The following is a 55439-nucleotide window of genomic DNA, read 5'->3' as shown; positions in this document are numbered from 1 at the left end:
CGTGCCAACGCCCGCGCAGGTCGGCCTGATCGACGCCGGCGTCGGCCGCCTCCACCGCGTCGCCGAGCGCCTCGTACGCCTCCAGGATCAGCGCGGTGAGCAGGTCGTCGCGGCTGGGGAAGTAACGGTAGATCGCCGAGGAGACCATGCCCATGTCGCGGGCGACCGCGCGGAGCGAGAGGTTCGCGCCGTCGGTGGCCAGGTGGCGGCGGGCGACCCCCTTGATCTCGTCGATCATGCCGGCGCGGACCCGGGCGCGGAGCGAGTGAGCGACCATGCCTCCACTCTGCCACGGATGAGAGCGCCAATCAAAACCGAGAGCACTGCTCTTGACGAGCGAGGTCGATGTGGGTCATGCTCTGTTGCGAGAGCGGCGCTCTCGCTTGGAATCCCTGCTTCGAAGGGTGGCCCTCATGGCCCTGCACGTGATCGTCGGCGCCGGACCCGTCGGCACCGCCACCGCCCGCCTCCTCGCCGAGCGCGGCGACCGGGTGCGGGTGGTGACCTGCCGCGGCACCGGGCCCGCGCACCCCGCCATCGAGCGGATCGCCGCCGACGCCGCCGACGCCCACCGGCTGACCGCGCTGACCGAGGGCGCCGTGGCGCTGCACAACTGCGCCAACCCGGCGTACCACCGCTGGCCGCTGGACTGGCCGCCGCTGGCCGCCGCGCTGCTCACCGCCGCCGAACGGGCCGGCGCGGTGCTCGCCACCGTCGGCAACCTCTACGGGTACGGCCCGGTCCACGGCCCGATGACCGAGGCGACCCCGCTCGCCTCGACCGGCACCAAGGGGCGGGTCCGCAACCGGATGTGGGCCGACGCGCTGGCCGCGCACCGGGACGGCCGGGCCCGCATCACCGAGGTACGCGGCTCCGACTACCTCGGCGCCGACGGCACCTCGCTGGCCATGATGGTGCTGCCCCGGGTGCTCGCCGGGCAGCGGGTGTTCCTGCCGGTCGACTGGGACGCCCCGCACACCTGGACGTACATTCCCGACGTCGCCCGTACCCTCGTCGCCGCCGCGACCGACGAGCGGGCCTGGGGGCGGGCCTGGCACGTGCCCAGCGCGCCCGCCGTGTCGATGCGGGACCTGGCCGCCCGCGCGGCGGCCCTGGTCGGGGCGCCCGCGCCGCGACTGACGCGGATGCCGTACCCGGTGCTCTGGCTCGGCGGGCTGGCCAACCCGATGGCGCGGGAACTGCGGGAGACCGCGTACCAGTTCGACCGGCCCTTCGTGATGGACTCCGCTCCCGCCACCGCCACCCTCGGCGTCGAGGCGACGCCGCTGGACCGGGCGGTCAAGGAGACGGTGGCGGCGCTGCGGGGCTGAGCGGCCGCGGGGGCGGCCCGACCGCGGCGACCAGCACCGCGACCAGGGTCAGCGCCGCCCCCAGCAGGGTGGTCGGCGTGGGGTGCGAGGCGGCGGTGGGCAGCAGCAGGTCCAGCAGGACGGCGCCGACGACCTGACCGGCGATGGTGGCCAGGGCGAGCAGCAGCACGCCGGTGAACCGGACGATGGCGGCGGCCAGCGCGATGAACACGATGCCGATGGGGCCGCCCAGATAGAGCCACGGCTCGGTCGGGAAATCGCCGCTCGGGCGGCCCCGGACCGCCACCTCCACCGCGAAGGTGGCGAGCAGCGCCACCGTGCCGACGGTGAAGTTGACCAGCGTGGCGGTCACGGCGCTGCCGGCGGCCCCCCGGACCCGGCCGTTCACCGCCTGCTGCCAGGCGATGCCCACCCCGGCCGCCAGCGGCAGCAGCGCCAGCGCCAGGGCACCCGGGTCGCCGAGCCGGTCGCCCACCGCCAGCAGCACGGCCAGCACGGTGAGCACCGCGCCGACCAGCCGGTTCGGGGTGACCGCCTGCCGCCCGGTGGGGCCGATCCCGGCCCGGTCGACGAGCAGGCTGCTGCCGGACTGCCCGGCCACCACGGCGACCGTGAACACCGCCACGCCGAGGGTGCCGATGGTCAGCCCCTGGGTGGCGACCAGGAAGGCGCCGCAGACCCCGCCGAGGCACTGCCACGGCCGCAGCGAGCCGTCCCGGAGCGCGGCCCGCAGGGCGGACAGTCCCCGCCGGCCACCGGCGGTGGCGGGAACCAGCACCACCAGCACCAGCAGGCCCAGGCCGAACGAGACCACCGCGGCCGCGATCCCGTCGGCCAGCCGTACACCGAGTTCGCCGTTGATCCGGGACTGGACGGCCACCGCGACCCCCGAGGCGGTGGCCAGCCCGGTGCCGGCGATCCGCCGCGAGGCCGACAGCGTCGGGGGCGCCGCCGTCCCGGTCGCGGTCACTCCTGCTCGGCCAGGGGACGCCCGTCGAAGTCGACCGCCGAGTAGAGGGCCAGCTTCTCCAGCCGGTGGTAGGAGTCGATCACCCGGATCGTGCCGCTCTTGGAGCGCATCACGATCGACTGGGTGTACGCCCCGCCCGCCCGGTAGCGCACGCCGCGCAGCAGGTCCCCGGAGGTGACGCCGGTGGCCACGAAGAAGCAGTTGTCGCCGGTGACCAGGTCGTCGGTGAAGAGCACCCGGTCCAGGTCATGCCCGGCGGCCAGCGCCTTCTCCCGCTCCTCGGCGTCCTTGGGCCAGAGCTTCGCCTGCATCATGCCGCCCATGCACTTCAGCGCGCAGGCCGCCGTGATGCCCTCCGGGGTGCCGCCGATGCCCATCAGCACGTCGACGTCGGACTCGCCCCGGGCCGCCGCGATGGCGCCGGCGATGTCGCCGTCGGAGATGAACCGGATGCCCGCCCCGGTCCGTCGGATCTGCTTCACCAGGTCGTCGTGGCGCGACCGGTCCAGCACGCAGACCGTCACCTCGGCGGGGTCGGTGCCCTTGACCTTCGCGATCCGGCGGATGTTCTCGGCCACCCCGGCGTTGATGTCGACCACGTCGGCGTACATCGGGCCGACGGCGAGCTTCTCCATGTAGAAGACGGCGCTCGGGTCGAACATCGCGCCCCGCTCGGCCACCGCGAGCACGGCCAGCGCGTTCGGCATGCCCTTGCTCATCAGCGTGGTGCCGTCGATCGGGTCGACCGCCACGTCGACCTCGGGACCGGTCCCGTCGCCGACCTCCTCGCCGTTGAAGAGCATCGGGGCGTTGTCCTTCTCGCCCTCGCCGATCACCACGACGCCGCGCATCGGGATCGAGTTGATGAGCTTGCGCATGGCGTCGACGGCGGCTCCGTCGCCGCCCTCCTTGTCGCCCCGGCCGACCCAGCGGCCGGCGGCCATGGCCGCGGCCTCGGTCACCCGGACCAGGTCGAGGGCAAGGTTACGGTCGAGATCCTGGGGCGTCCGCGTCCTGGTGGTTGTCATGACGGCTTCCTCCTCGCGACGTTGCGGGGTGGACCGGCGGGATGCGGCCGTCGCCGCCGCCGGTTTTGTCGCTGATCCTCACACGATCTCAGGTTCGACGCCGGAGCGGGGCGGAGGAGGCCAGGATCACGTCACCCGGACGGCTGCGAGAATGGCCGGGTGGAACCCGCACAGCCTGCCGACCGCGTACCGACCGACGCCACCCCGCCCGACGGCCAGCCGCCGGTGCCGCCGACCGCCGGGGCGACCCCGCCGGCCGGGGAACCGGCCCTGGTCGAGTCGACCGGGGCCGTGCCGCCGGCCGACGCCGGGGCCGTGCCGCCGGCCGACGCCGGGGAGCAGCCCGCGCCGCCCGCCCGAAAGGAGAAGGCCCGGTCCGAGCGGTCGCCGAAGGACATGGCGCTGTCGCTGCTGGTTCTGCTGGTCCCGATCGCCCTGCTGCTCGCCTTCTACCGGGGCTTCCTCGGCGGGGACGCGCCGGTCACCGTCGACGCCGCGCCCGTCTTCGAGCAGGCCCGCGCCGCCAACGCCTTCCCGGTCGCCGAGCCGCGGGGGCTGGGCTCCGACTGGCGTACGGTCAGCGCCCGCTACCAGACCGAGTCCGGCGGCGGGACGCTGCGCATCGGCTACGTGACCCCGGAGGGCCGGGGCGCGCAGCTGGTGGAGAGCAACCTGCCGGCGGAGAAGCTGCTGCCGGCCGAGCTGAGCGGCGGCCAGCCGCAGGGCCCGGCCGAGCTGCCCGGCGGCGCGAGCTGGCAGCGGTACACCGCCCGGGGCAACGAGCAGGCATTCGTCCTGCTGGAGCCGAACCGCACCGTGATCGCGGTCGGCGACGCCGCGGAGGCCGAGCTGCGCGAACTCGTCACCTCACTGCGCTGACCCGCTACCGCCGCCGGCGTGAGGTCGTTCTCCCGCACCGGACAGGGATTGCGGAACACCGCTTCAGGGAACAGAAGAGGGCACGAGCCCGCCGGAGCCGACCACACCGGCCGGACCGGGCTCGTGCGCCGCAGCCGGCGTCCGGGCTGCGGCGCCCCGACTCCGGCACCTCCGTGGGCCGGACGACCCACCTGGAGAGGTTGACGTGACGATTCGACGCTTCAGCGCCACCGCGTTCGCCGCGGCGCTGCTCATCCCCGGCCTGGCCGCGTGCAACGACAACGGGACCGCCGGGGCGGGTGCCTCCGCGACCCCGGCCGCCTCCGGCAGCATCGCCCCGAGCGGCACCCCCGCCGGCGACGCCAAGCAGGCCCTGCTCGACTCCACCAACGCGATCCGCGACGGGAACTTCCGGTTCACCATGTCCGGCGCCGGCTCCACCGCCGAGGGGCAGGTGCACGAGCCCACCCAGAGCGCCGAGATGCGGATGACGATCGGCGACCCGTCGTCGGACCTGATGATGAAGCTGGACCTGGTCCACTACAAGCCGGACAGCTGGGTGAAGCTGGAGCTGGGCGGCAAGGCCGCCGCCGGCGTGCCCGGCCTGAAGAACCTCAACCTCGGCAAGTACCAGCACCTCGACCAGACCCGGATCCAGGGCAACCGGGCGCTCGGCTTCGACTTCGACAAGGTCGACCCGGCCGGCAGCGCGGTGCTGACCCAGGGCATCACCGAGGTCCGGCAGGCCGGCGACGGCGCGTACGCGGGCACCGTCGACGTGTCGAAGGCGGCCGAGGCGGGCTCCCTCGACCCGGCCGTGATCACCGCGCTCGGCGCGCAGGCCCAGTCGGTGCCGTTCACCGCCAAGGTCGACCCGCAGGGCCGGCTCAGCGAGCTGGTGCTCCAGATCCCGGCCGCCGGGCAGAGCGCCGCGCAGGACGTGAAGATCACCTACACGGACTACGGCAACGCCGCGGCCGCGCAGAAGCCCCCGGCCGGCCAGGTCGTCGAGGCGCCGGCCGAGTTCTACAACCTGTTCAACTGAGCATGCCGGCGGGACGGCTCCGGCCGTCCCGCCGCCGCTCAGTCCTCGGCGCGCTGCCGGGCGGCGTCGATGCGGGCCCGGGCGCCGTCCAGCCAGCGCTGGCAGATCCCGGCGAGCTGCTCGCCGCGCTCCCAGAGCGCCAGCGACTCCTCCAGCGAGGTGCCGCCCGCCTCCAGCCGCTCGACCACCGAGGCCAGCTCGGCCCGGGCCTGCTCGTAGCTGAGCCGCTCGTCCTTCGTCGTGTCAGTCATCGGGTCCCATTCCATCAGCCGTCCACGGTGGCGGTCAGTTCGCCCTCGGCGAGGCGGATCCGCAGCGGGTCGCCCTTGGCCACCTCGGACGCGGCGCGGACCACGTGCCCGTCGGCGCGCTGGACGATGGCGTAGCCCCGGTCGAGGGTGGCCGCGGGGGAGAGGGCGCGCAGTCGCGCCAGGGTGTGCCGCAGGTCGTCGCCGGCGGCGCCGAGCCGATGATCCAGGCAGCGGCCGGCCCGGTCGCGCAGCGCGGTGACGTCGGTGGCGCGCTGGTCGACCATCACCTGCGGGCGGGCCAGCACCGGCCGGGAGCGCTGCAGGTCGAGCCGGTGCTGCTCCCGGTCGACCAGGTTGCGCACCGCCCGCTCCAGCCGGGACCGGGCCTGGCCGATGAGGCGCACCTCCTCGGCGAGGTCGGGCACGATGCGCTTCGCCGCGTCGGTCGGTGTGGAGGCGCGCACGTCGGCGACGTAGTCGAGCAGCGGCGTGTCGGTCTCGTGGCCGATCGCGCTGACCACCGGCGTGCGGCAGGCGAAGACCGCCCGGCAGAGCGCCTCGTCGGAGAAGGGCAGCAGGTCCTCGATGCCGCCGCCGCCCCGGGCGATGATGATCACGTCGACCGTCGGGTCGGCGTCGAGCACCTTGAGCGCGCCGACGATGTCGGGCACCGCGCTCGGCCCCTGCACCGCCACGTTGACCGTCCGGAACTCCACGGCCGGCCAGCGGCGGCGGGCATTCGTCAGCACGTCCCGCTCGGCGGCCGAGGCGCGGCCGGTGATCAGCCCGATCCGGCCGGGCAGGAACGGCGGCCGGCGCTTGCGGGCCCGGTCGAAGAGCCCCTCGGCGGCCAGCAGCTTCTTGAGCTTCTCCAGCCGGGCCAGCAGCTCGCCCAGCCCGACCTGGCGGATCTCGTCGGCGCGCAGGCTCAGCGTGCCCCGGGCGGCATAGAACTCGGGCTTGGCGTGCAGCACCACCCGGGCGCCCTCGCTCAGCTCGGGTGCGCCCGCGTCGAGCACGTCGCGGTTCGTGGTGACGGTCAGGCTGAGATCCGCCGACGGGTCACGCAACGTCAGGAAGACGGTGCTCGCTCCCGGCCGCCGGCTGATCTGCGCGATCTGCCCGTCGACCCACACCCACCCCAGCCGGGCGATCCAGGCACCGATCTTCTGGCTGACCACCCGGACCGGCCACGGCTCCTCGGACGTGCTCCGCTCCGCTTCGCTCACCCGCCCACCCTAAGGCCCACCCCCGACGAGGCCTGCGTCGATCATGAGGTTGACGGCGATGTCGATCTCCGGAACCGCCGCTCACCTCATGATCGATGCCTCAGGCAGGGGTCGGTGGAAAACGGGCACGTACGATGGTCGGGTGACTGATGCTGAGACGACTCCCCGGACCGGCAAGCGCGTGCTCCTGGCCAAGCCCCGCGGCTACTGCGCGGGCGTGGACCGGGCGGTGCAGACCGTCGAGGAGGCGCTGAAGCTCTACGGCGCGCCGATCTACGTGCGCAAGCAGATCGTGCACAACAAGCACGTGGTGCAGACGTTGGAGGCCCAGGGCGCGATCTTCGTGGAGGAGAACGAGGAGGTGCCGGAGGGCGCCACCGTCATCTTCTCCGCGCACGGCGTGGCCCCCGAGGTCTACGAGCAGGCCAAGGTGCGCTCGCTCAAGGCGATCGACGCGACCTGCCCGCTGGTCACCAAGGTGCACCAGGAGGCCCGGCGGTTCGCCGCCGAGGACTACGACATCCTGCTGATCGGCCACGAGGGGCACGAGGAGGTCGTCGGCACCGCCGGTGAGGCGCCCGCGCACATCCAGCTGGTGGACGGCCCGGACGGCGTCGACAAGGTGACCGTGCGCGACCCCGGCAAGGTCGTCTGGCTCTCCCAGACCACCCTCTCGGTCGACGAGACCCTGGAGACCGTGGCCCGGCTCAAGCAGCGGCTGCCGCTGCTCCAGTCGCCGCCCAGCGACGACATCTGCTACGCGACCTCCAACCGCCAGCACGTGGTGAAGGAGATCGCCCCGGACTGCGACGTGGTGATCGTGGTGGGCTCGCGGAACTCCTCCAACTCCGTCCGCCTCGTCGAGGTGGCGCTGGACGCCGGCGCCCGGGCGGGGCACCTGGTCGACTTCGCGCACGAGATCGACGACGCCTGGCTGGAGGGGGCCCGCACCGTGGGGCTGACCTCGGGCGCCAGCGTGCCGGATGAGTTGGTCCAGCAGGTGCTCGCGCATCTGGCCGAGCGCGGCTTCGCCGACGTCGAGGAGGTCACGACCGCCAACGAACGGCTGACCTTCTCGCTGCCGCAGGAGCTCAAGCGCGACCTGAAGGCCGCGGCGGCCCGCGGCTGACCGGCCGGAACGAAATGGCCGCCGACCGCGTCCAACCCGTCATGAAGACTCCTCGGACGGTGCTCGTCGCCCTGCTCGCCGGCGCGGCGCTGACCGCCTGCGCCGGCCCGGGCAGCGAGCCCGGCGGCCCCAGCCCGTCGGGGGCCACCCCGGTGACCAGCAGCACCGGGCGGTGCGAAACATGGCCCGCCTGCGAGCCCAATCCCGGCCCCAGCCCGACAGGAGCCGCCCCGGTGACCAGCCAGCCCGACCCCGGCCCCAGCGTCGGCCCGAGCCGCCCGAATCCCACCTGGAAGGGCGGCCCGTCGAAGCCGCCGGGCCCCGGTGCCACCACGCTCAGCGGCACGATCCGCGCCGGTGTCGAGCCGAACTGCCTGCTGATCGACGACCACCTGCTGATCGGCGGCCCGCGCGACCTGCTCAAGCCCGGCACCCGGGTCGAGGTCACCGGGCGCCCGGAGCCCGGCATGATGACCACCTGCCAGCAGGGCACGCCCTTCGTCGTCGAATCCGCCCGCCGCGCCTGACGCGAGCCCCGCGCCCTGCTCAACGGGCCGGAAACGGCGGAGCCCCGCCCCCGGACGGGGGGGCGGGGCTCCTGGGTTCAGCGGGTCAGTTGACCGCACCGACCTCCACCGAGCCGCGGCCGACGACCGCGCCCTCGACGGTGGTGACGGCCAGGTCACCGTAGAGCTCCCGGCCGGCGGCCGGGGTGGAATTGGCGGTCACCGTGCCGGTCAGGGTGGTGGTGGCGCCGTTGGCCAGGGACAGCGGGGTGCTGGGGGCGGAGAGCGAACCCAGCGCCGGGGCGGCGAACGAGTCGCGGTAGTCGTACGCGGTGGTCGGGTCGCTCACCGCGTAGCCGTCCACGACCACCCGGTAGGTGCCGGCGGCCGGGTTGGACAGGGTGACCGCCTCCTCCGAGTCACCGTCGGCCGACTGGCCCACCCGGGTCGCGCCGAGGAAGACCGACAGGTCCAGGTCGGCGCTCAGGTCGGACGGGTTGCCGATCCGCGCGGTGAACGAGGTGGCACCCGCCGGGACGTCCACCGTGTACTCCTGGCGACCGCCCGTGGCGATGCTCGGCCGCTCCGCGTGCACGCTGGCCAGCGGGCCGCCGACGCCGGTCACCTGGACCGGGCCGAAGGCGTTGGTCAGGCCCCAGCTCACCTCGGTCGGGGCGCCGGCGGTCACCGACGGCAGCTCGACCACGGCCGGCTCGACCGTGACGCCCTGCACCCGGGCCTGCAGCTGGAACGGGTTGTCCAGCGCCGGCGACGTGCGGCGGGCCTCCACCTCGAGCTCCCAGACGCCCGGGATCGGGTTCTGGTAGTCCCGCTCCTGCGGCTTGCAGGCGGCGGCGTCGGAGAAGTTGGTGTAGCAGGCGGTGCTCGCGGTGCTCTCGACCGGCACGCCGTACGGGTTGATGGCGATGAACCGGGTCTGCGAGCCGGTGGCGATGCCGGAGAGGTTGACCTGGAGCGCGCCCGCGCCCTCCGGGACCGTCACGAAGTACGAGGTGAAGCCGTTCCGCTCGACCGAGCCCCCGGTGGAGAACGAGTAGGCCGGGGCGGAGACCGCGTTCGAGGCGACCACGACGGCGGCGACCTCGAAGTCGACCACCGAGGTGGCCGCGTCGTCGACGGTCATGATCGCGCCGTGCGCGCCGGCGGTCAGCGGCTTGGCCTTCACCTTGACGGTGACGGTCTTGTTCAGCGGCAGCCACACGACCTGCGGGGCCGAGAAGGTGCCGTCGTTGCCGCGGAACGCGACGGTGTGCTTGAGGCCCTTGTTCGGGCCGCTGGTGCGGGTCAGCTTGACCTCGTAGTAGCGGCTCTCCTTGACCTTCTGCCCGCCCTTGCCGGCCGCGCAGCGGTTGTAGATGCCGGTGCCCATGTTCGGGTTCGGCTCGAACTGGCCGGAGTCCTTGTTGTACTTCGTCAGGTTCCCGGAGAGCTCGGTGCAGACCGGCGCCTCGGAGGTGTACGTCCGGGTCTGCACGCCCGCGGCGAGCAGGCCCCACGCGCCCGGCACGTTGAACATGCCGTAGCCCTGCGCGTACGTCGGGACGCCCGCGATCGGCTTGGCGGAGGTGTAGATGGCCCGGCGCAGCGCGGCCGGGGTGACGCCCTTGTCGGTCGCCTTGGCCGCCGAGAGCAGCAGCGCGGCGGCGCCGGTGGCCTGCGGCGAGGCCATCGAGGTGCCGTTCAGCATCTGGTAGCCCGGGGGCAGCGGGTAGCCGGCCTCGGGGACCGGGTTGCCGGGCTGCCAGGTCGGCGCGGTGGAGATGGCCGAGCCGGGGGCGGTCACGTTGGGCTTGAAGCCGCCGTCCTCACGCGGGCCGCGGGAGGAGAAGTTGAACAGCCAGTTGCCCTTGCGGACCACCGAGCCGTAGTTGGCCAGCCAGGTGTCCTTGCTGATGTTCGCGGCCACGCTGACCACGTTGCCGGCGACCGACGGGTCGCCGACGGTGTTCAGGCCCGGGCCCGAGTTGCCGGCCGAGATGAACATCTGCACGCCGTAGGTGCTGATGAGCTCGTCGTAGAGGTTGGCGCGCGCGTTGGAGCCGTCGTTGAGCGCCGGCAGGCCGCCGATCGACATGTTGACCACGTCGACCTTGCGGTTGACCACGAGGTCCACCATGCCGGTGGTGAGCGCCGCGGCGGTGCAGCCGCCGCCCCAGGAGCAGGCCCGGGCGGAGACCAGCTTGGCGCCCGGGGCGGCGCCGTCGAAGGCGCTGTTGCCCAGCATGTCGTTGGCGGCGGTGATGCCGGCGACGTGGGTGCCGTGGGTGGCCTCGATGATGCCGATGTTCACGTAGTCGACCAGGCCGGGGCCGCCGGCCGGGGTGGTGTCGACGTCCTCGCGGTACTCGACGACGAACGGCATCTGGTCGCGCACCGCGGTGGCCGGGTTGTCGGTGCCGAAGTGGCCGACCTGGAACTTCTCCTTGTACGGCCGCATCACCTCGTCATCGGTGAAGTCGCGGTTCTGGTTGACGTCGACCCGGATGTCGTGGGTCACCGGGTTGTACAGGATGCCCCAGGAGTCGGTGGTGTCACCGTCCCGGTTGACGTCGCCGGCCGGGTCGCTGCCGACCGTGATCGACTCGCGGAAGGTGTTGAAGCGGTAGGTGCCGGCGGGAGCGGTCCAGGTGACGGCGGAGGCACCGGTGCCGGTGGTGAAGGAGGGGCCCGCCACCTCGGTGATCATGGAGCGCCAGGTGGCGTCCTCCAGCGGGTCCGTGGCGGTCACCCAGTCGACGATCTTGCGCTCGCCCGTGGTGGTCTTCTGCAGCGCCGGCTGGTCCAGGTCGATCCCGGAGTCCATGATGCCGATGGTGACGCCGCGGCCGTCCCACTCCGGGTGCGCGGCCTTGAAGGTCTCGGCACCGGTCTCGTTGGTGGGCATGTACGGGTTGACCGCGCCGGTGTCGGCGCCCGGACCGGCCAGGGTCTCGCCCTGCGCGACGGTCTTCGCGCCGGCCGGGGCGGCCTCGGGGGCCGGGTCGGGGAGCTTGATGGTCTCGTCGAGGTCGACGGCGGAGACGCCGGGGAGCGTCGCGGCCTTGAGGACCTTCGCGGTGGGGACCTTGGCCAGCACGTAGCCGACCTGGTCGTAGCGCTGGCTGACCGTGGCGCCCAGGCTGGCCAGCCCGTCGGCGACCTTCTTGGCCGAGCCCTTCTTGGCGGCGATGATCAGCGTGACGGTCGGGGCGTGCTTCGCCTCCGCCTCGTCCAGCAGCTTGGCGTCGTGGGCGCCCAGCGTCTCGGCGGCGGTCGGCTGCGAGGCGTCGGGGGCGGTGGCGGGGGCAGCGCTCGCGGTCGCGGCGCCACCTCCGACGGTCATGGCGCCGGCCGCCAGGACCGAGGCGAAGAGCGCGGCGGAGGTACGCCGGCTCCGGTTGCGGGGTTGACTCACGTTCTCTTCCTCCAGAGAACAGGGCCCTTCAGGAGACAGGGCACGCGTGACAGCGATCCTTCGGCCTGGCCCTGTCGGTGTCACTACTCCGAAGTAGGTTGTGACCACTCCGTGACTCGGATCGGCCGACGTCGTCACGTTCCGAGTGTCAACCGTCGATGCGCGCTGGCCGTTCGGCCGATGTGGACGGCCCCTCCACCAGCTCCGGGGCCTGCGGCTGGCGGGGCGCCAGCTCGACCTGCGCCGGGGCGGCCAGCTCCTGGTCGGAGACGCCCAGCTCGGCCAGCTTGCGCGCGCTGACCAGCACCCGCGCCTCCAGCGAGCCGACCGCCCGGTTGTAGGCGGTCACCGCACCGCCCAGCGCGCCGCCGAGCTTGCCGACGTGGTCGCCCAGGGTGGACAGCCGCCCGTAGAGCTCGCGGGCCAGCGAGTGCACGGTGGCCGCGTTGCGGGCCAGTGCCTCCTGCCGCCAGGAGTAGGCCACCGTGCGCAGCAGCGCCACCAGGGTGGCCGGCGTGGCCAGCACCACGTTGCGGGCGAAGGCGTGCTCCAACAGCGACGGGTCGCGCTGCAACGCCACGTCGAGGAACGGGTCGGCCGGCACGAACAGCACCACGAAGTCCGGGGTCTGGTCGAACGCCGCCCAGTAGGTCTTGGCGGCCAGCCCGTCGACGTGCGCCCGCAGGTGCCGCGCGTGCGCGTCGAGGTGGGTGTCCCGACCCCGCTCGTCGCGCGCCTCCATGGCCGTCAGGTAGGCGTCGAAGGGCGCCTTGGCGTCGACCACCACCGTGCGGCCGCCGTGCAGCCGGACCACCAGGTCGGGGCGGACCCCCTGGTGGTCGGTGGCGGCCGTGACCTGCTCGTTGAAGTCGCAGTGCTCCAGCATGCCGGCCGCCTCGACGATCCGGCGGAGCTGGTGCTCACCCCAGCGGCCGCGCACCTGCGGGGCGCGCAGCGCCGCGACGAGCTGCTTGGTCTCGGTGCGCAGCTCGCCGGAGACCGCGCTCATCGACCGCACCTGCTCGCGCAGCTCGGCGTAGGCGTCGACCCGGTCGCGCTCCAATTCGGCGACCCGCTGCTCGTAGCGGCGGAGGGTGTCGTGCAGCGGGGCCACCGCCCGGGCCACCGCCTCCTGGGACTGCGCGGTCGCCTCGTAGCTGAGCGCCCGCATCGACTGCTCCAGCCGCCCCTCGCCCTCCCGGGTGGCGGCCAGCGTCGCCTCCAGCCGGGCGATCTCGGCCGCCGAGCGGGACCGGGCGGCCAGCCAGCCCACCGCGCCGCCCGCGGCGAGGCAGAGCACCACCACGGCCAGCGTCGAGAAGCTCATGCCGAAGAGCTTGCCAAACGGGTACGACGTGCGCCCGCTGGGTACGTTCGAGGTCATGGAGGTTGCCCTGTGGGTGGTCTTGATCCTGATGCTCGGAGGTGCCCTGGTGTTCTGGCGGTGGCGGAGCAGGTCCCGGCGGGCCACCGAGCTGGCCGACGCGCGCGCTGAGGCGCAGCGCTGGTACGAGCGGCTCGGCGGGCAGTTGATGAACCTGCACGGGGACGCCCCGGCGGTCCGCCAGGCGCTGGCCGACGCGGGTGAGCGCTACAACGCGGCCGGCTCCCAGCTGGAGCAGGCGGGCACCCCGCACCAGTTCGCGCTGGCCCGGGAGACCGCGCTGGAGGGGCTGGCGTACATCCGGGCGGCGCGGACCGCCATGGGCATCGACCCGGGCCCGGAGCTGCCGCCGCTGGCCGCCGCCCGCGGCGCCGGCATGCTGACCAAGGAGCGCGAGGTCAACGTGCAGGGGCAGACCTACCGGGCCGGCCCCCAGCCGGGAAACCAGACTCCCTACTACTATCCGGGCGGAAACTGGCAGGGCCGCCCGGTGCCGGCCGGCTGGTACTCGACGCCGTGGTGGAAGACCGCGCTGGGCACCGGAGCCGGCGTGCTCGGCGGCATCCTGATCGCCGACGCGCTCTTCTCACCCGCCTTCGCCGACCCGGGCTACGGCTACGAGGCCGGCTACCAGGAGGGCTTCAACGACGGCTTCGACGACGGCCAGGACCAGGGCGGCGACCAGGGCCACGACCAGGGCGGCGACCAGGGCCAGGACTTCGGTGACCAGGGCCAGGACTTCTCCGGCCAGGGCGACTACGCCGCCAGCCAGGGCGACTACGGCGGCGGGGATTTCGGCGGCGACTTCGGCGGAGGCGACTTCGGGGGCGGGGATTTCGGCGGCGGCGGCGGCGACTGGTGAGCCGCGCTCGCCACGCCAGTGGCGTCAGCAGGGGCCCCCTGCTGTGCGGCATGCGTTGACAGGGGACCCTTCCGTACACCTCAGCCGGTGTTGCGCATGCCGGCGGCGATGCCGTTGACCGTGGTGAGCAGCGCCCGCTCCAGCGCCGTACCGTCGTTCGGGGCGCGCCGCCCGCCCGGCGCGGTGGCCATCGCGCGGCCCGCGGCGCCGGAGTCCCGGTACTGCTGCAGCAGCGCCACCTGGAGATGGTGCAGCGGCTCCAGGTAGGTGTCCCGCACGGCGAGGGTGCGCTGGAGCACGGGCGAGTTGTCCAGCAGGGCCGGCGAGGCGGTGACCGCCAGCACCTCCTGCTTGGTCAGCTCGTACTCCTGCTCGATCTTCTCGAAGATCGGGTGCAGCTTCTTCGGGACCAGGGTCTCCACGTAGCGCCGGGCGATGGTCAGGTCGGTCTTGGTCAGCATCATCTCGACGTTCGACAGGAACGTGCGGAAGAAGTGCCAGTTCCGGTTCATCTCGGCCAGCACGTCCTCCAGACCGGCCGCGCGCGCGGCGGCCAGCCCGGAGCCCACGCCGAACCAGCCGGGCACGATCTGCCGGGTCTGCGTCCAGCCGAACACCCAGGGGATGGCCCGGAGGCCGGCCAGGCCGGCACCGGTGTTCGGCCGCTTCGCCGGCCGGGAGCCGATGTTGAGCGCGCCGAGCAGCTCGGTCGGGGTGGAGGCCCAGAAGTAGGCCGGCAGGTCGGGGTCCTCGACCAGCGACCGGTAGGACCGGAAGGCCGACTCGGAGACCACGTCCATGGTCGCGTCCCAGCGCTCCAGCATCTCGGCCGGCTGCCGGGGCGCGGTGTGCAGCAGCGTCGCCTGGAGCACCGCCGCCACGGTCAGCTCCAGGTTCTCCCGGGCCAGCGCGGGCAGCGTGTACTTGTCGGAGATGACCTCGCCCTGCTCGGTCACCTTGATCGCGCCGTCCAGCGTGCCGTAGGGCTGGGCCAGGATGGCCTCGTGGGTGGGGCCGCCGCCCCGGCCGACCGTGCCGCCCCGGCCGTGGAAGAGCCGCAGGTGTACGCCGTGCCGCGCGGCCACGTCCCGCAGCGCGCGCTGGGCGCGGTGGATGGACCACTGGCTGGTGGTGATGCCGGCCTCCTTGTTGGAGTCGGAGTAGCCCAGCATCACCTCCTGCACGTCGCCACGGGCCGTCACCAGCGCCCGGTAGGCCGGCAGGGACAGCAGCTCATCCAGCAGCTCGCCGCCGGCGTTCAGCTCGGCCGGGGTCTCCAGCAGGGGCACGAAGCCGACCCGGGCCCGACCGCTGTGCGCGTCGACCAGGCCGGCCTCGCGGGCCAGCACGACCGCGGCGAGCACGTCGTCCACGCCCATGGTCATCGAGATGATGTACGACTCGATCACCTCGGCGCCGAACCGGTCCTGCGCCTCGCGGATCGCCCCGAACACGTCGAAGGTCTTCTGCGCCGCCTCGGTGAGCGGGCTGTCCAGGGTGGAGAGTGGCCGGCGGCCGGCCAGCTCGTCGGCGAGCAGCTTGGTGCGCTCCAGCCGGGTCAGCGACGGGTAGTCGGACACCTCGCCGACCGCCGTGTAGAGCTGGGCGAGCACCGCGTGGTGCGCCTCGGCGTGCTCGCGCACGTCCATGGTCGCCAGGTGCAGCCCGAACGCGGAGACCGTGCGGATGGTGGACGCCAGCCGGCCCACGGCGGTGAGCTGCCCGGAGTTGCGGGCCAGCGAGGCGCGCAGCAGCTCCAGGTCGGCGATCAGCTCGGCCGAGCCGCGGTAGTCCCGTCCCGGCACGTGCGGGGTGGCGGCGCGCAGCCGCTCCCGGGTGTTGGCCAGCTTCGCCTTCACGCACCGTGCCTTGAGCCGGTAGGGCTCCTCGGCGTTGACCCGGCGGAACCGGGGCGCCACCTCGGGCAGCGCGTCCAGGTCGGCGGCCAGGCTGGCGGAGAGGTCGAGGGAGACCGCGCGCAGCCGGCGGGAGACGCTGACCTCGCTGATCAGCGCGTCCATCGCCTTCTCGGTGGCCTCGATGCCGTGCTCGTGCTGGATGCGCAGCACCTCGCGGGTGACCGCCGGGGTGACGAACGGGTTGCCGTCCCGGTCGCCGCCGATCCAGGTGCCGAAGGTCAGCGGGCGGGCGGTCGGCGAGGTCTCCACGCCGAGGGTGCGCAGCGTGTCGGCGAGGTCGTCGAGGACCTGCGGGGCGGCCTCGGCGTGCAGGTCGCGCAGGTAGTAGATGGCGTTGCGGGCCTCGTCGGTCGGGTCCGGCCGGTCCAGCCGCAGCTCGTCGGTCTGCCACATCAGGTCGAGCAGCTCGGCCAGGCGCCGGTTGGCCGGCCCCTCGTCGCTGGCGCCGTAGAGAATCGCATTGGCGGTCTCGGCGTCCAGTTCGTCCGCGATGGCGCGCAGCTTGGACAGGATGGACCGGCGGGCCGCCTCGGTGGGGTGGGCGGTGAAGACCGGGCGTACCGCGAGCCGGCGGGCCGCACCGGCGATCTCCTCGGCCGGCACCCCGCGCTCGGCGATCATCTTGGCCGCCTGGTCCAGCCAGCCGCCGTGCGTGGCCCGCCGCCGGCGCAGGTCGCGGGCCCGGTGCACCTGCTCAGTGATGTTGGCCAGGTGGAAGTAGGTGGAGAAGGCCCGGGCCAGCTTGGTGCCGGTGGTGACGTCGAGCCCGGCGAGGCGCTGGGCGGCGGCCGGCGGGTCCGAGCGGACCTGGGCGCGGATCTCCTCGACCAGGTCGAGCAGCGGCCGGCCCTCCTGGCGGGCGAGGGTCTGCCCGAGCAGCGTGCCGAGGCGGCGGATGTCGGCCCGGAGAGCGGCGTCGGGCCCGTCGTGGTCGTGCTGGTCGGTCACGGTGCGCTCCTTACGCGAGTACGAAGGACAGCGCTGTCCGACTCTCTGGATGGTATCCGCGCGGGCCCCGGCGGCAGGAGGGGGACCACGTGATGATCTGCACTTCGGGACGGGTCGAGCGACTCAGGCATCGGCGACGGGGGTGCCGGGGCGGGCCCGCGCCGCGCGCCGGTGCGCCCGGAAGATCGTCGCGGTGACCAGCCCGAGGACCCCGAGCAGGGCCCAGAGGGTGAGCCCGGTCAGCGCCCAGCCCGTCGAGCGGCGGTCGAAGTAGACCGCCGACTTGACCAAATCGGTGGTCAGGCCGGGCAGGTTCCACCGGTGCATCCCGCGCAGCCAGGCCGGCAGGAACTCCGGAGCGTAGATGCCGCCCGAGCCGGGGTTGCCGAGCACCACCAGCAGCAGGATCACGAGGCCGGTGCCGAGCAGCCCGAGCCACGCCTGCACGGCGGTGGCCACCATGGCGGCGGCGAAGACCGCCAGCGCACCGACCGCCGCGACCGCCGGGATGTCGTGGTGCCAGACGTCGAGCGCCGGGCCGACGACGGTGGCGCCGACGATGCCCAGCACGATCGAGTAGACCGCCAGGGCGGCGACGCGCAGCCCGGCCCGGGGCAGGCTGACCGGGGCGGCGCCGGTCTGCAGGCCCAGTGCGGTGGAGGCCAGGTAGCCGCCGAGCACGTAGCCGACCGCCAGGTAGAAGGGCACCAGCCCGCGGGGGTCGGTCCGCTCCACCGGCACCTCGTCGGTGACCTGGATCGGCAGGTTGGCCTGCTGGGCGGCCTGGCCGAGCACCTGGGTCACCAGGTCGGTGGCGGCCGGGGCGGAGGCGCTGGCGGTGGCCAGGCGCAGGCCGTTGTCCGGGCCGGAGGTGAGCACGCCGTACACCTCGCGGGCCGTCAGTCCGTCGTCGGCGGCGCCCGGGTCGTCGTACTCGATGGGTTCGATCTTGTCGGTGCGCTGGCGCACGGCGGCCATCACCGCCTCGGCGCGCTGGTCGCCGAGGACGACCCCGACGGGCACGTCGTGGGGCCGGGGTTGGTGCAGCGCGCCGACGTAGGCGGCGATGAACGCGGTGGCCACGGCGAGCGTGCCGAGCAGCAGCGCCCCCGCGCGGGGCAGCCAGTCGCGTACCGGAGGGGTCCGCTGCGCCTCGTCCACGCGCTCAGCCTATTGCCCGCAAATGCCGGGCTCGGGCGGTTTCCTCCGGGCCGGAATTCGCTGGCCCGGGCCGATAACTTCGGATCATGACGCTGCCCAGCTACCCCCCGAAGCCGAAGCCTGGTGACCGGGTCGCGGTCGTCTCGCCTTCCGCCGGCCTGCCGGGCCTCTTCCCGCACGTGTACGAGCTGGGCCTGCGCCGGCTCCGCGAGGAGTTCGGGCTGGAGCCGGTGGAGTATCCGACCACCCGGCAGGTCGGGGCCGACCCGCGGGACCGGGCGCGCGACCTGACCGCCGCCTTCGCCGACCCGATCGTCACCGCGGTGCTCGCCACGGTCGGCGGGGACGACCTGATCACGGTCACGCCGTTCCTGGACGACGCGGTGCTGCGGGCCAACCCGAAGCCCTACTACGGCTACTCCGACAACACCAACGTCCTCAACCACCTCCACCGGCTGGGGATCGTCGCCTACCACGGCGGATCGGTGCTGGTGCACCTCGGCCGGTCCGGGGCGCCGCACCCGCTCACGTTCGACTCGCTGCGGGCGGCGCTGTTCACCTCCGGCTGGTACGAGCTGACCCCGGCGCCGGAGTGGGGCGACGAGCCGCGCGACTGGCGGGACCCGGCGACGCTCGCCGACGAGCCGGTGATGTTCCCCGGCGAGGGCTGGCGCTGGCACGGGCCGGCCCGGGTGGTGCAGGGGCGGACGTGGGGCGGCTGCCTAGAGATCATTCACTGGCTCATGGCGACCGACCGGGTGCCATCGGCGGCCGAGCTGGCCGGGTCGGTGCTGGTCGTCGAGACCTCCAACGAGCTGCCCGGCGCCCAGGAGGTCTTCCGGATCGTGCGCAACCTGGGCGAGCGCGGGCTGCTCGCCGCCTTCCCGGCGATCGTGGTGGGCCGGCCCAAGGCGTGGGACTTCGACCGGCCGCACACCCTGGACGAGCGGCGGGCCTGGGGCGAGGCCCAGCGCGAGGCGATCCTCCGGGCCCTCGCGCCGTACGCCGACGACCCGGTGGTGGTCTTCGACGTCGACCTCGGCCACACCGACCCGCAGCTGATCGTCCCGTACGGCGGCGAGATCCGGGTCGACGCGGTCGAGCGCCGGATCTCGGTGCGCTACTGACCGGGGTCAGCCGTCGACGGTGGCGAAGGCGCGGACCGGGAAGGTGCCCATGCCGGCCACCCGGGGCGGGGCGGCGGTGAACCGGAACCCCTCCGGCGGCAGGGCGGCCAGGTTGGTCAGGTGTTCGACGATCGGCACCCCGGCCGCGAGCAGGGCGCTGTGCGCCGGGCGCTCCCCGGCCGCCGCCGGGGTCATGTCGTCGATGTTGATCGAGTCGATGCCGACCAGTGCCGCCCCCGCCTCGACCAGCCACTCCGCGCCGTCGGCGGTCAGGTGGGGCGCGTCGGGGCCGGCGTACCGGTCGGTGCCGAAGTGCGTGTCCCAGCCGGTGTGCAGCAGCACCGCCCGGCCGGTCACCTCGTACGGGGCGAGCAGCAGCCGGTCCACCGCCCGGGTGCCGGCCGGCACCCGGACCACCACCCCGGGCAGGTCGGCGAGGCGGTCCAGCGGGACGCCGGTCAGGTCCGGGCCGTCCGCCCAGCGGTGCGCCGGCGCGTCCACGTAGGTGCCGGTGTTGGCGATCATGTCGATCCGGGCCACGTGGAACTCGACGCCCGGCGCGTACCGCTCCCGGGACGCCTCGCGGGTCAGCCAGTCGGTGATCCGGGGCGGCTGCCAGCCGGGCAGGGTGACCATGCCGTCGGTGATCACGTGGCTGAGCTCGACGAGTCGCCGCCCGTTGGCCGCCGGGACGGCCACCCCGCGGCCGCCCTTGTGCGGCTCCTCGACCACCGTCCGGTTGGTGATCCGCACCTCGCCGACCATGAGCAGCCCGAGGTGCCGCACGAGGAGCGCGGCCAGCTCGTCGTCGCTGATCTCCGGGCCCGGGACGTCCAGCCGGAACCTGTCGGTCCGCAGCCCGCCGCCGTTCGCGAAGATCACCTCGGCGTCGAAGACCGCCCGGTACTCACCCGTCATGCGCCTCACCGCACCACGCCCACGCGCACCCGTCAAGATCCATCTCAGCGCCCCGGCGCACACCTCCGGCTGCGGCCCGGAATGTCCGGGCAGCGGGATAGTCTCGAACGGTGCCACCCCCCGTCCGCCCGGACGAGGGGTTGTCGCCGTGCGCCGACCTCCTGGAAGTGATCACAGATGCTCACCGGACTCTTCTCCGCCGCCCTGGCCGACCCCGGGCTGGCCCGGGCGCGTGACCTGGCGCGCTCCGGTGCCGCCCAGGTCGACGGCCTCGACCTCACCGCCCCCGCCGCGCTGCGTCCGTTCGCCGTGGCCGCCGTCGCGGCCGACGAGCCGGCCGGCGGTGCGGGCCGCCCCGTGCTGGCCGTGACGGCCACCACCCGCGAGGCCGACGACCTGGCCACCGCGCTGGGCAGCCTGCTGCCGCCGGAGCAGGTGGCGGTCTTCCCGTCCTGGGAGACGCTGCCGCACGAGCGGCTCTCGCCCCGCTCCGACACCGTCGGGCGGCGGCTGGCCGTGCTGCGCCGGCTGGCCCACCCCGGCTCGGCCGACGCGCACGGGCGCACCGGTCCGCTGCGGGTCGTCGTGGCGCCCGTCCGCTCACTGCTCCAGCCGCAGCTCAAGGGGCTCGGCGACCTGGAGCCGGTGCAGCTCGCCGCCGGCGACGAGGCGGACCTGGAGGAGGTCGCCCGCCGGCTCATCGACATGGCGTACGCCCGGGTCGACCTGGTCACCAAGCGCGGCGAGTTCGCCGTGCGCGGCGGCATCCTGGACGTCTTCCCGCCCACCGACGAGCACCCGTCCCGGGTCGAGTTCTGGGGCGACGAGGTCGAGGAGATCCGCACCTTCGCCGTCGCCGACCAGCGGACCATCGAGGGCGTCCCGCAGCTCTGGGCGCCGCCCTGCCGCGAGCTGCTGCTCACGCCGGGCGTGCGCACGCGGGCCGCCGCGCTCGCACAGGAGCACCCCGAGCTGGCCGAGATCCTCGACAAGCTGGCCGAGGGCATCCCGGTCGAGGGGATGGAGTCGCTGGTCCCCGCGCTGCTCGGCAGCGACAGCCTGGAGCTGCTGGTCGACTGCATGCCGGCCGGCACCCACGTGCTGCTCTGCGACCCGGAGCGGATCCGCACCCGGGCGCACGACCTGGTGCGTACCTCCGACGAGTTCCTCCAGGCGAGCTGGGCCGCTGCCGCCGTCGGGGGCCAGGCCCCGGTCGACCTCGGCGCCGCCGCCTTCCGGACCCTGGCCGACGTCCGCACGGCGGCCCGCGCCCTGCGCCAGCCCTGGTGGACGCTGTCGCCGTTCGGCCTGACCGAGGCGGACGCCGCGCCCGCCCGGCAGCCCTGGGAGGACGAGCCGACCGAGGTCGACGTCACCCCCGACGACGCCATCGCGGTGACCCTGGCCGCCCAGCCCGCCCCGCTCTACCACGGCGAGACCGCCCGGGTGGTCGACGACCTCAAGCGCTGGGCCGGCGAGGGCTGGTCGATCGCGCTGGTCTTCGAGGGCCACGGCCCCGCCCAGCGGGCCGTCGAGGTGCTGCGCGACGCGGGCCTCGGCGCCCGGCTCACCGAGGAGGTGCCGGCCGCGCCCACCCCCGGCGAGCTGCTGGTCTCCTGCGGCTGCCTGACCGCCGGCTTCGTCGACGAGGCGTCCCGGTTCGTGCTGCTCACCGGCAACGACGTCACCGGCGGCCGGGGCACCTCCACCCGTGACATGCGCAAGATGCCGAGCCGGCGGCGTAACACCATCGACCCGCTGGAGCTCAGGGCCGGCGACCACGTGGTGCACGAGCAGCACGGCATCGGCCGCTACGTCGAGCTGGTCCAGCGCACGGTCAACGGCGCGAGCCGGGAATACCTGGTCATCGAGTACGCGCCGAGCAAGCGCGGCCAGCCCGGCGACCGCCTCTTCGTCCCCACGGACCAGCTCGACCAGCTCTCCCGCTACGTCGGCGGCGAGCAGCCCACCCTGCACAAGATGGGTGGCTCGGACTGGCAGAAGTCCAAGGCCCGGGCCCGCAAGGCGGTCCGCGAGATCGCCGCGCAGCTGATCCAGCTCTACGCCGCCCGCAAGGCGTCCAAGGGGCACTCGTTCGGCCCGGACACCCCGTGGCAGCGGGAACTGGAGGACGCGTTCCCCTGGCAGGAGACGCCCGACCAGCTCGCCGCCATCGACGAGGTCAAGCGGGACATGGAGCAGACCGTCCCGATGGACCGGCTGATCTGCGGCGACGTCGGCTACGGCAAGACCGAGATCGCGGTCCGGGCGGCGTTCAAGGCGGTGCAGGACGGCAAGCAGGTGGCCGTGCTGGTGCCCACCACCCTGCTGGTGCAGCAGCACTACAACACCTTCGCCGAGCGGATGGGCCAGTTCCCGATCACCATCCGGCAGCTCTCCCGGTTCCAGACACCGAAGGAAACCGAGCGGACGCTGGAGATGGTCGGCGACGGCACCGTGGACATCGTCATCGGCACGCACCGGCTGCTCCAGTCGGCCACCCGGTTCAAGCAGCTCGGGCTGGTCATCATCGACGAGGAGCAGCGATTCGGCGTCGAGCACAAGGAGCACCTGAAGACGCTGCGTGCCTCGGTCGACGTGCTGGCCATGTCGGCCACCCCGATCCCGCGGACCCTGGAGATGGCGATCACCGGCATCCGGGAGATGTCCACCATCGCCACCCCGCCGGAGGAGCGGCACCCGGTGCTGACCTTCGTCGGGGCGTACGACGACCGGCAGGTGGCCGCCTCGATCCACCGCGAGCTGCTCCGCGACGGGCAGGTCTTCTACCTGCACAACCGGGTCGAGTCGATCGACAAGGCGGCCCGCCGGATCCGCGAGCTGGTGCCCGAGGCCCGGGTGGCGGTGGCGCACGGCCAGATGGGCGAGGAAGCGCTCGAGAAGGTGATGGTCGGCTTCTGGGAGAAGGAGTTCGACGTCCTGGTCTGCACCACGATCGTCGAATCCGGCATCGACATCCCGAACGCCAACACCCTCATCGTCGAGCGGGCCGACCTGCTCGGCCTCGCCCAGCTGCACCAGATCCGCGGCCGGGTAGGCCGGGGCCGGGAGCGGGCGTACGCCTACTTCCTCTACCCGTCGGACAAGCCGCTCACCGAGAACGCCCACGAGCGGTTGGCCACCATCGCCCAGCACACCGAGCTGGGCGCCGGCATGTACGTGGCCATGAAGGACCTGGAGATCCGCGGCGCCGGCAACCTGCTCGGCGGCGAGCAGTCCGGGCACATCGAGGGCGTCGGCTTCGACCTCTACGTCCGGATGGTCGGCGAGGCGGTCTCCGCGTTCAAGGGTGAGCACGCGGAGGAGGAGACCGAGGTCAAGGTGGACCTGCCGATCGACGCGCACCTGCCGCACGACTACGTGGGTGTGGAGCGGCTGCGCCTGGAGATGTACCGCAAGCTGGCGGAGGCCCGCGACGCCGAGCGGCTGCGCGAGGTGGTCGCCGAGATGACCGACCGATACGGCGAGCCGCCCGCTCCGGTGCAGAACCTGGTCGCGGTGGCCCGGTTCCGGCTGCTGGCCCGGCGGTACGGCCTCACCGACGTGTCGATGCAGGGCAAGCACATCCGGTTCGGGCCGCTGCCGCTGCCGGACTCGAAGCAGCTCCGGCTCAAGCGTTACCACCCGGACTCGGTCTACAAGCAGGCGCTCGACCAGGTCAGCGTGCCCCGGCCGAGCACCCGCCGGGTCGGCGGCGAGCCGCTGCGCGACCAGGCCCTGCTGGAGTGGTGTGCCCAGCTCCTCTCGGACGTCCTCGGCGAGCCCGCGGTCGCGCAGCCGGCCGGGGCGGGGGTGCGGTGAGGTGGGCGGCGTCACAGCCGGCTGCCGGCCGTGAGAGAGTGGCCGTCATGCGTGCTCGCCGTCTTGTCGCCGTCGCCAGCGTGGCGGTCGGCCTCGTCGCCCTCACCGGTTGCCGTACCGAGCCCGGGGTCGCCGCCTACGTCGGTGACCACCGGGTCACCGACGACCAGGTCACCTCGATCCTCGACGAGATGCGGGGCGGCCTCTCCGCCTCGCCGGCCACCGCGGAGCAGGCCACCGCGCTGCTGCCGGGCCGGGACCAGGTGGTGGCCACCCTGGTGCTGCTGGACGTGTGCCGGGAACTCTCCAGCGACAAGGGCTACCAGCCGCAGGGCCAGGTCAGCCCGGCACAGGTGGCCCAGCAGACGGGCCTGCCGGCCGACGCGGCCTACCCGCAGCGGGTGGCCGAGTTCTACACCTGCATGTCCGGGGTGCCGGCCGGCGAGCAGGCCGCCCCGACCCAGGAGGAGCTGGCGACCGTGATCGCGGCGGGCCGCTCCGCGGGCGCCATCCCGCCCGACGTCAGCGACAAGGACGCCGCCGGCCAGCTCGACGGCGACCAGCTCCGGTCCGCGCTGGCCACCCGCAAGGTGCTCGCCGACGCGATCGGCGGGTACGACGTCTCGGTGAACCCGCGCTACCGCCCGCTGCTCTTCCCGCTGCTCAGCTTCAAGGGTGACGTGCCGGCGGTCTCCGTGCCGCTGGGCGAGGCGGGCTCCGCGGTCACCGAGATCTCCACCCCGGAGCCGGAGTCGACCGAGCCGGGGCCGGCCGAGCCCAGCGTGTCGGTGGCGCCCTGAGCATGACCGCGCGCATCGTCCTGCTGGTCACCTCGCCGCGGCTGCCGGCCGGCCTGCTGACCGCGCCCGCCTGGGACGTCGTCCGCTCGGCGCCGGTGCTGGCCGGCGCGGAGAGCGAACTGGCCACGGCGGTCCGGTCGACGGGCGCCGAGGTCACGGTGGTGACCGAGGGCGCCACGCAGGCGTTGCTCGACGCGGCGGCCGCCCACGGCAGCGCGGTCTGGCTGGCCGGCCCGGCCGGGGACGAGGCGCTCGCCCGTGAGCTGGGGCTGCGGCTGGCCCGACAGCCCGGCCTCGCCGAGCTGGAGCTGATGTACGGCTCGTGGGACCCGCCGGGGGCCCGGCTGCTCGACGCGGTCGAGGTGATGGACCGGCTCGCCTCGCCGGGCGGTGACCCGTGGAAGCGGGCGCAGACCCACCGCAGCCTGGCCGGCTTCCTGCTGGAGGAGTGCTACGAGGCGTACGACGCGATCAGCGCCGAGGACACCGACGCGCTCCGCGAGGAGTTGGGCGACGTGCTGCTCCAGGTGCTGCTGCACGCCCGGCTGGCCGAGGAGCTGCCGGAGGGGAAGCGCTGGACGGTCGACGACGTGGCCGGTGGCCTGGTCGACAAGATGGTCCGCCGCAACCCGCACGTCTTCTCGGGTGAGCAGGCCGGCTCGATCGAGGAGATCGAGGCGAACTGGGAGCGGATCAAGCGGGCCGAGAAGACCCGCGAATCGGTGCTGGACGGCATCGCGCTGAGCCAGCCCGCGCTCGCCCTGGCCGCGAAGATCCTGGACCGCGCCGGCCGCGTCGGCCTGGCCGTCCCCCCGCCCCTGGCGGATTCCCAGGTCGACCCCGAGGCACGACTCGGCGCCGGCCTGCTCGCCACGGTGGCTGCCGCCCGGCAGGCCGGCATCGACCCCGAGGCGGCCCTCCGGCGGGCCACCCTGGCGTACGCGGACGCCGTCCGCGCCGCCGAACGCGCCACCCCGCCGAGTTGATCAAGAAGTTCGCGTCCGCGGGGGCGGGGTTCCCGACGCAAACTTCGTGATCAACGCAGGCAGCGGCCGTCGGTGGCGGTCGGTAGGGTCGGCGGCATGGAGTCGTTCGTGCCGCTCGCCGAGCGGATCGTGGAGGCGTTGCTGGAGAGCCGGCCCGGGCTGGCCACCTCGGCCGGGGACCACCGGTACGACGACCGGCTGCCCGACCTGTCCGCCGACGCCCTCGCCGCCGACCAGGCGATGCTCAAGGACGCGGCCGACGCCCTCTCCGAGATCGACCCCGACTCGCTCGACGTCGAGGAGCAGGTCGACCACGCGCTGCTCAGCAGCCTGGTCGACCGGGGGCTGTTCGAGGCGACCGAGATCCGTGGCCACGAGTGGGACCCGCTGCGGCACAATCCCGGCCCGCTGCTGCACGCCCTCATGGCCCGCCCGTACGCGCCGGTCGAGGAGCGCCTGACCCACCTGGCCGGGCGGCTGGCGGCCGTACCCGACGCCCTGGCGACCGCGCGTGCGACGCTGCGCGACATGCCGCGGATCCACGCCGAGACGGCGGTCGGGCAGTTCACCGGCACGGCGGCGCTGATCCGCGACGAGGTGCCCGCGCTGCTCGCCCAGGCGCCCGCGCTGCACGACCGGGTCGAGCCGGCCGCCACCGCCGCGATCGCCGCGCTGGAGGAGTTCGTGGCCTGGCTGCGCATCGGCCTGGCCGCCGACGCCGGCCCGGGGCGTGACCCCCGGCTCGGCCGGCGCCGCTGGGAGGCGCGGCTCTGGCACACCCTCGACACCGAGCTGAGCGCCGCCGAGGTCCAGCGCCGCGCCTGGGACAACCTCGACCGCGTCACCGCCGAGATCCGCGCGGCGGCCGTCGAGCTGGTGGGTGGCCCGGCCGACGACGAGACGGTACGCCGGGCGCTGGACCTGCTCGCCGCCGAGCACCCGGACGACGCCACCATCGTCGACCTCGCCTCGGTCACGCTCGACGAGGCGAGCGACTTCGTCCGGGCCCACGACCTGGTCAGCCTGGTCGACGACCCGTGCGTCATTCAGGAGATGCCGGAGTTCGCCCGGGGCGTGGCGGTGGCCTACTGCGACTCGCCCGGCCCGCTGGAGACGGCCGACGTGCCGACCTTCTACTGCATCGCGCCCACCCCGGCGGACTGGCCGGCGCAGCGGGTCGAGTCGTTCTACCGCGAATACAACGACCACATGATCCGCAACCTGACCGTGCACGAGGCGATGCCCGGTCACTTCCTTCAGCTCGCCCACGCCCGCCGCTACGCCGGCCCGACCCGGGTCCGCGCGCTCACCGAGTCCGGGGTGTTCATCGAGGGCTGGGCGGTCTACACCGAGGAGCTGATGGCCGGGCTGGGCTTCGGCGGGCTGCCGGTCCGGCTCCAGCAGCTCAAGATGCAGCTCCGGATGACCATCAACGCGCTGCTCGACCAGCTCGTGCACTGCGAGGACCTGCCCGAGTCCGAGGCCATGGCGCTGATGACCGGGCGCGGCTTCCAGGAGGAGGGCGAGGCGGCCGGCAAGTGGCGGCGGGCGCTGCTCACCTCCACCCAGCTCTCCACCTACTTCGTCGGCTACAGCGAGATGGCCGACATCGCCCGCGCTCGGCCGGCCGGGGTGTCGCCGCGCGACTGGCACGACGCCATGCTGGCGCACGACTGCCCGCCGCCCCGCCACCTGCGGACCCTGCTGGGGGTCTGACCGTCAGCGCGACCCACGGGCGGCGACCGCGTCGACCAGCCAGCGCGACAGGGAGTACGCCGGGGGCAGCTCCGCCGGCAGCGCGTCCACCGGGAACCACCGCGCCTCGGTCAGCTCCGTCGGGTCGACCACCGGCTCGGCGGCTGGGTCGGTCACGGTGGCGGTGAAGCCGGCGAGCAGGGTGCCCGGGCCGGACATCGCCCAGGGCTGGCTGTCCACGTAGGTGGGTCGCCCGATCGCCAGGCCGACCTCCTCGGCGACCTCCCGGTGGGCGGCCCCCTCCAGCGACTCGCCCGCCTCGACGAATCCGGCGACCAGCGCCCACAGCTCCGTCGGCCCGTACGCGTGCCGGACCAGCAGCAGCTCGTCGGGGCCGCCGGCCGGGCCGGGGCGGGTGATCGCCACCAGCACGGCGACGGAGAGCGGCAGGAACCCGGTCAGCCCGCAGGCGGGGCAGCGCCGCGCGGTCTCGCCGGGCACGTCCGCCAGCTCGGTCCGGCACGCCCCGCACCACCGGTGCGTACGCCGCCAGGTGACCACGGCGAGCGCCCGCCCGGCCAGGTCCGCCGGCGCCGCGGGCAGCTCGGCCGCGAGGCTCCGCCAGCCGCGCCAGCGCCCGGACAGCGCCGTGGCGTCGGCCACCTCGGCCGTCCAGGCCGGCACCCCGTCCAGCGTGCCGACCGGCACCCAGTCGATGCCGGCGGGCAGCTCGCCGATCCGGGGGAACCGCCCGTCGGGGCCGGTGAGCAGCTTGCGCCCGGCCACCGCCAGGGCCAGGTCGTCCGGGTGCGGCGGCCGGCCGTGGTCGGCGGCGGGCACGAAGCCGGCCCGGCCGGCGGCCGTTCGTGCCGGCCCACCGGTGTCGCGCGGCTCTCGGGTTCCGGTGTCGCCGGGGCTCACGAGGTGGCTGGGCGCCGGTCGACCACGCCGGCCCCGGCCGGCACATCGAAGGCGGCCGACTCGACCGTGTCGGTGTAGCGGCTCAGGGTGACCTCCGCGGCCTTGCCGTCGAGGGTGCCGGTGAAGCTGCCCAGCACCCCCTCGCTGGTGACGCAGGCGTCGAAGCGGTCGCCGGCCCGGGTGACGTCGACGCAGGTGGCGTGGTGCCCGGCCAGGGTGGTGTCGCTCTGCTCGATGGTCGCCGCGGGGTCGAGTGCCGCGTCGGTGAGCAGCCGGATCACCGCCGGCGGGGTGACCAGCCCGAGCTTGCGCGCCTCGCCGTAGACGATCACGGAGGGCTTGCCGGCGGTCAGCACCGGCGGCGACACCGTGCACGAGGTGCGTCCCGCCGCGTTCGCGCACCGGGTCACCGCCTCCTGGGTCACCGTGAGCTTGCCGTCCGGCCAGGTGTACGAGGACCGCAGGGGCGCCTCGGTCTGCGCGATCGACGCGGTCCGCCCGCCGCCGAGCTGGTAGTCGGCGGCCCAGGTCTGCTCCAGCGCCCGGTCCATCCGGGCGGCGAGGTCGTTGACCAGGTCGGCCCGCCCGAGGGCGACCCCGGTGTCGTCGAGGGCCTGGCAGCCGGTGACCGAGAGCGACGCGATGGCCGAGGCGGCGAGCACGCGGAGAGTCGTCGAGGCGGCGGGCATGGTGCCCAGCCTTGTCGATCGACACAACCTCTCGCAAACCCGTTGTCGGTTGAGGCCGGAGAATCCGGGAATGTCCGTCTGAAACGCCGCCCGGTGCGGGGTGCGAGTGCGCCCCGACGGGCGTACGGGCCACCCGTGCCCGATACGCTGCGTTCAACACCTGCCTCAGCCGCACCGTCGCGGCCCATACCGGACCGGAACACACAAACGAGGAGCGACTCAGTGGCAACCATCGAGGGAATCGTCGCCCGGGAGATCCTGGATTCGCGGGGCAACCCGACGGTCGAGGTCGAGGTCGGGCTCGACGACGGCACGATCGCCCGCGCCGCGGTGCCGTCCGGCGCCTCCACCGGCGCGTTCGAGGCGATCGAGCTGCGCGACGGTGACAAGGACCGCTACCAGGGCAAGGGTGTCGAAAAGGCCGTCGCCAACATCGAGGACAAGATCGTCGACCAGCTCATCGGCTACGAGGCCAGCGAGCAGCGGCTGATCGACCAGAAGATGATCGACATCGACGGCACGGACAACAAGGCCGAGCTGGGCGCCAACGCCATCCTCGGCGTCTCGCTGGCCGTGGCGAAGGCCGCCGCGGGCAGCGCCGAGCTGAGCCTCTTCCGCTACCTGGGCGGGCCGAACGCGCACCTGCTCCCGGTGCCGATGATGAACATCCTCAACGGCGGCGCGCACGCCGACTCGAACGTCGACGTCCAGGAGTTCATGATCGCGCCGATCGGCGCGCCCACCTTCCGGGACGCGCTCCGCTCCGGCGCCGAGGTCTACCAGGCGCTGAAGTCGGTGCTGAAGAAGAAGGACCTGTCGACCGGCCTCGGCGACGAGGGCGGCTTCGCCCCGAACCTGCCGACCAACGCCGCCGCGCTCGACCTGATCGCCGAGGCCGTCGAGAAGGCCGGCTACCGGCTCGGCACCGACATCGTCTTCGCCCTCGACGTGGCCGCCACCGAGTTCTTCGACAACGGCAGCTACACCTTCGAGGGCACCGCGAAGACCGCCGAGGAGATGAGCAACTACTACACCAAGCTCGTCGGCGACTACCCGATCGTGTCCATCGAGGACCCGCTCTCCGAGGACGACTGGAGTGGCTGGGCCACCCTCACCGCGGCGCTCGGCGACCGGATCCAGATCGTCGGCGACGACCTGTTCGTCACCAACCCGCAGCGCATCGCCCGGGGCATCAGCGAGCGGGCCGCCAACGCGGTGCTCGTGAAGGTCAACCAGATCGGCTCGCTCACCGAGACCCTGGACGCGGTCGACCTGGCCCACCGGGCCGGCTTCATGTGCATGATGAGCCACCGTTCCGGCGAGACCGAGGACACCACCATCGCCGACCTGGCGGTCGCCACCGGCTGCGGCCAGATCAAGACCGGCGCCCCGGCCCGCTCCGACCGGGTCGCGAAGTACAACCAGCTCCTGCGGATCGAGGAGGAGCTGGCCGACGCGGCGCGGTACGCCGGGGCCGGCGCGTTCCCGCGCTACCGTTCGGCCTGAGCCGAGAGCTCCGGGGGAGGGGTGTGACGATGCAGCAGCGCCGCACACCGGGTGGCCAGCGGCCCGCCCGTCGGCCGGGTCAGGCCGGCCGGCCGGGCGGGGCCCGGGTCCGGTCGTCGGTCCGTGACGCCGGCGTCCGCGCCGAGCCGCGCGCCGCCGGCCGGTCGCCCGGCGCAACCCGCGCCACCGAGGGGGTACGCTCCGCGAGCCGCCCCGCGGCGGCCCGGCGTACCGCGGCCGGTGGCACGGTCAAGCGGCTCACCGCACCCCAACCCCGGCGCTTCACCGGGCGCGCCACCGTGCTCTTCGCGGTGCTGATCGCGCTCGCCCTGGCCTACACCTATCCGGTCCGGGTCTACCTGGACCAGCAGGCCGACATCGAGCGGATGGAAGCGTCCCAGGAGCGGCAGCGCGAGCTGATCCAGGAACTCTCCGCCGAGGCGGAGAAGTGGCAGGACCCGGCGTACATCGAGACGCAGGCCCGGGAGCGGTTCTTCATGGGCCGGCCCGGCGAGACGCTGCTGGTGGTGCTGTCCGACCCGGAGGGGGCCGCCAAGGACGCCGGCAAGGGCGCGAAGCCGGGGCCGCCGAAGCCGCCCGACCCCTGGTACGACACCCTGTGGTCGAGCGTGCAGGCGGCGAACGCCGAGCGCCCCGACAAGTGAGCACCACCTGAGCACCGACGAGAGACAGGCACCCGTGAGCGTCGTACCACCGCAGGATCCGGCGGCGGAATCCGTACCCCCGCCGGAGCGCCAGCCGGCCACCGAGGCCGACCTGGCCGCGGTGGCCGCGCAGCTCGGACGCCCGCCGCGCGGCACCCGGGCGGTGGCCCACCGGTGCCCGTGTGGCCTGCCCGACGTGGTGGAGACGACGCCCCGGCTGGCCGACGGCACGCCCTTCCCGACGCTGTTCTACCTGACCTGCCCGCGGGCCACCGCGGCGTGCAGCCGGCTGGAGTCGGCCGGGCTGATGAAGGAGATGGCCGAGCGGCTCGCCGAGGACCCGGAGCTGTCCGCCCGCTACCGGGGGGCGCACGAGGACTACCTGGCCCGCCGGGAGGCCATCGGACAGGTGCCGGAGATCGCCGGAATCTCGGCCGGCGGCATGCCGGGTCGGGTCAAGTGCCTGCACGTGCACCTCGGGCACGCGCTCGCCGCCGGGCCGGGGGTCAACCCGTTCGGTGACGAGACCCTCGCCCTGGTGGAGAAGTGGTGGGCGGCCGGCCCCTGCGTGGACGTGCCCGCGGCGGAGTGAGATGACCGCCACCGACGAGATCGTGGTGCGCCGCGCCCGCACCGGCGACGTGCGCGGCATCCGGCGGCTGGTGGACACCTACACCGACGACCGACGGCTGCTCAGCAAGGCGACCGTCACCCTCTACGAGGACGTGCAGGAGTTCCGGGTGGCGGTGACGCCCGACGGCACGGTGGTCGGCTGCGGCGCGCTGCACGTGATGTGGGAGGACCTCGCCGAGATCCGCACGGTGGCGGTCGATCCGTCCTGCCGGGGGCACAAGATCGGGCACCGGATCGTCGGCGAGCTGATCGACGCGGCCCGCGAGCTGGGCGTCGCCCGGATCTTCGTGCTCACCTTCGAGACCGGGTTCTTCGGCTCGTTCGGCTTCCGCGAGATCGACGGCGCCCCGGTGCCGCAGCCGGTCTTCGAGCAGCTCCTCCGCTCCTACGACGAGGGCGTCGCGGAGTTCCTCGACCTGGAGCGGGTCAAGCCGAACACCCTCGGCAACAGCCGCATGCTGCTGCGCCTCTGACCCGCGTCACGTGCCTCGCGGGTGGGCCGCGAAGAACTCCAGGATCAGGTCGGTGGCCGTGATGCCGGCGTCCGGGTCGGCGAGCGTCCCCGAGGTGGCGCCCGGCCAGGAGTGGCTCATCTCGGGGAGGCTCCACACGGTCACGTCGCTGCCGTCGGCGCAGCGGGCGTCAGCCCGGCTCAGGCCCGCCGGCGCCGCTGGCTTCTTTCCCGCCACCGGGCGGCAGCCGAGCCGTCGCTGCCAGGTGCGCAGCCCGTCCTGGAAAATGCCGGCGTACTGGTCCTGCCCGCCGACGAAGGTGATCACCGAGACCGGCCGCTTCGGCACGTAGCTGTCCGGCTCGGTCAGCGGGCCGCTGTAGCCGCCGCTGACCACGCCGATCGCCGCGAACACGCCGGTGGCCTCCACCGCGACGCGGAAGCTCAGGTCACCACCGTTGGAGATGCCGGTCAGGTAGACCCGGTCCGGGTCCGCCCGCCAGGTGTCGACCAGGTGGCCGGTGAGCGCGGTGAGGAAGCCGACGTCGTCCGCCGACCCGCAACAGATCAGCGCGTTGAAGCCCCCGTACCGCCCGTCCGGGTAGGCGACCAGGAAGTTCTCTCGGTCCGCGCGGGCGTCGAGGCCGGTCAGCTCCCGCATGTCGGCCCCGGTGCCGGGGAAGAAGTGCAGCGCGATGACCAGCGCCGCCGGGCGCGCCGGGTCGTACCCGGGCGGGGCGTGCAGCAGGTAGCTGCGCTCCACCCCGCCGTGGTGCAGGGTCAGCTGGTGATCCCCGGCGGCCGGCCGCTCGCTGGGCTTCGGCGCGGCGGCCGGCCGCTCGCTGGGCTTCGGCGCGGCGGCCGGCTCGACCTTCCCGCCGCACGCCCCGCCGGTGAACGCCAGAACCAGTCCCGCCAGCACCGCGATCGTCCGCCGCACGTCCCGCCCTCCCCTGGGTAACCGGGCTCCACCGTCGGTTCCGGGACCCGAGCCGGTCAACCCTTTCGGTCCTCGCCGAAGCCCGGCACGCTGCTCCCATGCTGCGGCTGCACCTCGGACCGGCGGACCTGTGCCGGATACGGTTCGTCGACCGGCTGCACCCGGTCGGCACCGCCATGCTGGCCTGCCAGGCGCTGCACGACCCGGCCACCGCCGCCATGGCGCCGGACCTCGTCGCGGCGGCCGGCACGGCGACCTCCGTACGCGGGGTGCGCGCCGCCGCCACGTCGCTGCGGCACCTGCTGCCGGCCCGTGGGCGCCTGCCCGACTTCCTCACCCCGTTCGACGGGCTGGACTCGGTGGCCGCGGGCCTCGTGGCGATCCGGTCCACCCCCACCCGCCGGGTCCGGGAGGAGGTCGCCGCCGCCTACACCGAGGTCGCCGCGACGCCGCTGCGGCGCGCGTTCGCCGCCGCCGACCCCACGGTGCTCGACCTGTTCGGCCGGGCGCTCGACACCTGGTTCGAGGCGGTGCTGGCCCCGCACTGGTCCACCTTGACCACCGTCCACCAGCGGCAGTTGGCCGACGCCGCGCACCGGCTGGCCCGACGCGGGCTGGCCGGCCTCCTCGACGGGCTGCACCCGGCGATCCGGTGGCGGCCACCCGTGCTGGAGGTGCGCACCTGGTGGAGCGGGGAGGTGACCGGCACCGGCGAGGGGCTGGTGCTGCTCCCGTCGCCGGTGGCCGGCCCGCTGCCCCGGGTCCTGGTCGAACCCGGCCGGCCGGTCCTGCTCGTGTACCCCGCCGCGATGCCGGCGCGCGCCACGAACCCGGCGGTCGACCCGCTCGCCGGCGTGCTGGGCGCCACCCGGGCGGCGGTGCTGCGTCGCCTCGCCGCGCCGGGCCCGCACACCACCACGGCGCTCGCCCGGGCCGTCGGGATCAGCCTCTCCACGGCCTCCGAGCACGCCACCGCGCTGCGCGCCGCCGGCCTGCTGAGCACCGAGCGCGACGGCGGCGCGGTCCGCCACCGCCTGACCCCGCTCGGCGCCCACCTGCTCGGCCGCCCCGCGGCCGACGACTGAGCCGGTCTGCCGGGGTGGCTGCCGTAGGGTGGCAGCCGTGACGACGCGTGTGGCCGCCATCGACTGCGGGACCAACTCGATCCGACTCCTGGTCGCCGACCTGCCCGACCCGTCCGCCGGGCCGCAGGCGCCGCTGGTCGACCTGAGCCGCCGGATGGAGATCGTCCGGCTGGGCCAGGGAGTCGACCGGACCGGCAGGCTCGCGCCCGAGGCGATCGAACGGACCCGCGTCGCGCTCGCCGACTACGCGGCGGAGATCGAGAAGCTGGGCGCCGAGCGGGTCCGGATGTGCGCCACCTCCGCCTCCCGCGACGCCTCGAACGCCGCCGACTTCCGGGCCATGGTCGAGCAGACGCTGGGCGTGGCGCCCGAGGTGGTCACCGGCGACGAGGAGGCCCGGCTCTCCTTCACCGGCGCCGTCCGCGGCCTGCCCGCCGACGCGGAGCCGCCCTATCTGGTGGTCGACATCGGCGGCGGCTCGACCGAGTTCGTGGTCGGCACCCGCGAGGGCGGCGTCCAGGCGGCGATCTCGATGGACATCGGCTGCGTCCGGATGACCGAGCGCCACCTGCACGGCGACCCGCCCGGCCTGGACGAGATCGCCGCCGCGCAGGCCGACATCGCGGTCGCCGTGGACCGGGCGCTGACGGCGGTCCCGGGCCGGGAGGCCGCCACCCTGGTCGGGCTCGCCGGGTCGGTCACCACCGTGGTCGCCCTCGCCCAGGGGCTCCAGGAGTACGACCCGGGGCGCATCCACCACGCCCGGGTGTCGTACGACCAGGTCGCCGAGGTCACCGCTGACCTGCTGGGGAAGACCCGCGAGCAGCGGCTGGCCAGCCCCGTGATGCACCCCGGCCGGGCCGACGTGATCGGCGCGGGCGCCCTGGTGCTGCGGGTCATCATGGAGCGCGCCGGGATGCCCTCGGTGGTCGCCTCCGAACACGACATCCTCGACGGCATCTGCTACAGCATGCTGTAGCAAGTCGGCCCCGGGCAGCGTTGGCGCGCTGACACCGGGGCCTAGCCGGGAGGACACCCCGACATGTCGCAGGACTCTACCCACATGCCCACCGTCGGCGGTGCCGCCGCCGTCCGTGCCGTGATGCTGGCTAGCCGTGACCTCAAGCCGACGGAGCGCCTGGTCCTGGTCGCCATCGCCTCGTTCACCAACCGGGAGACCGGGGAAGCGTTTCCCAGCGTCGCCACCATCGCGGACCACGCTGGTGTCTCCCCCCGCACCCTCCACCGGGTGATTGCTCGCCTGGTCGCCGTTGGCCGCCTGGTCGTGCGGAAGGTGGCCGGGATCGCGTCGAACGTCTACCGGCTGGTTACTGGCGCTGTGACGCACACGGGCCCCGGGTCTGCCATCCCGGGCCCGGACACTGCCAACCAGGCGGACGGGTCTGCCAACCACAGCGGCCCCGTGGCGGCGGAAGTGCCCTAGGCGACGGGCGGAAGCACAAGGGGTCCGCCTGGTTGGCGTTCCTGGTTGGCGTAGCCGCTTCTCTCGCGGCCAACGTGCCAGTTGCGGAACCTGACACGGCTTCCCGTGTCGTGTCCGCCTGGCCTGCCGTGGCGTTGCTGCTCACCGTGGAAGTGTTGGCCCGTTCCGGGAAGACTGCCGCCGTTGTTCCGCCGGAACCTGTTGCTCTGCAAGCCGTAGCGGCCCCTGAGGGCCCGGAGTCTGTCGCCCCGGCCGACGCCCCGGAGACGGCCGCGGAGGGCTCTAGCGACCCCGTGGGGCCGGAACCTGTGGCCCCAGCCCGGAAACGCCGCCCGGCCGCTGAGACGGCCCGGCTAGCCGCCGCGATGCTCCGGGAACACCCCGGGATTGAGCGCCAGGAGGTGGCCAGGAAGTTGGGGATCAGTGACCGGCGATTGCGGGTAGCGCTCAACGGGACCGCTTGAGGTACGGTTCCGCGCCATGGGTGCTCTCAAGCCGTGGCACATCGCCATCCTGTGTTGCTTCGTGTCGTCAGCCGTGCTCATCGGCGGCCTGGTCTGGCTTCTGGTTAAGAAGGCCAGCCGCCGGTAGCGCGGGACCGTTCGCCACATAGGAAGGATCACGGCTCGATGAGGGTTGTTAGGGACTCCCCCGGAGTGTGGGTCAGCACGATTGAGCCGCCCGTTACCGCCGCCGCGCTAGCGGAGCTGGTCGCCCAGGTCCCCCCGGAGTCTGTACTCACTGAGGTGCTGCTCCACACCGATGGGGACCTGTTCGCCACGTTCGAGGTTCGCCATGGCTAGCCGGTGGGTCCGCCGCTAGAAGGGAAACGGGAGGGCCGGGGTTGTAGCCCCGGCCCTTACCGTCTACGGCAGCAACAGCGCCAGCAGCGGGGTAGCCGCAAGCAGCACGGCGGCAACCCTCCGCTCGGCCTCCCCGCGCAGATATTCCCACGTGAGTCTCGTGGCCGCCTCGTAATCGGCCACCGGTGCCGGAATTGGCTTGGTCATTTCACCAACCCGCCGGGTAATGCGTACCCCGCTTACCCGAGCACCGTAATAGACCATTTGCATCCAGAATTGATTTGCAGATAGTGCTCGCCCTCCGAGTAGGACGGTGAAGAATCGGAACCCTTTTTGGCCAGCTCATTTACCAGCACATCACTTAGGTCTCCGTCGGTGTATTCGTACACCTGAAAATTGCCGTCCCGGCCGCCGCAATCAAAGGTGTATTTCAGCGTCCAATCGCTGTCAGTCTTGAATTTTGCAGTCTTTTTGATCCCGCTGCCCTTGAGCGTGAGCAGAGTTTTCGGACCGGCCGGCGGCGGCGGGGCCGCTTTGGTCGGGGCCGGCTCCGCCGCCTCGATCGGTGCCGCTTTGGTTGCGGCCGCTTTGGTCGGGGCCGCCTGGTCGGCGGGTGTCGAGCTGGCCGCCGAGCTGGCCGGCTTCTTGTCATCGCCGCCAGTCATGGCGTTCACCACCGCACCGGCGCAGCACAGCGCCAGCACACCGAGCACGGCCACCGCGACGATCGGCCCGCGCTTGCGTTTGGCCGGCGGCGGCGGGGCCGGCGGATACCCGGCCGGCGGATACCCGGCCGGCGGATACCCGGCCGGCGGGTAGCCGGGCTGCGGTGCCTGCTGGTGTGGTGGCTGCTGGTGTGGTGGCTGCTGGGGCTGCTGGGGCTGCTGGGGCTGCTGGGGGTAAGGGCCGGTCATGGCAGCGATCATTGCACCCGTGTTCAATGTCCGCGCGCTCGGCCGACCGGCCAGCGATCACTCGGCCCCGCGTATCGGCCGCTATCAGCCGATCGGATAGAAAGCGCACACCGGAGGTGTGCAATTGTGCGCGGCACAGAGAACGGCACCAAGAATAGAGGGACTCTGCCGCACCCAATCGGGCCACTCCGCCGGGTAGGGATCAAACATCGGCAGTCCGCCCGCCGTGGTTGCCGCCGTAGGTTTGCCCTTGGCCGTCCGGCAGCGGCTCGCGGTCCTCCAGGGCCCGCACCTCGTCCACGGACAAGAAACCCGCCTCAACGCCGGTCCGGTAAGCCCGATACCGCTCAGCCGTCTTAACCCGGCGCGGTGATCAACGTGACCCGGCACCACGACCAGCCGGCGGGTCAGGTCCGTTCGGTGGCGAGGCGGGCGCCGAAGCCGAGCAGCGCCACCCCGGTCAGCCCGTCCAGCCAGCGCCGGACCCGCCGCCGGGACAGCAGGTCCCGGGCCCGGTTGAGCGCCGCGACCAGGAACAGCAGGTACGCGAGGCCGAGCACGGCGTGGCTGAGCGCGAAGGCGAGCAGCACCCCGACCGGTGCTCCGCCGCCGACGAACTGCGGCAGCACGGCCAGGTAGAACGCCAGCACCTTGGGGTTCGTGACGTTGGACAGGAAGCCCTGCCGGAACCCGGCCAGCGCCTGCCCGGGCGTGGCGGCGGTGTCGCCGGCCAGCGGGGGGTAGTCGCCGCGCCAGGCCGACCGCCAGGCCTGCACCCCCAGGTACGCCAGGTATGCCACGCCGGCCCAGCGGATCGCCTCGAAGAGCGGCTGCGAGCGGACGATGAGCGCGCCGAGCCCGGCGGCGGCGGTCACCCCCTGCACCGCGTTCGAGGCGGTCACGCCGATCGCGCTCCACCTGCCCCGGCGCCGGCCGGCGGCCAGCGCGTTCCGGGTGACCACGGCGAAGTCCGGCCCCGGGATGAGGATCAGCACGGTGGCGAAGACCAGGAAGGACGCGTAGCTGCTCCACGACACGCCCCGAGCCTACCCAGCTACCACGTTCTTGACGGTACTACGTAATCCACACTAGTGTGCGGAGCGTGGATACGACGCAGCTCCTCAAGGGCGTGCTCGACCTGGCCGTTCTCGCCGTGCTCAAGGAGGAGGACGGCTACGGTTACGACATCCTCCGCCGGCTGCGCGAGGCCGGCCTGGAAGAGGTCGGCGACGCCTCGGTCTACGGCACCCTGCGCCGGCTCTTCGCCGCCGGGCTGCTGACCACCTACGTGGTGCCGAGCGAGTCCGGCCCGCACCGCAAGTACTACTCACTCAACGCCGCCGGCCGGGACCAGCTGACCCGCTCCGGCAAGACCTGGCGCTCCTTCGCCACCACCATGGACACACTGCTCGACGATCGGGGGATGGCGGCATGACCGTCACTGGGCAGGAGATCGCGGACTACGTCGACCGGGTGCGGGCCGCCCTGGCCGATTTGCCGCCCACCGTCCGCGACGAGCTGACCGAGGACCTGCCGGAGCACCTCGCCGAGGTGGCCGCCGAGGCCGACGGCACGCTGGTCGACCGGCTCGGCGAGCCCGAGGCGTACGCGGCCGAGCTGCGATCCGCCGCCGGCGCCGAGACGGGAACCGGCCCGGGGCGGCGCCGTCGACTGGCCGCCGCGCGGGCGCGCGCCGGCACCCAGCTGCGCGCCCTCGACACCCAGCTCGGCCCGCTGCTCGGACAGTCCTCGGTGAGCGAGTTCCTCCGCCCGCTGCGCCCCGCCTGGTGGCTGCTGCGCGGCTGGCTGGCGGCGCTGGTGATCTCGCTCGTGCTCCAGCAGCCCTCCGGGTTGCTCCCGCGGCTCGACGGCAGCGTGCTGGCCGGCCTGTTCCTGCTGGCCGGCACGGTTCTCGCATCGGTCTGGCTGGGCCGGCGCTCACCCGGCCTCCGGGGCTGGCCGCGGCGGCTGCTGCGGCTGGGCACCGCGGCCCTGCTGCTCTTCTCCTTCGCCATGCTGGTCAACGTCGACCAGCACGCCAGCTCCGACCAGTTCGGCAGCTACCAGGAGGTCTCGGTCGGCGACCGGTACGACTCGATCGAGGACGTCTTCGTCTACGACCAGGAGGGGCGGCTGGTCCGAAACGCCCAGCTCTTCGACCAGAACGGCGTGCCGATCCGGCTGGGCTGGCCGACCTGCATGAGCGCGGACGGCAACATGCCCCCGCCACGCAACGCCTACCCCTACTGCCCCGACCGGGCGCCCTTCGGGCCGCCGGCCCCGGCCGCACCGCCGGCCGTGAGCGCCCCACCCGCCCCGGGCGCGACCGCCACTCCCGCGCCGAGCGGGAGCGCCACTCCCGCGCCGACCCTGAGTCCGTCGGTCGCGCCCAGCGAGAGCACGCCGACGCCGGCACCCACCCGCTGAAGCCCATCGCGAAGGCGTCCGCCGACCGGCGGGCGCCCTTCGGCATGTCCACAATGGGGGCGTGGCCCCGGGGCCGGACGACGGTCTCCGGCGGCGCCGCACCGCCCGCCCGGCGACGACCGGATCGGCAACCCGCGCCGTCCGGTCCGGGAGGCGAATGGGAGGTGAAGGCCACTGTTCTTTCGTCTTCCCCGGGCCGGTGAGCGCGTGGCACGCTACCCGCACGTAACACCCACTGTGCGACCAGCCAACGATGACTGACCGCTAGGAGGACGGGCCCATGGGCGAGATGGTGAGCTTCACCGGCAACGGGGGGACGAGCGAGGGGTATCTCGCGATACCCTCCGGCGGTGCGGCCAGCCCAGCGGTCATCGTCATCCAGGACTGGTGGGGCCTGGTGCCCCACGTCCGGGCGGTGGTGGACCGTTTCGCGGAGGCCGGCTTCGTCGCGCTCGCGCCCGACTTCCGGCACGGCGGCCCGGCGAGCAAGCCGAGTGAGCCCCGGCAGATGTTGAACAGCACCCAGATGGACGAGGCGGCGAGCGACATCGCGGCGGCCGCCGAATACCTCGCCAACCGGCCCGAGGTCGCCGGCAAGGTGGGCTGCGCGGGGTTCTGCGCCGGCGCCAGCCTGGCGCTCTGGTCCGGCACTTTCTCCGAGCGGATCGTCGCCACCGCCGGCTTCTACCCGCGGCTGCCCTGGGAGGGCATGCGCGCCGACTGGGCCGACTACGCGGGCAAGGCCGCGCTCGTCCACTGCTCGGAGGCGGACGGCCTCTCCGCCGCCGACGGGGTGCAGAGCGTCCGCCGGGCCATCGAGGCGGCCGGCGGCACCTGCCAGACCTACGACTACCCGGGCACCGCGCACGCGTTCTTCAACGAGGACCGGCCGGAGCACTTCGACCAGCGGGCCGCCGCCACCGCCTGGGCCCGCACGCTGGAACTGTTCCGGGCCAAGCTTGGCTGAGTCGCGTACCCCCGCCGAGGTGGTCGCCCGCGCCGCGCGGGCGACCGACCTGGCCGACCTCGACGGCGCGGTGAGCGACTGCTTCGCCTGCCCCCGGCTGGTCGTCTGGCGGGAGGAGGTGGCCCGGGTCAAGCGGGCGGCCTTCCGCGACCAGGACTACTGGGGGCGGCCGGTGCCCGGCTTCGGCCCGCCCGAGGCGCGGATCGGCATCCTCGGCCTGGCGCCCGCCGCGCACGGCGGCAACCGCACCGGCCGGATCTTCACCGGGGACCGCTCCGGCGACGTGCTCTTCGCCTCGCTGCACCGGGCCGGGCTGGCCAACCAGGCGACCAGCGTGTCCGCCGACGACGGCCTCGCCCTGCGGGACACCCGCATCTTCGCCGCCGTGCGCTGCGCGCCGCCGGACAACAAGCCCACCCCGGCCGAGCGGGACACCTGCGCGCCGTGGCTGCACCGCGAGGTCACGCTGATCCGGCCCACCCTGCGCGTCGTGGTCGCGCTGGGCGCGTTCGCCTGGGCCGCGTGGTGGCCGGTGCTGCGCCATGTGTACGGACAGCGCCCGCCCACTCCGCGCCCGGCGTTCGGCCATGGGGCACACTGGTCCGGCACGTCCGCACCGGCTCTGCTCGGCTGCTACCACGTCAGCCAGCAGAACACCTTCACCGGACGGCTGACACCAGCGATGTTGGACGACGTGTTCGCCCGGGCGAAGGACCTGGCCGGGGTGGACTGAGGAATGCGTGGGGCGGTGGGATGGACCTCGGCGTGCTGCGCAGATGGTGGCCGGTCGCGGCGGTGACCCTGCTGCTCGCCGTCGGTGCGCTCGCCGCCGGCCACTCGGCCATCGGGGCGAGCCGCATCCCGCCCGCCGCGGACACCATCCCGTACGTGCCGGACTATCCCTCCGCCGAGGCCGAGCCCTCGATCACCGTCGAGCCCCGGGAGTTCGGCCCGCCCACCTCGGGCGGCATCCCCGGCTGGCTCGTCACCGCCGCCATCGTGCTGCTCGGCGCGGCCGTGCTGGCCGCGGTCGGGTATGTGCTCTGGACCGTGGTCGGCGGGGCGTTGCGCCGGACGACCCGCGCGGTGCCCACGCAGCGGGCCCGGCGCACCGCCGAGGGCACCGCCCGTGAGGTGGTGGCCGCGCTGGACGCCGGCCTCGTGGAGTTGGACGACCGGTCCACCGACCCGCGCACGGCGGTGATCGCCTGCTGGGTCCGGCTGGAGGAGGCCGCCGACGAGGCCGGGGTGCCCCGGTGGGCGGGGGACACCCCCACGGACCTGGTCAGCCGGCTGCTGCGCGGCGATCCGGCGGCCGGAGTCTCGGCGATCGCCAGCGCCGACGTGCTCGACGGCTTCGCGCACGTCTACCGCGAGGCCCGGTACGCCACTCACACGGTCGACGAGCGGATGCGCGACCAGGCGCGGGCCGCCCTGCGCCGGCTACGCGGTGAGCTGACCACGGTGGCCAGCAGCGAGGGGGCGCGGCCGTGAGCGCGAGGAGTGAGCCGGTTCTGCGAGCCCCGCAGTCGCGAACGAAGATGATGCCGTGAGCACCAGCATCGACGACCTGCTCTCGTTCGCCGAGGAGCCCGCCGAGGAGGCGCGGCAGCCGGGCGGCGGTCGGGTGCGTTGGGTGCTGCGCACCCTCGCGGTCACCGCCGCGATCGCGGCGGTGGTCGTCGTCGGGCTGCGTACGGTCGGCCTTCAGGTCTCGCTCTGGGTCATCGTCGCGGGCGTGCTCGCCGTGCTCGCCGTCCGCCGCGTCACCGCCGAGCTGTCGCCCCCGCCGCCGTCCCGGGCCGGCGCCCGCGCCCCGGCCGGCGAGGAGCCCGGCACCTGGAACTGGTCCGCCCGGGACGCGCTGCGCGCCGCGATCAACAAGTGGGAACGCCCGCTGGACTGGTGCTCCGGCAACCGGGAGCGGTTCACCGAGCGGGTGCTTCCCCGCCTCGGCGAGCTGGCCGACGAGCGGCTGCGCCAGAAGCACGGCGTCACCCGCGAGTCCGATCCGGCCCGCGCCCGCACCCTGCTGGGCGAGCCGCTGTGGACGTTCCTCGCCACCCCCGCCCGCCGCCCCCCGTCGCCGCGCGACCTCGCGGCGATCGTCGCCGAACTGGAGAAGCTGTGATGAACGACGTGGACCGCACGATGCCCCCCGCCGAGGTCGGCCGGCTGGCCCGCGCGGTGCTGGACGCGGTCGGCACGGTCGTGGTCGGCAAGCGGGAGGCGCTGGAGCTGGTCCTCGCCGGCATCCTGGCCGGCGGCAACGTGCTGCTGGAGGACCTGCCCGGCCTGGGCAAGACGCTGACCGCGCGGTCGTTCGCGCAGGCCCTCGGGCTGGACTTCCGCCGCCTCCAGTTCACCCCGGACCTGCTCCCCGCCGACGTCACCGGCTCCTTCCTGTACGACCAGCGCAGCGGCGACTTCTCATTCCGCGCCGGGCCGGTCTTCACCAACCTGCTGCTCGCCGACGAGATCAACCGGACCCCGCCGAAGACCCAGTCGGCGCTGCTGGAGGCGATGCAGGAGAAGCAGGTCTCGGTGGAGGGCGTCACCTACCGGCTGGACGAGCCGTTCCACGTGCTCGCCACCGCCAACCCGATCGAGTACGAGGGCACCTACCCGCTGCCCGAGGCGCAGCTCGACCGGTTCCTGCTCCGGGTCTCCTTCGGCTACCCGAACCACGACGAGGAGTGGGAGGTGCTGCGCCGCCGGATCGCCCGCCGCCGCGAGGAGGCCGAGATCAAGCCGGTGGTGGACGCCAGCACGCTGCGCGCCATGCAGGCCGCGCTGGAGGACGTGGTCGTCGAGGACTCGATCGGCCGGTACATCGTGGCGCTGACCGCGGCCACCCGGGAGCACCCGTCCGTGCTGGTCGGCGCCTCGCCGCGCGGCTCGCTGGCGCTGCTGCTGCTGTCCCGGGTCCGCGCGGTGCTCGCCAACCGGGACTACGTGGTGCCGGAGGACGTCAAGGCGGTGGCGGTGCCCGCGCTGGCGCACCGGATCACCCTGCGGCCGGAGATGTGGCTGCGCCGGGTGGATCCGTCCTTCGTGGTCGGTGAGGTGCTGGAGTCCACGCCCGCCCCGGCCAGCGGCGCGCTGCCCAGCTACGCGGCCGGGCCGTCCGGGCGCTGATGAGCGACCGCCCGGAACCGTCGAGCGGCTGGGCGCCCACCCGGGCGCTCGGCCGGGCCGTGCTGCTCACCGGCCTGCTGCTGGTCGCGGCGGTGCTGCTCGGCCGGATCGACCTGGTCGTGCTGGCCACCCCGTTCGCGCTGGGCACCGCGTACGCGCTCCGCCGCCGGCCCACCGCCCTGCCCGACCTGGAGATCGGCGTCGCGGACGCGCACCTGGTCGAGGGCACCCCGATGGCCGCCACGGTGGCGGTCGCCAACCCGGACACCGTCTCCTACGACGTGGCGGTGGTGCGGACGCGGATGTCGCGCTGGCTGCGGGTGGAGAAGGTCGGCTTCGGCGGGACCGGGGTGGACGTGAGCCGCTCCGGCGGCGCCGACCGGCCCTTCGTCACCTCGGTGCCGTCCAGCTCGGCCGTGGACCTGGAACTGGCCGGGACGGCGCTGCGCTGGGGGCGGCACCCGATCGGGCCGGCCGGCGCCCGGGTCGCCGCCGCGGACGGGCTGCTCGTGTCGCGGGCCGTGGTCACCGACGCGGTCCGGATGCGGGTCTACCCGATGACCGAGCCGTTCGAGGCGGTCGAGGCGATGCCCCGGGCCGCCGGGCTGGTCGGCGCGCACCACTCGCGCCGGCCGGGGGAGGGCGGCGAGCTGGCCGGGGTGCGCGTCTTCGCGCCCGGGGACCGGCTGCGCCGGATCGACTGGCGGGTCTCGCTGCGGGCCCGCCAGCTGCACGTGGCGGCCACCCTCTCGGACCGGGACGCCGAGGTGGTGGTGCTGCTCGACGTGCTGGCCGAGGCGGGCCGCTCCGGCGGCGTACGCGGGGCGGCGTCCGTGTTGGACACCACCGTCCGGGCGGCCGCCGCGATCGCCGAGCACTACCTGCACCGGGGTGACCGGGTGGCGCTGCTGGAATACGGTCCGGCCGCCCGCCGGCTGCGTCCGGCCACCGGCCGCCGCCAGTACCTGACCGTGCTGGAGTGGCTGCTCGACGTGACGGCCGAGTCTTCCCCGCACGAGCCGTACGACCAGGTCTTCGGCCCGCAGTTGCTCTCCTCGGACGCGCTGGTGGTGGTGCTCACCCCGCTGCTCGACGAGCGTTCGGCGCAGATGCTGGCCCGGATGGCCCGGGGCGGGCGGTTCGTGGTCGCGGTGGACACCCTGCCGGCCGAGCTGCCGGTGCCGAAGGACCGGGGCTGGGCCGAGGTGGCGTACCGGCTGTGGCGGCTGGACCGGGACACGATGATCGGTCAGCTCCGCGAGCACGGCGTGCCGGTGGTGCGCTGGGCCGGCGCCGGCAGCCTCGACCAGGTGCTGCGCGACGTGGCCCGCCTGGCCACCGCACCCAAGGCGGGAATGCGATGAACGAGCTGGTCGAGGGGCTGACGGAGCGGGTCCGTGCCCTCCGGTACGCGGTGGGGCGGGTCAGCCCGACGCCGCTGCTGGTACGGGCCGGCATCTTCTTCACCGTGCTGGTCGGCTTTCTGATCGCGTACCCGGTGCAGGCCTTCACCCCGCGGTCGCTGCTGGCCCTCACGGTGGTGGCGGGGCTGCCGGCGTTCGGTCCGCGCCGGGTCTGGCCGACCTTCGCCGCGCTGGTGACCGTCGGCGGCTGGCTGCTCGCCACGCTCGGCTTCGACCGGCCGCCGGCGCTGTGGCGGCTGCTCGCCGTGGCTACCCTCCTCTACCTGGCGCACACCTTGTGCGCGCTGGCCGCGCTGCTGCCCTACGACGCGGTGGTCGACCCGGATCTGGTGCTGCGCTGGCTGGCCCGGGCCGGCGGGGTGGTGCTGGCCGCCGCCGTGCTCGGCATCGTGCTGGCCTGGCTCGGCGGGGTCGGCGGGGACCGGGGTTCCCAGGCGGCGACGGTGGCCGGGCTGCTGGTCGCGGTGGGTCTGAGCGGCCTCCTGGCCTGGCTCCTGCGTCGCAGATAACGGGACGATCCGGGAAGTTGCGCAGGTCACAGGGGTTGTGCTCCGTCACAGAAGAGGGTCTCGATCGGGATTACCCGAGCCGCCCGGGGAAAGATAGATGACGTGAATCCGAAGCGGATCCTTGTCGTGGGTGCCGGGCACGTGGGCCTGTACGCCGCTCTGCGCCTGTCCAAGAAGCTGAGCTCCCGTGAGGCCGAGGTCATCGTCGTCGACCCGCAGCCACACATGACCTACCAGCCGTTCCTCCCGGAGGCTTCGGCGGGCAACATCTCCCCGCGGCACGCTGTGGTGCCGCTGCGGCGGGAGTTGCGCAAGTGCAAGGTTGTGGCCGGCACGGTCACCCGGATCGACCACGACCGCAAGACCGCCGTCGTGCAGCCGATCAGCGGCCCGACCCGGGAGATTCAGTACGACCACGTGGTGGTTGCCCCCGGTTCGGTCTCCCGCACCCTGCCGATCCCCGGCCTGCACGAACACGGCATCGGGTTCAAGACCATCGGTGAGGCCATCTTCCTGCGCAACCACGTGCTGGACCGGCTCGACGTGGCAGCCGCCACCACCGACCCGGACGTGCGCAGCCGTGCGCTGACGTTTGTCTTCGTCGGCGGTGGTTACGCCGGCATCGAGGCGCTCGCCGAGATGGAGGACATGGCCCGGGACGCGCTGCGCTACTACCCGGAGCTGAAGCCGGAGGACATGCGCTGGGTGCTGGTCGAAGCCACCCAGCGGGTGCTGCCCGAGGTCGACCGGGACATGGGCGCCTACACGGTGCAGCAGCTGCTCAAGCGGAACATGGACATCCGCCTGGACACCCGGCTGGAGTCCTGCGTCGACGGGGTGGCGAAGCTCTCCGACGGGTCCAGCTTCCCGTCCGACACGATCGTCTGGACGGCCGGCGTCAAGCCGTCGCCGATGCTCGACGCGACCGACTTCCCGCGCGACGAGCGGCGCCGCGTCACCTGCCTGCCCACCCTCCAGATCGTGGACGGCGACCGGGTGGTCGAGGGCGCGTGGAGCGCCGGCGACTGCGCCGCGGTGCCGGACCTGACCAAGGAGCCGGGCAACTTCTGCTCGCCCAGCGCGCAGCACGCGGTCCGGCAGGCCGCCCGGATGGCCGACAACATCGCGAACGTGATCCGCGGGCGCGAGCCGGTCGACTACAAGCACAAGCACGTGGGCAGCGTGGCCAGCCTCGGCCTGCACAAGGGCGTGGCGCAGGTCTACGGCGTGAAGATGACCGGCTGGCCGGCCTGGTTCATGCACCGCACCTACCACATGTCACGGATCCCGTCGTTCAACCGCAAGGTCCGGGTCGTGGTCGACTGGTCGCTGGCGTTCTTCCTCAAGCGCGAGGTGGTCGCCCTGGGTCAGCTGCACGACCCGCGCGAGGAGTTCGCCGAGGCGTCCGCCCCGCCGGTCGGCGCGCGCGTCTGAGACAACCGGAAAGGGCCCTTCCCGTACGGGAGGGGCCCTTCGCCGTTTCCGCGGTCAGAACCGCCAGGTCCAGGCGTCGGCGATCCGGGTGCCCGGCCCGAAGAGCTGCTCCAACGTCCGGCGCAGGGTTTCGGCGTGCGGCGCGTCGTCGGTGAGCGCCACGCAGGAGGCGCCCCAGAACTCGATGTCCCGGGTGGCCTGCCGGCGCTGCCGGTCGCCCACCGCGGGCGCCACGCCCCGTTTGGCCACGTCGGCCAGCAGGGCGGAGGTGGGGCGCTGCCAGGTGCCCATGGTGGCCGAGCCGTTGCGGCCGTACGGGCCGATGAAGAAGCCCTCCGGCATGCCGAAGGCGGCGTCGGCGGCGGTGCCCCAGCGCATCGGCCACGGGTCCTTCGGGGTGGCCGTGGGCACCGGCACCAGCACCCCGCCGGGGCGTACGCACTGCCGCCAGTGCCCGCCGCTGACGAACTCGGGCAGCGGCGGCCGGTCGGTGGTGGGCAGCGGCGCGGGGAAGACGCTGAGCAGGGCCGCGCCGACTGCGACGGGGACCAGCCGGCGGGCCGGCCCCCGCTCGCCCAGCGCCCGGTGTACGGCCAGCGTGAGCACCGTCCCGACCAGCGGCAGCACCGCCAGGCCGAACCGCATCGGCAGCGCGCCCTCCACCACCGGCAGGCCGGCCAGCAGGGCGTACGGGCCGGGCACCCCGGTCCGCTCCCCGCCGACCACCACCTCGGGGCCCAGCGAGAGCGCCGCCATGACCAGCGCCCCGGCGAGGCAGGCGACGACCAGGGCGCGCCGGCCCAGCCAGGCGGCGCACCCGACGGCCACCAGCAGCAGCGGCCTGCCCAGGAAGGTGTTGAACTCGGCCGGGCCGGTGGTCAGCCGGGCCGCGTCGGCGCCACCCAGCACGGTCAGCGCGGAGAGCCGGGTCCAGCCGGTCAGGTCGGCGGAGAAGTAGTGCGGGCTGAACATCCCGTCGGAGACGCCCTGCGGCCCGGCGAACTGGAGCCACAGCGGGTACGCCAGCACGAGCAGGGCCAGCCCGGCGGCGCACATCAGCCCGCCGGCGAAGCCGGGCAGCGCCCGGCGCAGCAGCGCCCGGTCGGTCAGCCCGTACGCGACGGCCATGACCAGCAGGGTGAGCGCGGTGAGGAAGAGCACCTCCTCGCCGACGAAGACCTGGAGGGTGACGGCGGCGGCCAGCCCGAGCGCCGAGGTGGCCAGCCGGCGGCGGTCCGGGCCGTCCGGGCGGCCGGCCGGGTCGGCGGCGCGGAGCAGCCGGATCACCAGCCAGACGATCACCGGGACCAGCCACTGGGCGGTCATGTGCAGGTGCGCGTTGCTCTGCGACACCATGCCCGGGCCGAAGCCGCAGAGCGCCGCGCCGAGCCCGGCGGCGAGCCGGCGGGCCCGCAGCGTCCGGGTGAGGAGCAGGTACCAGGCCAGCGCCGTGCCGGCCAGGTTGGCCGCGGCCAGCAGGGCGAAGGTGACCGGTGCCCCGAGGACGAGGGTGACCGGGGCGAGCAGCACGCCGAGCGCGATGACCGTGGTGTTGGTCATGAGGTTGACCCCGTCCGGCGCGTTCAGCCGGTCGGTGATCAGGCCGAAGTCGCCGAGCAGGGCGCGCGAGTCGACGGTCAGGAGCCACTCGTAGAGGGTCTGGTCGGCCGGGTTGAGGGCGAGCACCCGCTGCCCGGGCGCCGGCCACAGCCCGTGGGTGAGCCAGCCGGCGAGCGCGGCGAAGAGCAGGCCGGCCAGCAGGTCCGCCCGGTGCCGGCGGCCGGCGGCCAGCAGCCGGGCCGCCCGGCCCGGTCGGACCGCCGGGTCGAGTCGGACTGCCTGGTCGCGGTCGGGCCCGGGGGCCGTGCGGGCGGCGCTGGTCACGGCCTCGACCATATCGGCCGGGCCCCGCGGGGTACGCCGGGCCGCGACGCAGCCGCTACGGTGAGATCTGCACCGCCGCGTGTCGACGCGCCGGTGTCACCCGCCCGGGTGGTGGAACGGCAGACACGGCCGCCTTAAAAGCGGCTGCCGAAAGGCGTGCGGGTTCGACCCCCGCCCCGGGCACCACACTCTCAGCTTTCCCACAGCTTCGCGCGGCGCGCGGCGTTGCCCCCGCGTTTACCCTGGAGAGGCACGTTCACGTGCATCGACCCCCTGAGGGAGGCCTGAGAAGTGAAGACCTCGAACCCGGTGCTCGCCCGGCTCGGCCAGGCGGCTGAGCGGGAGCGGGCGGCCGGGTACGCCCAGCCCGGGCCGTACGGTCAGCCCGGATATCCGCAGCAGTACCAGCAGTACCCGCAGCAGCAGCCGTACCCGACCGGCCACGGCTACCCGGCGGCCCCGCCCACCGTGACCCCGATGACCCTCGACGACGTGGTCGTCAAGACGGTGCTGATGCTCGGCATCCTGGGCGCCTCCGCCGCTGCGGCCTGGGTGCTCGTGCCCGACGCCCTGACCGGCGTCGCCTGGATCGGCGCCGCGGTGGTCGGCCTGGTCCTCGGCCTGGTCATCTCGTTCTCCCGGATGGCCAACCCGGCGCTCGTGGTGGCGTACTCGATCGTCGAGGGCGTCTTCGTCGGCATGGTCAGCAAGACGTTCGACACGCTCTACGACGGCATCGTGCTCCAGGCGGTGGTCGCCACCTTCGGCGTCTTCTTCCTGATGGCGGTGATCTACAAGGCGCGGATCATCCGGGCCACCCCGAAGTTCGCCCGCATCATGGTGGCGATCATCGCGGGTCTCTTCGGCGTCATGCTGATCAACCTGGTGCTCGCGCTCTTCGGCGTCAACACCCACCTCCGCGACGGCAGCCCGCTGGCCATCGGGTTCAGCCTGGTCTGCATCGTGGTCGCCGCGCTGAGCTTCGTGCTCAACTTCGCGGAGATCGAGGAGGGCGTCCGGATGGGGCTCCCGCAGCGCTACTCCTGGACGGCCGCGTTCGGCATCGTGGTCGGCCTGGTCTGGCTCTACCTGGAGATCCTCCGGCTGCTCAGCTACTTCCAGGGCGACGACTGACCAACCCCGCCCGACCTGCGACGCCCGCCTGCCGCGCCCGCGGCGGCGGGCGTCGTCGTTTGCCCGTCGCCGCCGGGCCGCCCGGGGCAGAGTGGAGCCGGGTACGTCGGCGCGAGGAGGTCGCGGTGCGCAGTGCCAACCCGGTGCTGGACCGGCTGGACGACGTCGGCCGGAGCGACCGGCAGGTGCTCGGCCTGGGGGCCGCCGACACGATGACGGTGGCCGACGTGGTCAGCCGGACCGTCGGGCTGCTGCTGCTCACCGGCGTCACCGCGGCGGTGGCCTGGGTGGTCGTGCCGCAGGCGGTGTGGATCTCCGCGGCGCTGGCCGGCAGCGCCCTGGCCAGCCTGGCGCTCGTGCTGGTCATCTCGCTGAAGCAGCTCACCAACCCGCCGCTGATCGCCGGGTACGCGGTGCTCCAGGGGCTGCTGCTCGGCGTGGCGAGCCGGGCCTTCGAGCTGGTCTACCCCGGCATCGTGGCGCAGGCGGTGGTCGGCACGTTCGGGGTCTTCCTCGGCATGGCGCTGCTCTACCGGGCCCGGCTGATTCGGGCCACCCCGCGGCTGGCCCGGCTGGTCGTCGGCACGCTCATCGGCATCGTGGCGATCGGCCTGGTCAACCTGGTCACCTACCTGTTCACCGGGCGGCAGGGCGTCGAGGTCTACAGCCTCTCCGCGCGGGTGGGCTGGCTGCCGTACCTCTTCTCGGTGGTCGCGATCATCGCCGGGGCGCTCAGCTTCGTCCTCGACTTCGACCTGGTCGAGCGGTCCGCCCGCAACGGCCTGCCCCGCCGGTACGCCTGGTTCTGTGCCTTCGGCCTGCTGGTCGGGCTGATCTTCCTGTACTGGCAGATCCTGCGCCTGCTCAGCTACGTCCGCCGCTGACCGTACGACAACGCGGGCTCGGCGACCTGGAGCCGTCGTAGACTCGGCCGCGATGAGCGCAGCGGAACTGGACCGGGCGGTGGCGCTGCTGGTCCGACAGGTCGGGCACTGGGAGCAGCCGCGCTGGTCGGCGGCGGCCGAGAGCGGCAACGTGTCCCGCGCCGACCTGGTGCACAAACTGGTCCAGGAGATCGCCAACCTGGCGGCCGACGCCGAGGGGGAGCCGCGCCGCGAGGTGCCCCGTCTCCCCAGCGACCTGGCCCTGCCCGATCAGCTCCGGGTGGTCGCCGCCGACCTGCTGGCGGCCGGCGCGCCGGAGCCCGTGCTGGCCGGGGCAGCCACCGCGGTCGCCCGGACCCGGTCCGCGCTCTAGCCGGCGCTCAACCCGTCAGCCAGCGCCGCACCTTCCGGCGGCGGGCCCGCTCGCGCGCCTTCGCCAGCGCCGGCCCGGCCCGGTCGGCCACCGCGGCCTGCCGGGCGTGCAGCAGGCCATAGGTGAACGTGTTCTCCCCGTCGGCGTACGCCCGCAGCGCCTGCTCGCGCAGCACCTCGCGGGTCACCACCGAGTCCTGGTGCGCGCCGAGCGCGTCCTGGAGGTCCTTGAACCGGTCCACCAGCTTCGCGGGGGGCCTGCGCACCTCGACGGCGTACCGGGCCCGCTTGCCCGCCTTGCGGGCCTCGTGCAGGGCGGTGTCGTCCCCGCCCACCAGCGCCCGGTCCAGCCGCTCGTCGAAGCGGGTCACCGCCCGGCGCACCCGCCGGGTCACCCAGCGGGGCCGTACGCCGCCCGCGGTCGGCCCCTCCACCAGCGCGTCCAGGCGGCGCAGCAGGTCGGTGTAGCGGTCGGAGCCGAGCGCGGCACGCAGCCCGTCGAGGGCGGTGGCCAGGTCGGCGGCGAACCGTTCGGCGAACCGCGCCGGCACCGGGCCGAGCACCAGCTCCGCGGGTTCGGCGTGGACCGCGTCGGCCAGCCGGGCGGCCATCACCTGGACGTCCCGGACCGGCCCGAGCTGCGCGCCCAGCCAGCGCAGCTCCGCCCGCACCTGCTCGCTCTCCGCCCGGTCCCACAGCCCCCGGAAGGTCCGCAGCGTCGAGCGGAGCCGGCGGACGGCCACCCGCATGTCGTGCACGGCGTCCTCGTCGCCGCCGAGCGCGCCGGCATGGTGGCCGACCAGCGTGTCGCGCTGGGCGGTGAGGTAGTCGACCACGGGCGCGGCCGCCGGGTCGGCGGGCGTCGGCCGGGTGGCGGCGAGCCGGCCGCCCAGCGCGCGGTGCGACTTCGAGACCGGTACCGTCCGGGCGCCCGCCGCACGCAGCCGGTCGTCCACGGCGTCGAGCAGCGCCTCGTCGCCCTCAACCAGCTCGATCTCCAGCTCGTGCCAGGCCTGCCGCTCGCCGCTCACCAGGTCCTCGGCGTGGACGTCGTCCTCGGCCACCTCGGCCAGCGGGCGGCCCGCCGCGTCGAGCAGGCGGCGTTCCCGGCGGCGGGTGACGACCCGCGCGGCCGGGGCGACCGGGCGCCCACGGGACGCGCCGCGGAAGAGCGCCACCAGCTCGGCCGGCGGCTCGGCGTCCTCCGGCCCGGCCGGGAACTGGTGCTCGGTGCGCGCGCCGCCGACCGCGCCCACCTTCAGGTGCCAGCCCGCGTCGTGCCCGCCGGTCCGCCGCCGCAGCGCGTAGCCGCTGCGGGCCAGCCGCAGGTCGGCGGTGTCCCAGTAGACCGCGTCCAGGTCGAGGGCGGTGGCGTCGGACGTCGTCGCGACGCCACCGCACCCGGTCAGGTCGGGCAGCCGGAATCCCTCGTCGCCGGAGTACTTGCGTTCGCGTTCCACGACGGTCGCCATGGCGCCTCCCGTACCCGGCTCGTGCTGCGGGGAACCGGCCTCAGTTCAGGCGTTCGAGCACCATGGCCATGCCCTGGCCGCCGCCGACGCACATGGTCTCCAGACCGATGGTCCTGTCGTGCCACTCCAGCGCGTTGAGCAGGGTGCCGGTGATGCGGGCGCCGGTCATGCCGAACGGGTGGCCGACGGCGATCGCGCCGCCCATCACGTTCAGCTTCTCCTCGGGGATGCCGAGCTGCCGGTACGACGGGATCACCTGGGCGGCGAACGCCTCGTTGATTTCGACCAGGTCGACGTCGTCGATGGTCATGCCGGCCCGCTTCAGCGCCTGCTTGGACGCCTCGACCGGACCGAGGCCCATGATCTCCGGCGACAGCGCGGTGACGCCGGTGGAGACGATCCGGGCCAGCGGGGTGAGCCCCAGCTCCTGCGCCCGCTGAGCGCTCATGATCACCACGGCGGCCGCGCCGTCGTTGAGCGGGCAGCAGTTGCCGGCGGTGATCCGGCCGTCCGGGCGGAAGACCGGCTTCAGGCCGGCCACGGCCTCCAGGCTCACCCCGGGGCGCGGGCCGTCGTCGGTGCTCACCACGGTGCCGTCCGGCGTGGTGACCGGGGTGATCTCGCGGGCCCAGAAGCCGTCCGCGATCGCCTTCTCGGCGAGGTTCTGGCTGCGGACGCCGAACGCGTCCATGTCCTCGCGGGTGACGTCGTGGACCTGGGCGAGGTTCTCCGCCGTCTGCCCCATGGTCAGGTAGATGTCGGGAAGCTGGCCGGCCTCGCGCGGGTCGGTCCACACCTCGGCGCCGCCCTGGGCCCGGGCCGCGGAGCGCTCGCGCGCCGCCGCGAAGCGCGGGTTCTCCCAGCCGCCGCCGACCAGCGCCTGCGCCTCCGGCGGAAGGGTGTCCGAGTTGCCCCGCGCGTACCGGGAGACGGTCTCGACGCCGGCGGAGATGAAGACGTCGCCCTCACCCGCCCGGATCGCGTGCATGGCCATCCGGGTGGTCTGCAGCGAGGAGGCGCAGTAGCGGGTCAGCGTGGCGCCGGGCAGGCCGTCGAGGCCCAGCAGGGTGGCGACCACCCGGGCCATGTTGAAGCCCTGCTCGCCGCCGGGCAGACCGCAGCCCAGGTAGAGGTCGTCGATGGTGGTGGGATCGAGCGCCGGGACCTTGTCGAGGGCGGCCTGGACGATCGTGGCGGCGAGGTCGTCCGGGCGGACCTCCCGCAGGGAACCCTTGAACGCGCGGCCGATGGGGGACCGGGCGGTGGCGACGATGACGGCGTCGCGGGGCGACTCAATCGGCATGAACCAACGTTAACCCGCCGGTAACTTGTGGCGGAAGCCGCGCGGCGGGCGGGAAATGTCACCCCGCCGGGGCTCAGTGGTGGTGCCGGTAAGCGACCGCGGCGGCCGCCTCGACCGCCGGGAGCAGGGCGTGCGCCCAGACCCGGTAGCCGTCGGCGGAGGGGTGGAAGCCGTCGTGGCAGAGGGTGCCGGCGTCCGCCCGGAACACCGGGCCGGTCTCGGTGCCCAGGTCGACGACGCTGCCCCCGGCGTCGAGCACGGCGGTCGTCTGGGCACGTGCCATCCGTCGCCCCGCCCAGCCGAGCACCTGCCGCAGCGGGGACGCGACCGCGCGGACCGCGCCGAGGTCGGGGCAGGTGCCCACGACCACCTCGACGTGCGCCTCGCGTAGCCGGCGCACCGCCGAGCCGAGGTAGGCCGCCGCGTCGGCCGGGCGGGCCAGCCCGGTGGCGTCGTTCGCCCCGATCAGGATCACCGCCACGTCGGGCCGCTCGCCGAGCAGCGCCCGGGCCACCTGGGTGGCCAGGTCGGTGGAGCGGGAGCCGGACACCCCGACGCTGGACAGGTGCACCCGCCGGCCGGTGGATCCCTCGCTCAGCAGCTGGGCGAGCAGGCCGCCGATGGTCTCCTCGAAGCGTTCGACGCCGACGCCGAGCGCCGACGAGTCGCCGAGCAGCACCAGCCGCAGCGGCGGGGCGTCCGCCCGGCCGACCGTGGCGCGCAGCGCGAGGCCCAGCTCGGGCTGGGCGTATTCCCGGCTGCGGGCGGCGATGGCCTGCCCGGCGAGGACCACCGCCCCGCCCACCGTGCCGGCGAGCAGGGAGAGCGCGGCGGCCCGACCAAGCCGGACCGCCAGCTCGTTACGCTCGGTCATGACGACACCTCCCCAGCTCCCACGGCCCGTGGGCCGGTCTGCTCGTGGCGAACGGCGTCGACATGAGCATGGCACACGTTGTGCCTGCTGATGATGCCTCCGCTGCCCCGCTCATGCCAGCCCCTCCACCTGGGCCGAGTCGGCGGCGGCACCGGGCTGGG

General features: G+C 73.9%; 52 protein-coding genes and 1 tRNA gene (2 of these 53 cut by a window edge). 32 read left to right on the top strand and 21 right to left on the bottom strand.

Features of this window, described 5'->3' with window-relative positions:
• Window positions 1-277, bottom strand: partial view of a TetR/AcrR family transcriptional regulator gene (locus ACFYPD_RS30085; RefSeq protein WP_387120791.1) — the 5' end (the start) only. Its footprint begins 416 nt before the window's first position; only the first 277 of its 693 coding nucleotides appear in the window; the start codon lies at window positions 275-277; the stop codon falls past the left edge of the window.
• Window positions 278-413: 136 nt separating this feature from the next.
• Between ACFYPD_RS30085 and ACFYPD_RS30080 the strand changes: the two genes are divergently transcribed.
• Complete coding sequence (locus tag ACFYPD_RS30080; protein ID WP_387120788.1) at window positions 414-1331, top strand: NAD-dependent epimerase/dehydratase family protein; 918 nt, start codon at window positions 414-416, stop codon at window positions 1329-1331.
• Here the strand turns inward: ACFYPD_RS30080 and ACFYPD_RS30075 are convergent.
• Window positions 1300-2301, bottom strand: a complete 1002-nt coding sequence (locus tag ACFYPD_RS30075; protein ID WP_387120785.1) for a DMT family transporter — start codon at window positions 2299-2301, stop codon at window positions 1300-1302. The two genes, ACFYPD_RS30080 and ACFYPD_RS30075, sit on opposite strands and share 32 nt — an antisense overlap.
• A complete protein-coding gene (gene glpX / locus ACFYPD_RS30070; RefSeq protein ID WP_091313972.1) occupies window positions 2298-3329 on the bottom strand; it encodes a class II fructose-bisphosphatase in 1032 nt (343 codons plus the stop codon). The genes ACFYPD_RS30075 and glpX overlap by 4 nt, the downstream gene beginning before the upstream one ends.
• 159 nt (window positions 3330-3488) lie before the next feature.
• Here glpX and ACFYPD_RS30065 point away from each other — a divergent pair, with 159 nt between their 5' ends.
• Window positions 3489-4208: a DUF4245 family protein gene (locus tag ACFYPD_RS30065; protein WP_387120782.1), complete on the top strand. Its 720-nt coding sequence runs from the start codon at window positions 3489-3491 to the stop codon at window positions 4206-4208.
• Between the two features lie 205 nt (window positions 4209-4413).
• Window positions 4414-5253 carry a hypothetical protein gene (locus tag ACFYPD_RS30060; RefSeq protein ID WP_387120779.1) on the top strand — a complete coding sequence of 280 codons (840 nt, stop codon included), beginning with the start codon at window positions 4414-4416 and terminating at the stop codon, window positions 5251-5253.
• 38 nt (window positions 5254-5291) lie between these two features.
• On the opposite strand, the gene ACFYPD_RS30055 is transcribed toward ACFYPD_RS30060, so the two are convergent.
• Together ACFYPD_RS30055 and xseA are read right to left on the bottom strand one after the other, a co-directional pair.
• Entirely contained in the window at window positions 5292-5504 is a 213-nt protein-coding gene (locus ACFYPD_RS30055) for an exodeoxyribonuclease VII small subunit (protein WP_262287098.1), read from the bottom strand.
• A gap of 14 nt (window positions 5505-5518) precedes the next feature.
• Complete coding sequence (gene xseA / locus ACFYPD_RS30050) at window positions 5519-6733, bottom strand: exodeoxyribonuclease VII large subunit (protein WP_387120776.1); 1215 nt, start codon at window positions 6731-6733, stop codon at window positions 5519-5521.
• A gap of 142 nt (window positions 6734-6875) precedes the next feature.
• On the opposite strand from xseA, the gene ACFYPD_RS30045 reads away from it, so the two are divergent.
• Window positions 6876-7862, top strand: a complete 987-nt coding sequence (locus tag ACFYPD_RS30045) for a 4-hydroxy-3-methylbut-2-enyl diphosphate reductase (RefSeq protein WP_387120773.1) — start codon at window positions 6876-6878, stop codon at window positions 7860-7862.
• A 41-nt stretch (window positions 7863-7903) separates the two neighbouring features.
• Window positions 7904-8389: a hypothetical protein gene (locus tag ACFYPD_RS30040; protein ID WP_387120770.1), complete on the top strand. Its 486-nt coding sequence runs from the start codon at window positions 7904-7906 to the stop codon at window positions 8387-8389.
• An 85-nt stretch (window positions 8390-8474) separates the two neighbouring features.
• Here the strand turns inward: ACFYPD_RS30040 and ACFYPD_RS30035 are convergent, their stop codons facing one another.
• Window positions 8475-11783, bottom strand: coding sequence for a S8 family serine peptidase (locus ACFYPD_RS30035; protein WP_387120767.1), 3309 nt, complete (start codon window positions 11781-11783; stop codon window positions 8475-8477).
• 148 nt (window positions 11784-11931) lie between these two features.
• Window positions 11932-13110 carry a DNA recombination protein RmuC gene (locus tag ACFYPD_RS30030; protein WP_387120829.1) on the bottom strand — a complete coding sequence of 393 codons (1179 nt, stop codon included), beginning with the start codon at window positions 13108-13110 and terminating at the stop codon, window positions 11932-11934.
• A 55-nt stretch (window positions 13111-13165) separates the two neighbouring features.
• On the opposite strand from ACFYPD_RS30030, the gene ACFYPD_RS30025 reads away from it, so the two are divergent.
• On the top strand, window positions 13166-14029 hold the full coding sequence (locus tag ACFYPD_RS30025) for a hypothetical protein (protein ID WP_387120764.1): 864 nt from the start codon (window positions 13166-13168) through the stop codon (window positions 14027-14029).
• Between the two features lie 80 nt (window positions 14030-14109).
• On the opposite strand, the gene ppc is transcribed toward ACFYPD_RS30025, so the two are convergent.
• Together ppc and ACFYPD_RS30015 are read right to left on the bottom strand one after the other, a co-directional pair.
• On the bottom strand, window positions 14110-16896 hold the full coding sequence (gene ppc, locus ACFYPD_RS30020; protein WP_387120761.1) for a phosphoenolpyruvate carboxylase: 2787 nt from the start codon (window positions 16894-16896) through the stop codon (window positions 14110-14112).
• 123 nt (window positions 16897-17019) lie between these two features.
• Window positions 17020-18057 carry a hypothetical protein gene (locus tag ACFYPD_RS30015; RefSeq protein WP_387120758.1) on the bottom strand — a complete coding sequence of 346 codons (1038 nt, stop codon included), beginning with the start codon at window positions 18055-18057 and terminating at the stop codon, window positions 17020-17022.
• An 86-nt stretch (window positions 18058-18143) separates the two neighbouring features.
• Here ACFYPD_RS30015 and ACFYPD_RS30010 point away from each other — a divergent pair, with 86 nt between their 5' ends.
• A complete protein-coding gene (locus ACFYPD_RS30010; protein WP_387120755.1) occupies window positions 18144-19184 on the top strand; it encodes a S66 peptidase family protein in 1041 nt (346 codons plus the stop codon).
• 6 nt (window positions 19185-19190) lie between these two features.
• Here the strand turns inward: ACFYPD_RS30010 and ACFYPD_RS30005 are convergent, their stop codons facing one another.
• Window positions 19191-20102, bottom strand: coding sequence for a cyclase family protein (locus ACFYPD_RS30005; protein WP_387120752.1), 912 nt, complete (start codon window positions 20100-20102; stop codon window positions 19191-19193).
• 177 nt (window positions 20103-20279) lie between these two features.
• Between ACFYPD_RS30005 and mfd the strand changes: the two genes are divergently transcribed.
• From mfd to ACFYPD_RS29985, 4 genes are all read left to right on the top strand, one after another.
• On the top strand, window positions 20280-23924 hold the full coding sequence (gene mfd, locus ACFYPD_RS30000) for a transcription-repair coupling factor (protein WP_387120749.1): 3645 nt from the start codon (window positions 20280-20282) through the stop codon (window positions 23922-23924).
• A gap of 47 nt (window positions 23925-23971) precedes the next feature.
• Window positions 23972-24724: a hypothetical protein gene (locus ACFYPD_RS29995; protein WP_387120747.1), complete on the top strand. Its 753-nt coding sequence runs from the start codon at window positions 23972-23974 to the stop codon at window positions 24722-24724.
• A gap of 2 nt (window positions 24725-24726) precedes the next feature.
• Window positions 24727-25710, top strand: coding sequence for a nucleoside triphosphate pyrophosphohydrolase (locus ACFYPD_RS29990; RefSeq protein ID WP_387120744.1), 984 nt, complete (start codon window positions 24727-24729; stop codon window positions 25708-25710).
• A 96-nt stretch (window positions 25711-25806) separates the two neighbouring features.
• Window positions 25807-27426: a DUF885 domain-containing protein gene (locus ACFYPD_RS29985; RefSeq protein ID WP_387120741.1), complete on the top strand. Its 1620-nt coding sequence runs from the start codon at window positions 25807-25809 to the stop codon at window positions 27424-27426.
• Between the two features lie 3 nt (window positions 27427-27429).
• On the opposite strand, the gene ACFYPD_RS29980 is transcribed toward ACFYPD_RS29985, so the two are convergent.
• Together ACFYPD_RS29980 and ACFYPD_RS29975 are read right to left on the bottom strand one after the other, a co-directional pair.
• Window positions 27430-28326, bottom strand: coding sequence for an NAD(+) diphosphatase (locus tag ACFYPD_RS29980; protein ID WP_387120738.1), 897 nt, complete (start codon window positions 28324-28326; stop codon window positions 27430-27432).
• Window positions 28323-29015 carry a hypothetical protein gene (locus ACFYPD_RS29975; RefSeq protein ID WP_387120735.1) on the bottom strand — a complete coding sequence of 231 codons (693 nt, stop codon included), beginning with the start codon at window positions 29013-29015 and terminating at the stop codon, window positions 28323-28325. The genes ACFYPD_RS29980 and ACFYPD_RS29975 overlap by 4 nt, the downstream gene beginning before the upstream one ends.
• 222 nt (window positions 29016-29237) lie before the next feature.
• Between ACFYPD_RS29975 and eno the strand changes: the two genes are divergently transcribed.
• From eno to ACFYPD_RS29955, 4 genes are read left to right on the top strand one after another with little or no spacing between them, the layout of a single operon-like run.
• Window positions 29238-30521, top strand: coding sequence for a phosphopyruvate hydratase (gene eno, locus ACFYPD_RS29970; protein WP_387120732.1), 1284 nt, complete (start codon window positions 29238-29240; stop codon window positions 30519-30521).
• 29 nt (window positions 30522-30550) lie between these two features.
• Window positions 30551-31186 (top strand): septum formation initiator family protein, encoded by a 636-nt coding sequence (locus ACFYPD_RS29965; protein WP_387120729.1) that lies wholly within the window; start codon window positions 30551-30553, stop codon window positions 31184-31186.
• Between the two features lie 34 nt (window positions 31187-31220).
• Complete coding sequence (locus ACFYPD_RS29960; protein ID WP_387120726.1) at window positions 31221-31778, top strand: DUF501 domain-containing protein; 558 nt, start codon at window positions 31221-31223, stop codon at window positions 31776-31778.
• Window position 31779: 1 nt separating this feature from the next.
• Window positions 31780-32292 (top strand): amino-acid N-acetyltransferase, encoded by a 513-nt coding sequence (locus ACFYPD_RS29955; RefSeq protein ID WP_387120723.1) that lies wholly within the window; start codon window positions 31780-31782, stop codon window positions 32290-32292.
• A 6-nt stretch (window positions 32293-32298) separates the two neighbouring features.
• Here ACFYPD_RS29955 and ACFYPD_RS29950 read toward each other — a convergent pair whose 3' ends face one another.
• Window positions 32299-33210: an alpha/beta hydrolase family esterase gene (locus ACFYPD_RS29950; RefSeq protein ID WP_387120720.1), complete on the bottom strand. Its 912-nt coding sequence runs from the start codon at window positions 33208-33210 to the stop codon at window positions 32299-32301.
• Window positions 33211-33308: 98 nt separating this feature from the next.
• Between ACFYPD_RS29950 and ACFYPD_RS29945 the strand changes: the two genes are divergently transcribed.
• From ACFYPD_RS29945 to ACFYPD_RS29935, 3 genes are all read left to right on the top strand, one after another.
• Entirely contained in the window at window positions 33309-34295 is a 987-nt protein-coding gene (locus tag ACFYPD_RS29945) for a helix-turn-helix domain-containing protein (protein WP_387120717.1), read from the top strand.
• Window positions 34296-34344: 49 nt separating this feature from the next.
• The gene (locus tag ACFYPD_RS29940) at window positions 34345-35274 is read left to right on the top strand and encodes an exopolyphosphatase (protein ID WP_387120826.1); all 930 of its coding nucleotides are present in this window, start codon (window positions 34345-34347) and stop codon (window positions 35272-35274) included.
• An 84-nt stretch (window positions 35275-35358) separates the two neighbouring features.
• Window positions 35359-35739 (top strand): helix-turn-helix domain-containing protein, encoded by a 381-nt coding sequence (locus tag ACFYPD_RS29935; RefSeq protein WP_387120714.1) that lies wholly within the window; start codon window positions 35359-35361, stop codon window positions 35737-35739.
• Window positions 35740-36605: 866 nt separating this feature from the next.
• Here ACFYPD_RS29935 and ACFYPD_RS29930 read toward each other — a convergent pair.
• From ACFYPD_RS29930 to ACFYPD_RS29920, 3 genes are all read right to left on the bottom strand, one after another.
• The gene (locus tag ACFYPD_RS29930) at window positions 36606-36749 is read right to left on the bottom strand and encodes a hypothetical protein (protein WP_387120711.1); all 144 of its coding nucleotides are present in this window, start codon (window positions 36747-36749) and stop codon (window positions 36606-36608) included.
• A 32-nt stretch (window positions 36750-36781) separates the two neighbouring features.
• The gene (locus ACFYPD_RS29925) at window positions 36782-37456 is read right to left on the bottom strand and encodes a hypothetical protein (RefSeq protein WP_387120708.1); all 675 of its coding nucleotides are present in this window, start codon (window positions 37454-37456) and stop codon (window positions 36782-36784) included.
• A gap of 407 nt (window positions 37457-37863) precedes the next feature.
• On the bottom strand, window positions 37864-38493 hold the full coding sequence (locus tag ACFYPD_RS29920) for a LysE family translocator (protein WP_387120705.1): 630 nt from the start codon (window positions 38491-38493) through the stop codon (window positions 37864-37866).
• A gap of 65 nt (window positions 38494-38558) precedes the next feature.
• Between ACFYPD_RS29920 and ACFYPD_RS29915 the strand changes: the two genes are divergently transcribed.
• From ACFYPD_RS29915 to ACFYPD_RS29870, 10 genes are all read left to right on the top strand, one after another.
• Window positions 38559-38891: a PadR family transcriptional regulator gene (locus ACFYPD_RS29915; RefSeq protein WP_189192880.1), complete on the top strand. Its 333-nt coding sequence runs from the start codon at window positions 38559-38561 to the stop codon at window positions 38889-38891.
• Complete coding sequence (locus tag ACFYPD_RS29910) at window positions 38888-39883, top strand: HAAS signaling domain-containing protein (protein WP_387120702.1); 996 nt, start codon at window positions 38888-38890, stop codon at window positions 39881-39883. Before ACFYPD_RS29915 ends, ACFYPD_RS29910 begins: the two co-directional genes overlap by 4 nt.
• Window positions 39884-40163: 280 nt before the next feature.
• On the top strand, window positions 40164-40850 hold the full coding sequence (locus ACFYPD_RS29905) for a dienelactone hydrolase family protein (RefSeq protein ID WP_387120699.1): 687 nt from the start codon (window positions 40164-40166) through the stop codon (window positions 40848-40850).
• A gap of 19 nt (window positions 40851-40869) precedes the next feature.
• Window positions 40870-41583, top strand: coding sequence for a uracil-DNA glycosylase (locus tag ACFYPD_RS29900; RefSeq protein ID WP_387120823.1), 714 nt, complete (start codon window positions 40870-40872; stop codon window positions 41581-41583).
• A 20-nt stretch (window positions 41584-41603) separates the two neighbouring features.
• Entirely contained in the window at window positions 41604-42344 is a 741-nt protein-coding gene (locus ACFYPD_RS29895) for a DUF4129 domain-containing protein (protein ID WP_387120696.1), read from the top strand.
• Between the two features lie 55 nt (window positions 42345-42399).
• Window positions 42400-42981, top strand: a complete 582-nt coding sequence (locus ACFYPD_RS29890) for a hypothetical protein (protein ID WP_387120693.1) — start codon at window positions 42400-42402, stop codon at window positions 42979-42981.
• A complete protein-coding gene (locus ACFYPD_RS29885) occupies window positions 42981-43988 on the top strand; it encodes an AAA family ATPase (RefSeq protein ID WP_387120691.1) in 1008 nt (335 codons plus the stop codon). Before ACFYPD_RS29890 ends, ACFYPD_RS29885 begins: the two co-directional genes overlap by 1 nt.
• On the top strand, window positions 43988-45352 hold the full coding sequence (locus tag ACFYPD_RS29880) for a DUF58 domain-containing protein (protein ID WP_387120688.1): 1365 nt from the start codon (window positions 43988-43990) through the stop codon (window positions 45350-45352). The genes ACFYPD_RS29885 and ACFYPD_RS29880 overlap by 1 nt, the downstream gene beginning before the upstream one ends.
• Window positions 45349-45921 (top strand): hypothetical protein, encoded by a 573-nt coding sequence (locus ACFYPD_RS29875; RefSeq protein WP_387120685.1) that lies wholly within the window; start codon window positions 45349-45351, stop codon window positions 45919-45921. Before ACFYPD_RS29880 ends, ACFYPD_RS29875 begins: the two co-directional genes overlap by 4 nt.
• 102 nt (window positions 45922-46023) lie before the next feature.
• A complete protein-coding gene (locus ACFYPD_RS29870; RefSeq protein ID WP_387120682.1) occupies window positions 46024-47355 on the top strand; it encodes an NAD(P)/FAD-dependent oxidoreductase in 1332 nt (443 codons plus the stop codon).
• Between the two features lie 54 nt (window positions 47356-47409).
• Here ACFYPD_RS29870 and ACFYPD_RS29865 read toward each other — a convergent pair whose 3' ends face one another.
• Window positions 47410-49251: a hypothetical protein gene (locus tag ACFYPD_RS29865; protein WP_387120679.1), complete on the bottom strand. Its 1842-nt coding sequence runs from the start codon at window positions 49249-49251 to the stop codon at window positions 47410-47412.
• 90 nt (window positions 49252-49341) lie between these two features.
• On the opposite strand from ACFYPD_RS29865, the gene ACFYPD_RS29860 reads away from it, so the two are divergent.
• The 4 genes from ACFYPD_RS29860 to ACFYPD_RS29845 all read left to right on the top strand — a co-directional run bounded on the left by ACFYPD_RS29860 (window position 49342) and on the right by ACFYPD_RS29845 (window position 51630).
• Window positions 49342-49425, top strand: a tRNA-Leu gene (locus tag ACFYPD_RS29860).
• Window positions 49426-49530: 105 nt separating this feature from the next.
• Complete coding sequence (locus ACFYPD_RS29855; RefSeq protein ID WP_387120676.1) at window positions 49531-50373, top strand: Bax inhibitor-1/YccA family protein; 843 nt, start codon at window positions 49531-49533, stop codon at window positions 50371-50373.
• Between the two features lie 125 nt (window positions 50374-50498).
• The gene (locus tag ACFYPD_RS29850; protein ID WP_387120673.1) at window positions 50499-51257 is read left to right on the top strand and encodes a Bax inhibitor-1/YccA family protein; all 759 of its coding nucleotides are present in this window, start codon (window positions 50499-50501) and stop codon (window positions 51255-51257) included.
• Window positions 51258-51309: 52 nt separating this feature from the next.
• On the top strand, window positions 51310-51630 hold the full coding sequence (locus ACFYPD_RS29845; protein WP_387120670.1) for a hypothetical protein: 321 nt from the start codon (window positions 51310-51312) through the stop codon (window positions 51628-51630).
• Between the two features lie 7 nt (window positions 51631-51637).
• Here the strand turns inward: ACFYPD_RS29845 and ACFYPD_RS29840 are convergent, their stop codons facing one another.
• The 4 genes from ACFYPD_RS29840 to ACFYPD_RS29825 all read right to left on the bottom strand — a co-directional run.
• Window positions 51638-53101 (bottom strand): CHAD domain-containing protein, encoded by a 1464-nt coding sequence (locus ACFYPD_RS29840; RefSeq protein ID WP_387120668.1) that lies wholly within the window; start codon window positions 53099-53101, stop codon window positions 51638-51640.
• A gap of 40 nt (window positions 53102-53141) precedes the next feature.
• Entirely contained in the window at window positions 53142-54404 is a 1263-nt protein-coding gene (locus ACFYPD_RS29835; protein ID WP_387120665.1) for an acetyl-CoA C-acetyltransferase, read from the bottom strand.
• 73 nt (window positions 54405-54477) lie between these two features.
• Complete coding sequence (locus ACFYPD_RS29830; protein ID WP_387120662.1) at window positions 54478-55278, bottom strand: SGNH/GDSL hydrolase family protein; 801 nt, start codon at window positions 55276-55278, stop codon at window positions 54478-54480.
• A gap of 111 nt (window positions 55279-55389) precedes the next feature.
• On the bottom strand, window positions 55390-55439 hold the 3' end of the coding sequence (locus ACFYPD_RS29825) for an SGNH/GDSL hydrolase family protein (protein WP_387120659.1). The gene runs 997 nt beyond the window's last position; 50 of the gene's 1047 nt are visible here — the last part of the coding sequence; its start codon lies off the right edge, out of view — the gene reads right to left on this strand; its stop codon occupies window positions 55390-55392.

It is taken from the genome of Micromonospora sp. NPDC005299 (genome assembly GCF_042872345.1).
Classification (GTDB): Bacteria; Actinomycetota; Actinomycetes; order Mycobacteriales; family Micromonosporaceae; genus Micromonospora.
This window is presented reverse-complemented; position numbering and strand designations above follow the sequence as displayed.

Excerpts from the sequence above, each read along its gene's own strand:
- ACFYPD_RS30010 (WP_387120755.1), top strand. The coding sequence starts at position 18,144 with ATGACGCTGCCCAGCTACCCCCCGAAGCCGAAGCCTGGTGACCGGGTC.
- ACFYPD_RS29875 (WP_387120685.1), top strand. The coding sequence starts at position 45,349 with ATGAACGAGCTGGTCGAGGGGCTGACGGAGCGGGTCCGTGCCCTCCGG.
- ACFYPD_RS29910 (WP_387120702.1), top strand. The coding sequence starts at position 38,888 with ATGACCGTCACTGGGCAGGAGATCGCGGACTACGTCGACCGGGTGCGG.
- ACFYPD_RS29885 (WP_387120691.1), top strand. The coding sequence starts at position 42,981 with ATGAACGACGTGGACCGCACGATGCCCCCCGCCGAGGTCGGCCGGCTG.
- ACFYPD_RS29895 (WP_387120696.1), top strand. The coding sequence starts at position 41,604 with ATGGACCTCGGCGTGCTGCGCAGATGGTGGCCGGTCGCGGCGGTGACC.
- ACFYPD_RS29925 (WP_387120708.1), bottom strand. The coding sequence starts at position 37,456 with ATGACCGGCCCTTACCCCCAGCAGCCCCAGCAGCCCCAGCAGCCCCAG.
- ACFYPD_RS30040 (WP_387120770.1), top strand. The coding sequence starts at position 7,904 with ATGAAGACTCCTCGGACGGTGCTCGTCGCCCTGCTCGCCGGCGCGGCG.
- ACFYPD_RS29975 (WP_387120735.1), bottom strand. The coding sequence starts at position 29,015 with ATGCCCGCCGCCTCGACGACTCTCCGCGTGCTCGCCGCCTCGGCCATC.
- mfd (WP_387120749.1), top strand. The coding sequence starts at position 20,280 with ATGCTCACCGGACTCTTCTCCGCCGCCCTGGCCGACCCCGGGCTGGCC.
- ACFYPD_RS29930 (WP_387120711.1), bottom strand. The coding sequence starts at position 36,749 with ATGACCAAGCCAATTCCGGCACCGGTGGCCGATTACGAGGCGGCCACG.
- ACFYPD_RS30025 (WP_387120764.1), top strand. The coding sequence starts at position 13,166 with ATGGAGGTTGCCCTGTGGGTGGTCTTGATCCTGATGCTCGGAGGTGCC.
- ACFYPD_RS29985 (WP_387120741.1), top strand. The coding sequence starts at position 25,807 with ATGGAGTCGTTCGTGCCGCTCGCCGAGCGGATCGTGGAGGCGTTGCTG.
- ACFYPD_RS29995 (WP_387120747.1), top strand. The coding sequence starts at position 23,972 with ATGCGTGCTCGCCGTCTTGTCGCCGTCGCCAGCGTGGCGGTCGGCCTC.
- ACFYPD_RS29880 (WP_387120688.1), top strand. The coding sequence starts at position 43,988 with ATGAGCGACCGCCCGGAACCGTCGAGCGGCTGGGCGCCCACCCGGGCG.
- ACFYPD_RS29955 (WP_387120723.1), top strand. The coding sequence starts at position 31,780 with ATGACCGCCACCGACGAGATCGTGGTGCGCCGCGCCCGCACCGGCGAC.
- ACFYPD_RS29965 (WP_387120729.1), top strand. The coding sequence starts at position 30,551 with ATGCAGCAGCGCCGCACACCGGGTGGCCAGCGGCCCGCCCGTCGGCCG.
- ACFYPD_RS29835 (WP_387120665.1), bottom strand. The coding sequence starts at position 54,404 with ATGCCGATTGAGTCGCCCCGCGACGCCGTCATCGTCGCCACCGCCCGG.
- ACFYPD_RS30055 (WP_262287098.1), bottom strand. The coding sequence starts at position 5,504 with ATGACTGACACGACGAAGGACGAGCGGCTCAGCTACGAGCAGGCCCGG.
- ACFYPD_RS29865 (WP_387120679.1), bottom strand. The coding sequence starts at position 49,251 with ATGGTCGAGGCCGTGACCAGCGCCGCCCGCACGGCCCCCGGGCCCGAC.
- ACFYPD_RS30080 (WP_387120788.1), top strand. The coding sequence starts at position 414 with ATGGCCCTGCACGTGATCGTCGGCGCCGGACCCGTCGGCACCGCCACC.
- ACFYPD_RS30030 (WP_387120829.1), bottom strand. The coding sequence starts at position 13,110 with ATGAGCTTCTCGACGCTGGCCGTGGTGGTGCTCTGCCTCGCCGCGGGC.
- ACFYPD_RS29830 (WP_387120662.1), bottom strand. The coding sequence starts at position 55,278 with ATGACCGAGCGTAACGAGCTGGCGGTCCGGCTTGGTCGGGCCGCCGCG.
- ACFYPD_RS29905 (WP_387120699.1), top strand. The coding sequence starts at position 40,164 with ATGGGCGAGATGGTGAGCTTCACCGGCAACGGGGGGACGAGCGAGGGG.
- ACFYPD_RS29990 (WP_387120744.1), top strand. The coding sequence starts at position 24,727 with ATGACCGCGCGCATCGTCCTGCTGGTCACCTCGCCGCGGCTGCCGGCC.
- ACFYPD_RS29840 (WP_387120668.1), bottom strand. The coding sequence starts at position 53,101 with ATGGCGACCGTCGTGGAACGCGAACGCAAGTACTCCGGCGACGAGGGA.
- glpX (WP_091313972.1), bottom strand. The coding sequence starts at position 3,329 with ATGACAACCACCAGGACGCGGACGCCCCAGGATCTCGACCGTAACCTT.
- ACFYPD_RS29845 (WP_387120670.1), top strand. The coding sequence starts at position 51,310 with ATGAGCGCAGCGGAACTGGACCGGGCGGTGGCGCTGCTGGTCCGACAG.
- ACFYPD_RS30005 (WP_387120752.1), bottom strand. The coding sequence starts at position 20,102 with ATGACGGGTGAGTACCGGGCGGTCTTCGACGCCGAGGTGATCTTCGCG.
- ACFYPD_RS29945 (WP_387120717.1), top strand. The coding sequence starts at position 33,309 with ATGCTGCGGCTGCACCTCGGACCGGCGGACCTGTGCCGGATACGGTTC.
- ACFYPD_RS29935 (WP_387120714.1), top strand. The coding sequence starts at position 35,359 with ATGCCCACCGTCGGCGGTGCCGCCGCCGTCCGTGCCGTGATGCTGGCT.